Genomic DNA, 57,671 nt, shown 5'->3' on the forward strand with positions numbered 1-57,671 from the left:
GCGTGATCATCGAGACCGCACCGGTCAGTCGTGCCGCCGACGCGGTCGCCGTCGCGCCGTTGTCCGATGCCATCCTCGGCGTCGCCGATCTCGGCAGACTCACCGAACCGCGGCTGCGTACCGCCCTGACCGCGTTCGGCACGTCCGGGCCGACCGGCGTGGTCGGCTACCACGCGCCCGGATCGGCGGCGGACCGACTGGTGGGATGGTTGAGGGTATGAGCGACGACATTCTCCGGCGGCGCCGCTTGCTCGCCGCGACTTTGGGTGCGGCGGCGGTACTTCCGATCACCGCCGCCTGCACCACAGCCGAGCCGGACGACCCGCAGTTCCGGTCGCCGACCACCGATGCGCCCGCGGCACGTAACGTCCGGGACTTCGGAGCCGTCGGAGACGGTATCGCCGACGACACCAAGGCTTTGGCCGCAGCCGTGGCCAAGGACCCGGATGAGCCGCTGGTGCTCTACCTGCCCGCCGGGCACTACCGGGTCGAGTCGATGCCCGATCTGCCGGACTACGCCACGATTCTCGGTGACGGCGCCGACGTCACCACGATCGTCTACGCGGGCGAGGGCACTCTGGTGCGGCTGCGCAAGCGCAGCCGGGTCCGTTTCGCCAGGCTGGGCATCTACACGACAGGTCCCGGCTCGACGGCGGTCGACCTGTCGGAATGCTTTCGCTGCTCCTTCGACGCGGTGGTACTGCGCGGCAACCACCTCGCCGACAACCATCCCCGGTACCTGACCCAGCGCGGAGTCGTGTTGCGCGACAACACCGGCGGCACCGCCTTCATCAACTGCGACATCAACAACTTCGGGATCGGACTGACCACATCCTGTATCCAGAACTACGTCACCTCCTCGAAGTTCACCAGTAATCACACCGGCGTCCTCGGCACCGGCAACGACCACAACGCCGGGCTGGCGCTCACCAACGTCGAATTCGTCTCCGACCAGAACCCGCTCACCACCCACCGGCACCTGCGGGTCGACGGCGCCGCCAACGACTGGTGGCTGACCAACGTGTGGTTCGAAGGAGCCGACGTCGCCGTGTCGGTCGGCGAGAACGGGCGCGGCGGGCCCGCGCAGTTCGGCATGGTCAACGCGAAGGTCGCGGCCCGTTCGGTCGGGCTCGAACTGAACTACTGCCGACAGCCGTATCTGGCGAACGTGATCTTCGACGCGGAGTCGCAGCCGCCGGGCATCCCGGTGCGGGTGGATCCGGTCGGCTGTCCGGAAGGCACCGCGCTCGGATTGATCTCGGGGATCACCGACGACATTCCCGTCGAGACGTTTCCGGGCGGCTGGAACGTCATCGGCCGCAAGGGCATGCGCACTCCGCGGTTCACCGGCACCGTGGTATCCCAAGCGGGGCCGCACGGCGCGGACGTGTTCCAGGCACAGAGCAGCGACGGCGCCGTCCGCGCCGCGGTGACCGCCGATGGAACCTGGGTCTGCGAGCGCGCCGACAACGGTCCGGTGCTCAAGGCGCCCGACGGCGGCTACTGGCGGCTCACGGTCTCCGACGACGGAAAGCTCGGCACGGTCGCGCTCGGCAGGAAGCGTCCCGGCGGATGACCCGACGACAATACCGCCGTATCGAAGCGCAGCCGACCATCACCGGTCCCCTCGGAACGCCGGTGCGGTTGCGGCCGCCGCGCTTCGACGACTTCGCTGAGTGGCGGCGGATCCGGCTCCGTGATCGCGCGATCATGGAGCCCTACTGGGTCAGCTCGGATCAGGACTGGCCCGACCGCCACACCGCCCGCCACTGGGTGCGGGAATGCCTCGACAACTGGGCCGAGGCACGCGCCGTGCGGCGGGTGAGCATGGTCATCGAGGTGGCCGGCCGGTTCGCCGGACAGGTCGAACTTGCCTCGATCGACGCGGCGGCGGGCAGCGCCGAACTCGGCATCTGGATCAGCTCCGCGGTCGCGCGCGGCGGTATCGGCGCTCTCGCCCTGACCATGATGGCGGACTTCGGTTTCGACAGTCTCGGCCTCATGCGAATCACCGCACCGATCGCACCCGGCAACATCGCCGCGGCCAAGGCCGCAGCCACGGCGGGCCTGCGGTACGAAGCCCGGATGACCGCCTATTTCGATGCCGGTGGCGCACGCCGCGACCACGAGCTGTGGGCGGTGACCCGCCCCGATCGGCCCGACCGCGGGTTCACCGCCGTCTACCTGGCCCGGCAGCGCATCCACCCGACGACGACACAACTGCCTGCCGCCCCCGCTGTCCCGCACGGGCCGCCCCGCGTGAGCATCGCAGCCGCGCGTCTGCGGTACCAGCTTTCCCGATTGCGCCGGGTGTTCAGGTGGTTACGGGGCAGCGCCGCCGTCGCCCTATCCGACTCCGATGACCGCGCCGGGGTGCTGGTGCGGTCACGCCGTGTCTCCGACTTCCGGCAGCGCCGCGCGGCCCGTATCCGCAACCGGGCGACGCTGGCACGTGATCCGCACATGTCACCGGCCGCGTGGCTGCGCCGACATTCCCTGCGCTACTGGCTGGCCGAACTCGCCGAAGCCAGGGCAGGCCTGCGTTCCGGGCCAGGGCTGACGCTGGCGATCCTCGACGACGGCCGCTTCGTCGGCGAAGCCCGGCTGCACGGGCTGGACATGTTCGATCGCAACATCCGGCTCAGCGTCTGGACCGACGCGTCGGCTCGCCCGGAAACCCGCGCGAGCGTGCTCCGCCTGCTGGTGCGCCATGCGACCGAACGGCTGGAGATTCTCCGCGTCGCCATCGCGATCCCGGTATCCGACGTCGCCGCAGCGGCTGCGGTCGCCGCGGCCGGGTTCGCCGAGGAGGGGCGGATGCGCGGGCACCTCGATGTCTTCGGACCCCGCGGCGATCACGACCTCTGGGCGTACAGTCATCCGGCCCGCACGGCTGCCCCGGATGACGCGCCGGTGCGTGGGGAGCCGGTCCCGTGAGTTCGGCGACCGGGCGCGCCCCGGCGCAGGACCCCAACACCTCCGGCCGGTCCCGCGACCTCCTCGACGCCGGAGCGTATCCCCGTCCGACGCTTCACCGGCACCGGCCTGCTGTACGGCTTCCGCCGGTATCCTGCCCGCACCGCATACGGAGCACCAGATGACTCTGCACCCCGGCCTCCCACCGCACCACGGGTTCGCCCGCAGCAATGCGCTGCAGCGTCGGCTGCACGAGCTGGTGCCGGGCGGCGCGCACACCTACGCCCGCGGAGCCGATCAATACCCCGAGCAGATGGCGCCGATATTGGTGCGCGGCAACGGATGCCGAGTCTGGGATGCCGACGGCAACCAGTACGTCGAATACGGGATGGGACTGCGTTCGGTCACCCTCGGCCATGCCTTCGCACCGGTTCTCGACGCCGTGACGACCACGATCGCCGACGGAGTGAACTTCAGCAGGCCGACCGAGCTGGAGCTGCTCGCGGCCGAGGACTTCCTGGATCTGGTTCCTGGTGCGGACATGGTCAAGTTCGCCAAGAACGGCTCCGATGCCACGACCGCCGCCGTACGGCTGGCCAGGGCCGTGTCCGGTCGCCAGCGGATCGCCGTCTGCGAGCAGCCGTTCTTCTCGGTCGACGACTGGTTCATCGCTACGACACCGATGTCGGCGGGCATCCCCGCTCATGTCGGCGTCGAAACCGTCCGGTTTCCCTACAACGACGCCGACGCCCTCGCCGCGGTCCTGGCGGGCGACACCGTGGCCGCGGTCGTCATGGAGGCGGCCACCGCGACCGCGGAACCCGAGCCCGGCTATCTCCAAGCCGTGCGCGCCCTGTGCGACCGGCACGGCACCCTGCTGGTGTTCGACGAGATGATCACCGGATTTCGCTGGGCCGCAGGCGGCGCACAGTCCGTCTACGGCGTAACTCCCGACCTGTCCTGCTGGGGCAAGGCCATGGGTAACGGATTCCCCATATCGGCGCTCGCCGGACGGCGCGAGTACCTGGAGCGGGGCGGTCTGCGCACCGACGCCGACCGCGTGTTTCTGCTGTCCACCACGCACGGACCGGAAACCAGCGGGCTGGCGGCCTTCCGCGCGGTCGCCGCGGCCTACCGGACCGGCGACCCGATCGCCCGAATGGAAGCGGCCGGCGCCGCACTGGCGACCGGGTTCACCGCGCTGGCCACCGAACTCGGCATCGGCGACCACCTCCGGGTCCGCGGTCGCTCCTCCTGCCTGATCTTCGAAACCCTCGATTCCCACGGGAACCCGTGCCAGGCATTCCGCACATTGTTCCTGCAAGAACTGCTTCAACGCGGAGTGCTCGGGCAATCCTTCGTCACCTCGGCGGCACACGACCACGACGCGATCGCCGCCACCCTGTCGGCTTGCGCGGCCGCGGCCCAGGTGTACCGGACCGCCCTCGAACGCGGCACCGTCGATGGACTGCTGCGCGGACGATCGGTCGCTCCCGCGATTCGCCGCACCGCCGCGCCGCGGCAGATCGAAACGAGCACATCTCGATGACCACACCTCGCATCGCCATCGTCCACGAACGGTTCACCGAATTCGGCGGATCCGAAGCCGTCGTGGGCGAGTTCGCCCGCACCTGGCCCGGCGCGGACATCTACGCCCCGATCGTCACGCCGGACGGAATCCGTCCGCCCGTCCGGCATGTCCACGACACCTGGCTCTCCCGTGCCCACACAGCGACCCGCGGTCGGCACGCCCCTCTGCTGCCGTTCGTTCCCCGCTCCCTACGTCGTATGCCTTTGCGGGACTATGACGCCGTGGTCGTCAGCCACCACTCGTTCGCCACTCAGGCCGCATTGGCCACCGACGCGCCCGTGATCGCCTATGTGCACAGCCCCGCGCGATGGGCCTGGGATCGTGAGTTTCGCATCCGCGAAGCAGGCGGACGGGCCGGTCAGTTCGCCCTCGGCGCCCTGGGCGCACTGGCCCGCCGCACCGAACTACGAGCCGCGCCGCGCCTGACCCGGGTGATCGCCAACTCGACCGCCGTCGCCGACCGGATCCGCGACTGGTGGGGCCTGACCGCCACCGTGATCAATCCCCCCGTCGATGTCGACCGTTTCACCCCCGATCCCACACGTGCCCGGGAGGAATTCTTTCTCTGCGCCGGTCGCCTCGTTCCCTACAAACGCGCCGATCTCGCGATTCGAGCCGAGCAACTCGCCGGCGTACGGCTGGTCGTGCTGGGCGCCGGTCGCTTCCGGCCTCAGCTCGAAGCTCTCGCCGGACCCGAGACAACTTTTCTGGGCGCCACCTCTACCGACATCCTGCGGGACATGTACCAACGCTGCCGCGCCCTGCTCATGCCCGGCGTGGAAGACTTCGGCATCGTCCCGGTCGAAGCCATGGCCTGCGGTACTCCGGTGATCGCCATCGGCGCGGGCGGCGCGCTCGACACGGTACGACCGGGCACGACCGGCGAACACATCGCTCTGGGCGCCGATCCCGACGTCGTCACCCGCCTGGCCGCGGCGATGGCCGACTTCGACGCCGCCCGCTACGACCCGCGCATCGTCCGCGCCCACGCGGAAACGTTCGCACCAACCGCGTTTCGGGCACGGATGGCCGCGTGCGTCGCTCAGTAAGCGGCCGCCCAGCGAAGTGCCGAACGCTGTTTGCTCCGCGAGCGTGATCTGCCTGGCCGCATGGTCGAGCGCGTCTGCTCACTCGTCGAGCCGGTCGCAGCACCGGCTGCCGTGACGTATCACCGGTTCCCCGGGATGGGAACGGATGCGCAGGGTGGCAACGTGTTCCGGGCCGATGATGGTCGGTATGGGCGGCATCGTCGACTTCGTTCGGGCCAGGCGCATCAGTGTGCATCCAGCTGTAGAGCGTCGGTGACCCGTGCGGGTGCTGTTGACGGCGAGTGGGTCGCGCGGCGACAGCGAGCCGATGTTGGGGCTCGCGCTGTGGTTGCGGGAATTCGGGGCGCGGGTGCGGGTGTGCGCGCCACCGGATATCGCCCAGCGTTGCGCTGACTCGGGGGTGCCGATAGTGCCGCTGGGGCCGCTGAAGGCCGGTTCGCGGGCCGGGAGGCCGTCGCGGGCCGAGCTGTCGCGGTATGTGACGGACTGGCCCAGAATCCAATTCGACACGATCGCCACTGCGGCCGCAGGATGCGACGTCGTGGTCGCGGCCGGCGTGACACAGGTCGCGGCCCGGTCCGTCGCCGAGAAGCTCGGCATCCACTACCAGTATGTGAGCTACCAGCCGACCAGTCTGCCCTCGCCACATCACCCGCCGATGCCGCTGCCGGGCGATCGACCCGCACCGGAGGCGATCGACAACCGGTTGCTGTGGGAAATCGACACCCACGGTTGGAACGCGCAGTTCGGCCACGCGCTCGATACCGGCCGGGCGGCGCTCGGGCTAGGGCCGGTAACCGACGTACGCGACCACGTCATCACCGAGAGTCCGTGGCTGGCTGCGGACCCGGTGCTGGGTCCATGGCCCCAATCGCCGCGACTGAACGTGGTACAGACGGGTGCCTGGATCGTCCCCGACGAACGCGCCTTGCCCACCGACTTGTCGGCGTTCCTGGACGCGGGCACACCCCCGGTGTATGTCGGGTTCGGCAGTATGCCGATGCGCAGCGGAATCGCCCGTGCGGCAATCGAGGCGATCCGCGCCCACGACCGCCGAGTCCTCCTTTCCAGTGGCTGGGCCGAGCTGACCCTCATCGATGACCTGCCCGACTGCATGGCCATCGGCGAGGTCAACCATCAAGCGCTGTTCGGCCGGGTCGCCGCCGTCATCCACCACGGCGGTGCGGGCACGACGACCGCCGCCGCCCGGGCGGGCGTCCCGCAAGTGGTGGTACCCCAGATGATGGACCAGCCGTACTGGGCACGCCGGGTGGTCGACCTCGGCATCGGAGCGGCGTGTACGGAAGCCGACCCCAGCGCAGCGTCATTGTCTGCCGCTCTCGACATCGCATTGGCGTCTACCACCCGAGCGCGCGCGAACGAAGTGGGCGGGATGGTCCGTTCGGACGGAGCGGCGGTGGCTGCAAAACTGCTGATCGACGCGATCAGTTGAGAATCAACCCTCAGTCGGCGGCACCCCGCTGAGATCAGCCCAGGTACGGCTGTGTTCGACCCTCGAAGTGGTGTCGCAAACGGAGGCGGACGGGTACGAGGTAGCCCGGTGGCGACGGGTCGCTCGTCGCCGTACCGGGCTTCAGATCACGGCCGGTCGTACTCGCCGTTGAGCACGTGCGCGGTGAAGGTGTCCCATGCGCCGGGTGTAAACACCAGTGCCACTCCGGTCGGACTCTTGGAGTCCCGCACGCCGACTATGCCGCCTTCCAGGTGCGCGACCTCGACGCAGTCGTCCTTGCCGCCGCTGTGGCTGCTTTTGAACCAGCGAGCCCCGGGTAGGTCCATGCTCATGGCGCGTACTCCTTTGCCACCCGCCGTAGCAGGTGCTTGCTTTCGGTGCGATCCAACGCTACCCGCTGAATCTTCTGAAACGCGTTGCGATAACGGCGCACGCTGTCCGGCCTTTCGAGGTGAATACTGCCCGCGTAACTCTCGATATATACGACAGGGGGCTCGAGAGCTTTGCCTGCGCTGTCGGTGCCGAAATCGAGAATCGTGAACGGCCCAGCCGTCGTACCCACTGGGTAGCCTGCGGCGTCGGGCAGCACTCTCACCGACACGTTCGGCGGCAAATCGGCAAGATGGCGGCACAGTCTCGCCATTACCCGCGGTCCGTGGACCACTCGCCGAAGCACTCCTTCGTCGATCACGAGGTCGACCTCGAGGGGGGAGACTGTGCGCAGTATGAGGTTCTGGCGCTCGCGCCGTATGCGCAGTCGCCGCTCACGTTCTTCGGGCAAATCTTCTACGAAGTACACCCGATCCAAAGCCTCGGCATACTCGCGTGTCTGGAACAAGCCGGACACGATGTCCGGCCGATAGATGGTCACCGATTCGGCCGCAGACTCCAAGCCCAGATATACGCCGAAACTGGGCGCTACCTGGTCGGTGTACTCGTCCCACCAACTCTGCTCCATACGTTGAGCGGCGAGAGCTTTCAGCTCACTCGCGCGCTCGGGCTGCCGATAGAGCCGACACAAGCTGTCGATGTCGGAATCGGAGATCTTGTTCGCGTGGCCCGTCTCGAGCCGTTGCAAGGTCCCGGAGCCACGACCGATCGCCTTCGCGGCCATCAGGATCGACAGGCCGGATTCCAGGCGCATCGCACGTAAGACGCGGCCCAGCTGCCGATGCGGCACGCCCGGAGTTCGCCCTATGGATGGCGACGACACGGTGTTGCGCGGTGAATTCCCCCTGGTGAGCGGCTTGACCACTGCTGCGTTCCCCTTCTGGTAGATGGCAAGCACTGCATTCGTGGGTGGCCCCACCCCCGAGCTGTGGATGACGCTACTGTCGCGTCACGGGTGCCACCGAACAGCAAGTATGGGTGGTCACCTGGGAAAACGAAGCAGTTTTCGCGAATCGTTCATTGGATCACCCATGCATGGTGTGGGACTGCTGTGCTGCGCGTGTGCTCGCAGGGCTGGCCGCATTTCGCGGGTCGGTGGAACCGGGAGCTCGTCAACCGTCTTTCGATGTGCGAGAAGGGGGTACAGATGGAAACGCGTGGAGATACACCGTTGTCGCGATGCCTGTTCTATCGGCAGGAGTGCGGTCTGCCCGCCGTGGTCGACCCGCCGGAACTCGGGCGGATCGTGATGCGGGCCGGGTCGGTGTGGGCGATGACGATGCCCACTCGCCTGGGGCAGGCGGTGAAGGCGCACATGCACAACAGAAGCGTCCCGTTGGGACCGATTGTGGGACATCCGCGTTCGGGGCGCTGGACCTTCCTCATCCAGCCCGATCTGCCCGATGACGTGCGGTTGTTCGCCGAACTGTTCCGGCTGGACGTGTCGGTTGCGCGGACGGGAGCGATGATCGCGCTGCCTTCGCCAACCGCTGCGGTAGGCGCAATCAGGCACTGGACAGTGCCGCCGCGCAACGCATTCCGCCCCGCAGGCAGGTTCGTGGTCGAAGCCGTCCGGGCGTGGGCGGACCAGATGCCGCGTACTCAGCACAGGTCGGGGACAACTCATGTCGGATGACGAATTGCGCACGAGGCGGTTCCTCCGCGTCGATGATTTGCGGTTCCGGCGCGCGCATGACAACCCACACTGGCCGGTATCCAGTCCCGCGAATGCCAGAAAGGCGCTGGAACTGCACTACGAATGCGACTACTCATCGTGCGCGACGCTCGTCGCGGCGGTGATAGCCAGCCGCGAGGACTACCGATACTTCCGCCGCACCGAAACGAATGCCGCCGGAGTCGAGAGCGAGTGCGCGACGTCCACACCGGGATCAGGTGCGTGATGTGTGGCGATTCATCCATGAACCCATCGAACGACGTTCACGTGAGCGTATTCCTACACGGACTGCGAATGGATTTCGCCGCATGCGCCACGGCGGCGATGACCTTCGCGCGGGAATGGCGGCACACCCATTACCCCGACGCGGTGGAGATCCTCCCGGACGGCGCACACGGCTTGCCCCGCCTCCCTTGTGAACGCTTGTATTGCGATCGTTCGCGCCCGATCAACGGAAGCGGGTGAGTGCGCGGCACGGGGACGGGGCGGGCACCTCACCTCGGAGGAACGAGGTCGGCGGCACGCCCATCAGGCTGCGGAAATCGGCTGTCATGTGGGACTGGTCGTAGTAGCCGGCGCCTGCCGCGATGTCGGCCCACGGTGTGTCTTCGGCTCGGGACAAGACGCGCCGGACGCGGTCGATGCGGGCGAAGTGTTTCGGGGAGACGCCGATTCCGGTGGTGAACAGGTTGCGGAGCTGGCGTTCGCTGACGGAGAGGCGTGTGGCGAGTTCCGGGACGGGGAGCGGGTGGGCGGCGGCGATGGTGGCTACGGCGGTGGCGAGCAGTCGGCGGTGGGCGCGCTGGGCCGGATCGTCGGGGATGCGGCGCGGCAGTTCGTTCTCCAGGTACGGCACGACCTCGTCGTGCTCGAGTTCGATCAGCTCGGCGGCGAGGTGCGCGACTGGGCCGGGTAGGTCGTCCAGTCGCGCTACGCGATCGGTGAGGTCCGCCGCAGGGACTCCGAGCAGGGCGGGGACGGCGCCCGGCGCGAGTCGAAGGCGCACGCAACCTGCGGGTTTACTCGCGCGCGAGTAGCTGGCCTTCGTCTGCGGGCCGACGACGAGCGCGGCGCGGGTGGCACCGGCATCTCCGTGTTCGGCGCGCAGCACGATCGTGGTGGCCGTCTGCGGAATGTGCGCGAACGGCTCGGAGAGGTCGAGCACGGTGGGGATGCGGCCGAGTTCGACCAGCCACGGCCGCAGCGACTCCGGTGCGGGTTCGGACGTCTCGACCAGATCGGCGGTCACGACGCGCGGCAGGGTGATCACCGGATCCACTGTAGGCAGGCGCGGCCACGCCAGGTGTGCCGGAATTTCCTAGAGACCTGCGCGAACGCCCGGCACCGTGGTCCACATGATCGTGATCACGGGTGCGACCGGCACCATCGGCAGTGAAATCGTGCGGCAGTTGAGCGAGCGGGGGATATCGGTTCGCGCAGTCACCCGAAACCCGGACCGGGCGGAGGTGCCCGCAGGCGTCGAAGTGGTCCGCGGCGATTACACCGACCTCGCGTCAATGGCGAAGGCGATGGCCGGTGCGGAGGCCGCGTTCGTCGTCGGCGTGCTGGGCCCGGAATATGTGGAGGCCGACCGGGCACTCATCGCCACCGCGCGGGACGCGAAAGTTGCCAGGATCGTCAAACTTTCCGCCATCGGCACCGGCGATGCCGGACTCGGCCGGGTCGGAACCTGGCATTTGCCCGGTGAACAAGCCGCACGCGAGAGCGAAGTCGACTGGACTATTCTGCGCCCCAGCTCTTTTGCCTCCAACACCCTGAGCTGGGCCGCCGCGATTCATGCCGGGCAGCCGGTGCCGAATATGACCGGCTCCGCCGCACAGGGTGTGATCGATCCCCGCGACGTCGCCGGTGTCGCCGCCGAAGCGCTGGTCTCCGCCGAGCACGCGGGCCGGATCTACACCCTCACCGGGCCGGAATTGCTCACCACGCACGATTTGGCCGCCACTTTGGCTACCGTGACCGGCCGCACGGTGGAGGTTGCCGACATTCCGGAAAACGGAGCGCGGCAACACATGCTGGCCTCCGGAATGTCCGCTGAATTCGCGGACGGTGCGCTTGCGGGGCAAGCCTATGTGCGTGCGGGACATAACGCGATCGTCACCGACGACGTGCGGCGGATACTCGGACGGGCGCGAACTTTCGCCGAATGGGCTGCCGACAATGTGCGGGCATTCGATGCCGCGGTGCGCACGTCATAGGGTATATGTGATTGGCCTCACATCGAATTGCCGAACGCTGCCTGCTCGGCAAGGGTGACATGACTGGCCGCGTGGTCAGTGCGTTTACACGAAAAGGGGATTCGCATGCGTCGACGGGTCATGACGGTCTTGGTCGCGCTCGTAGCGGGAGGTTCGGCAGCTGCGTTCGGCGGGGCGAGTGCCTCGGCGGTCGCGGTGAATCCGTTCCCCGGTGGCACGGAGGTCTACTTCGACAACGGTGAATCCGCGGCGATCGCGAACCTGAACCTCGGACCGGTGCTGAGCCAGGTGGCCGTCGCATGGTCGCCCGGAGCGAAAGCGCTTCTCGGCGAGGGGATCACCGAGCACGCCCAATGGGCCGCCGAAACCCCGACCGGCGGGGTGTCGATCGAGGTCTACGGGGCATTCATCCAACCGTCGCTGGTCACGGTCACCACGCTGCGCGGCTGAGCTTTTTTCGTTTCGGAATTCGGTGTGCCAGAGGTATGCTCGCCCATGGCGTTATGCGCATGAGACCTCCTGGCGGATGCCCGGACGGGACGACACTACGTGTGCCGTCCCGTCCGGTGTTTCATCATCGTGCTCGGTTGCCCGCGGTTTCCGGGAACGCGTCCTGAGCGGCCATTTCCTGGGCGATCGCCGTCGCGAAGGCGTCCACGTCGGCCTCGGTGGTGTCGAACGAGCACATCCAACGGACCTCGCCGGTGCGCTCGTCCCAGGTGTGGAAGCGGAAGCGTTTCCGCAGCCGCTCGGTGACCTCCCGAGGCAGTATGGCGAAGACGGCGTTGGCCTGGACCGGCCGTACGATCTCGACACCCGGCACCCGGGCGACGGCCGTGGCCAGCCGGGCCGCCATCGCGTTGGCGTGCCGCGCGTTGCGTAGCCACAGGTCACCTTCCAGCAGCGCGACGAACTGCGCCGACACGTACCGCATCTTGGAGGCCAGCTGCAACGCGCCCTTGCGCAGGTACTGCACGCCGCGCACCGCGTCCGGGTCGAGCACCACGATCGCCTCACCGAGCATCAGGCCGTTCTTGGTGCCGCCGAACGACAGCACGTCCACCCCCGCGTCAGTGGTGAACGCGCGCGGCGGCAGGTCGAGCGCGGCGGCCGCGTTGGCCAGCCGGGCGCCGTCCACGTGCAGCAGCATGCCGCGCTCACGCGCCATCGCGCCGATCGCCGCGATCTCACCGGGCGTGTAGAGGGTGCCGAGTTCGGTGCTCTGGGTGATGGAGACCACCTTGGGCTGGGCGTGGTGCTGATCGCCGAAGCCCCATGCGTACCGGTCGAGCAACTCCGGCGTCAGCTTGCCGTCCGGAGTTGGCACCGGGATCACTTTCAGCCCGGCCACCTTCTCGGGTGCGCCGCACTCGTCCAGGTGGATGTGCGCGGACTCCGGGCAGATCACGGCGCTCCACCGGTCGCACATCGCCTGCAACCCGACCACATTCGCGCCGCTGCCGTTGAAGACCGGATAGACCTCGGCACGCTCGCCGAAATGCCCTTTGATCAGCTCGCGTAGCCGGGCGGTGTGGACGTCCTCGCCGTAGGCCGGCTGATGTCCCTCGTTGGCGGCGGCCAGCGCCGCCATGATCTCCGGGTGTACGGAGGCGTTGTTGTCGCTGGCGAATCCGCGTAGCGGCTCGCTCTCGGTAGCGTTGTCGCTCACCGGTCCTCCGGTTCCGTGCTATCGGGCTGTCGAGCGGAAGCCACGCAACCGCAGGCTGTTGCTGACCACGAAGACCGAGGAGAACGCCATCGCGGCGCCCGCGAGCATCGGGTTCAGCAATCCCGCCATGGCCAGCGGGATCGCGGCCACGTTGTAGGCGAAGGCCCAGAACAGGTTGCCTTTGATCGTGGTGAGGGTGCGGCGGGACAGGCGGATCGCGTCCGCCGCAGCCCGCAGGTCGCCGCGGACCAAGGTCAGATCGCCCGCCTCGATGGCCACGTCGGTGCCGGTGCCCATGGCCAGGCCCAGGTCGGCCTGGGCCAGTGCCGCGGCGTCGTTCACACCGTCGCCGACCATCGCGACCACTTTGCCCTCGGCCTGCAACCGTTTGACGGTGTCGACCTTGTCCTGCGGCAGCACCTCCGCGATCACCTCGTCGATGCCGACTTGCGCGGCGATCGCGTCGGCGGCGGCCCGGTTGTCGCCGGTCAGCATGATCGGGGTGAGCCCGAGGGCGCGCAGCTGGGAAATCGCCTCGGCCGAGGTGGGTTTCACCGCGTCGGCCACCACGAGCACGCCGCGCGCCTCGCCGTCCCAGCCGACCGCGACGGCGGTCTTTCCTTCGGCTTCGGCCGCGCGCATCGCCCGGGTCAGGTCGTCGTCGAGATGCTGTGACCAGTCGGCGAGCAGCCGCGCGCGGCCGACGACCACCGCGTGCCCGTCAATCGTGCCCTGCACGCCCAGGCCCTCGACGTTCGCGAAATCCTCGACCGGCTTCAGCTCACCCACCCGCTCGCGGGCGCCCTTGGCGATGGCCTGGGCGATCGGGTGCTCTGAGGAATCCTCCAGCGCCCCGGCCAGTTCCAGAATCCGTTCGACCTGCTCACCCTCGGCCGCGACGACATCGAGCAGCGTCATCTTGCCCGCGGTGACGGTGCCGGTCTTGTCCAGCACGATCGTGTCCACCCGCCGGGTCGACTCCAGCACCTCGGGACCCTTGATCAGGATGCCCAGCTGCGCGCCGCGTCCCGTGCCGACCATCAGCGCGGTCGGCGTGGCCAGTCCGAGCGCGCACGGGCAGGCGATGATCAGCACCGCAACCGCGGCGGTGAACGCCGCGGCCACCGAACCGCCGGTGCCGAGCCAGAATCCGAGCGTCGCGACCGACAGCGCGATGACGATCGGCACGAAGATCCCGGAGATCCGGTCGGCCAGCCGTTGCGCCTGCGCCTTGCCGGTCTGCGCGTCCTCGACGAGCTTCGCCATCTGCGCCAGCTGGGTGTCGGAACCGATCCTGGTGGCGCGCACCATGATCCGGCCACCCACGTTGACGGTCGCGCCGACTACGGCGTCGTCCGTGCCGACCTCCACCGGCACCGACTCGCCGGTGAGCATCGAGGCGTCGACGGCCGAGGAACCTTCCACCACGACGCCGTCGGTGGCGATCTTCTCGCCCGGCCGAACCACGAACCGGTCGCCGACCGTCAGCTGCTCCACCGGAATGCGCAGCTCGGTTCCGTTGCGCAGAACCGACACCTCCTTGGCCCCCAGCTCGAGCAGGGCACGCAGCGCCGCACCCGCCCGCCGTTTGGCGCGCGCCTCGAAGAAGCGTCCGGCCAGGATGAACGTGGTGACACCCGCCGCGGCCTCCAGGTAGATGCTGCCGGTGCCGTCCATCCGCGAGATGGTGAACTCGAACGGGTGCGTCATGCCCGGCCTGCCCGCGGTGCCCCAGAACAAGGCGTACAGCGACCAGCCCAGTGCGGCCAGCGTTCCCATCGAGATCAGGGTGTCCATGGTCGCGGCGCCGTGGCGCAGATTGGTCCACGCCGCGCGGTGGAACGGCAGCGCGCCCCACACCACGACCGGCGCGGCCAAGGTCAGTGACAGCCACTGCCAGTTGGTGAACTGCAAGGCCGGGATCATCGCCATGGCGATCACCGGCACCGACAGCGCCACCGAGATCAGCAGGCGGGTGCGCAGGCTCGCCGCGGGATCTTCCTCGGCGGCGATTTCTTGTGGCTTCGGGGGCGCGGGCAGGGCGGCGGTGTAGCCCGCTTGTTCGACGGTGGCGATCAGGTCGTCGGGCGAGACGTCACCGGTGACGTCCACCCGGGCCTTCTCGGTGGCGTAGTTCACGGTCGCGGTGACGCCGTCGAGCTTGTTGAGTTTCTTCTCGATCCGGGCGGCGCAGGACGCGCAGGTCATTCCACCGATCACGAGTTCGACCTGCCCGGCGGGCTGCGGTTGTGTCGCGGTGGTCATCGTGGGTGCTCCGTTCTGTGCGGCGGTCGGCGGGTCAGTGCACGTGGCCGTCCGGCGCCTGCTGCTGACCAGTGTGTTCGTTGTGGCTCGAGGCGTCTACGGCGGGGGTACCCGGCGCGACGGCCAAGGTGAATTCGGCGGTGCGGACCACGCCCTCGTGCTGGAAGTCGAGGAATAGGCGGTAGTCGCCCGCGCTCGGCGCCGTGACGGCGAAGGTTATGCCCGGTCCGGCCGCGGTCACGCCGTCGCCGGGGTGGCCTTCCGGATGGACGTGCAGATAGCCCAGGTCGGCGGCGCGCAGGGCCACCAGATGGCCGTAAGCGCCGAGGTAGGGCTGTAGGTCGGTCACCGGCTTGCCCGCGCGGCTCACCGACAGCGTCACCTTGGAAGCCCGCCCGGGAACTACGGTGCCGTCCAGCGTGACGGTGTAGTCGCCGACGTTGGTGGTGGAGGTCGCCGCGGGCAGCTGCTGTGGGTCGTAGACGCCCGCCACCAGCAGGTCCGCGCCGAGGGTCAGGTTCTCGCCGCCCTGCGGAGTGAAGTCGGCGAACACGCGATAGTCACCGGCGCGGCTGAGGTCGAGTGGGACGCTCCAGGTCCCGTCGGCGCCGAGCACCGGGTGGACGTGCTGGAAGGCGGCCATATCACGGCGCACGACGATCAGGTGCAGATCCTTCTCGTGGCTGCGCACGTAGCGGGTGACGGGCTTTCCGTCCCGGTCGAGGATGGTGAAGCGCAGCGGTACGTTCGCCGCGGCGGTGGCTCGGGTGGTGTCCAGCCGCAAGGTGTAGCCGCGGTCGGTCGCCATCATTCCTCCAGGTAGTGCGTGGTCCTCGCCTTGGGCGGTGCCGTGTGCGTTCGAGTCGTGGGCGGCGGGTTCGGTGGGCTCCGGCCCGATGGTCGCACCGGCCGCGAGGGCGATCCCGAAGACCGCGGCGAGGCCGAGGGCGAAACCGCCGAATTTGATGGTCGCGTTCATCGGAGTACTCCGTCCGTCAGCCTGCGACCGCGTAGCCGGCGCGAACCACCGCCGCGGCGAGTTCGGCGCGTTCGATCGGGGTCGCGCTATCGACGGTCACCAGTCCGTCGGCGAGGTCGACGGCCACCGACTCGACGCCGGAGATGCGGCCGATCTCGGTGCGGACCGATGCGGCGCAGCCGCCGCAGGTCATGCCGGTGACGGTCACGGTGGTGGTGCTCATGGTCGGTGTCCTCCTGCTGGTACGTCTGCTTCTTGTTTCTACCCTACCCCCCTAGGGTATCTAGATGTCAAGTCCGGAGCAGACGAAAGCCCGGCCAGCGACGAGTCGCGGACCGGGCTGTGTGGGTCGGGATCAGCGGTAGGTCACCAGCGCGACGGCGGGTGCCGAGACCACTTGCACATCGGCGGAGTCCGACACCTTGACGTGCAGGAATCCGCCCTCGATCGCGATGTGGACGTCATCGACGGTGCGTGCGGCCCGGCCCTCACGGTCCACCAGGGAGTAACCCTCGACCAGGACAACCTTGCTCGCGGGCCGCCATTTCGCTTCCATTGCCGTGCCTTTCGTCGGTGCCGTGGGCGGGAAGTCGAGTTCCGGCTCGGCGACATGGTTGAAGTAGTTGGACAAGACGTTCAGTGCCACATGGCCGACGACCTCGCTCAGTTCGGCGTCGCTGACGCCACGGGCGCGCGCCGAGGCGAGCGTGGCGTCGTCGAGCCGGCCGCGGGAGCGGAGCACGTCACGGGCGACGCGCAGGATCGCGTCGGCGTGCGGGTCGTCGGCGCGCGCCGCGCGGGTGTCGACGATCGCCTGCTCGGTGAAACCCATCCGGTCGGCGCGCATGGTGTGCGCGGCGGCGCAGTAGTCGCAGCCGTTCTCGCTGGCGACCAGCAGGGCGAGTTGCTCGCGCACCCGGGCGGAGAGCTTTCCCTTGGTCAGCGCGTCGCGCAGGTTCAGGTAGCCGCGCAGGGTGGCGGGGCTGTTCGCCATGGCGGCGTAGAGATTCGGGACCCGGCCCAACTGGCGCTGTACCTCGGCGAGCAGATCGGCCTGCTCGGCGTCGGCGGAGTCGGTGGACACAAGGGGCAGGCGGGACATCGAAGCCTCCAGCTCGTACAAGATGGTACCGATCGGTTCCGAATCAAGACGGTACCGATCGTTTCCGTATCGGTCAAGTCGGATGGTACTGATCAGTTCCGTTCTGCTACCGTGGGGTTATGCCAACCCAGGCCAAGCAACGTTTGCTCACCACGGCGGAAGAACTGTTCTATGCCGAAGGCATTCGTGCCGTAGGCATCGATCGCCTGCTCCAGGAGTCCGGCGTCGGCCGGGCTTCCTTCTATCGCCACTTCGCGAGCAAGGACGACTTGGTCGTCGCTGTGCTGGAGGACCGCGACCGCCGGTGGCTGGACTGGCTGCGCGAATCGGTCGAACAGACCGTCGACCCCGCCGCCCGCCCGCTCGCGGTCTTCGACGCTCTGGCCGAACGGTTCGCCCGCGACGACTTTCGCGGCTGCGCGTTCATCAACACCATGGTCGAGGTGGCCGATCGCGAGAGTGCTGCCCATCAGGTCGCCGATCGGCACAAGCGCCGCGTGATCGAATACCTGAACGAACTGCTCACCGAAGCGGGGCGACCCGACGCTGAGGTGCTGGCCGCCGAACTCGCGCTGCTGGTCGACGGAGCGATCGTCACCGCGGTCCGTGAGGGAACTCCGGAGGCGGCCCATCGTGCGCGCACGATCGCGGAGCGTTTGCTCGCGACGCGGTGAGAGTTGGCGTACTACCGCCGATTTGCATGCGGGGTCTACTCGCTCGCGGTGATCGGGCCCGTGGCGTTTACCCGCTTCTTGGCTACGGACCTGTTTGCTTCATGAACTCGTCGCGAGACGGTCGGCGTTGTGACGAAGCGCCACCCGGATCGCTGAGCGGCGCCCGGGGTAGTCATCGCGGACCCGTCGCTGTCGGCGTCGTGGCGACTGCGGCCGTTGGGGCGAGCTCACCGGCGTGCCACCCGCTGGAGTCGTCGCCGGACCGCCTTGGTCGCGCAGCGGTCCGAATGCCCGGTGCGGGTAGTGCGGTCGTGGGTATGCACGCCGGGTGCCGCCCCGGCTGACTTATCGCGGGGCGGCACCTGCTCGGATCAGGCGGAGTGCAGATTACGTGCCGTGGGTGAGGTCTCGGTCGTGGCCGGGTCGGGGTAGGTGCCGAAGAGGCGGTCGGCGGTGCCGGAACTGGTGACCGTGAACCAGTAGTGCTCGTTCTTGTAGTGGTGGTGGCGATGGTTGCGCCAAACCGCCCGGTAGAGCGAACCTTTCGGCTTGTAGTCGGTGTGGATCAGGTAGTGCGTCCACTCGTAGCCCAGGCCGAGCAGGGTGATGGTGATCAGAAAGGTCAGGCCGAGGCCCGAACGGGGGAAGGCGAAGGCCGCCAGCGCGATCAACACCACGACCAGCACCGCCAGCGTTTTCGTCGGGATGAAGATCAGCGGGATGTCGCGCGGATCCACGTGATGCTCGCGGTGCTTGCGGGCCAGTTCGCTGTCGAGTGCGATCGGGCCGAGCCGCCGTGGCCGCCAATGCAACACCGTGACGTGCACGATCCACTCGAACACCGGGAACACCGTCAGCATCACGGCGGGGACCAGCAGATCGGTGAGCTGCCAATCGCCGACGACGACGCGAGCGATCAGCGCGCCCACCAGCGTGGTCCCGATCATCCACGGCGAGGGGTGCCGGAGGAATTCTTCGAATGCCCGGCCGAGGGTGAGTCCGCGCCGCAGCGCCCGCTCATCCCTGCGTACCCGCGCCCGTGCGTCCGTGTCGATCGAAGCGTGTTCGGATGCTTTCGGTTTGGTCATGATCGTTCCTAGCTGTGCGTGACCGGCGGTCCGCCGAGGACCTCGATCAGGGCGGTGGTCGCCGGCTCGAGCAGCGCCCGAGCGGTGCCGACGGCCTTCTGCGGCCGGCCCGCGACGATGGCGGCGGCCAGTTCGCGGTATGCCTCGACGTTGCCCACCTCGGCGGACATGATCGGGGCCAGCGCCGCGAGCGCCGGTTCATATGCGGCGCGCAACATGTTGAACATCAGCCGGAACACGATCGAGTCGGCCGCGTCCACGACGTGATCCCAGAACTCCATCGCATGCCGTTGCTGTGCGATCGGATCCTGTTCGGCGGCAAGCGCTTCGAGGGAAGCCTCCAGCAGGGGACGAACCTCGCCCGCGCCGATCGCGCCGACCCGGCGAGCGGCCAGCTCCGCCACCTTCGGCCCGTTGTGCAAGCGGGCCTCCAGAATGCTGCGTGCGACCGCGGGGTCCAGTTCCCCGGCCTGCACCAGCAGCCTGGGCAGAACCTCGAGCCCCGCGCCGCGCCGATAGTCCAGCACGGTCGTCGCGTCTCCCTGGCGCACCGACACCAGCCCGGCCGCGGCCAGCCGCTGCAAGGCTTCCCGCACCGCGGGCCGGGACACCCCGAGCGCCTCCGCCAACTGTCGCTCACTGGGCAATGTCGCCCCGGGCGCCAGCTCACCGCTGAGCACATCCGCGGCGATCTGCTCGAACACGTCCGCCGACACCGACCGCTTGACAACAGGTTGCAACGCCATGCGTCTACTGTGCGCCTCGGTGGTCAGGAGGTCAAGTGGTCAGACCAATTCCGGTCTGGAGGAGCTGGCGTTGGCCGGTGGATGGGCGGTGCGCAACTGTCGGACCGCGGTCGGCGCGCCGTCTGATCCGTGGCCGCGTGACCATGACAGTGCGAAACCCCTGAAGCTCTTGTGAGCTCAGGGGTTTCGCATGTGGTGAGCGTGGTCGCGGGATGTCCGTTGTCACCGATGGGTCGGCGGGGCGGTGAGGGTGGGGCGGACCTTGGTGAGCATCAGGTCGAGGAACTGGTCGGGGTGGCGGAAGGAGGCGAAGTGGCTGGCGTCTTCGATCAGCGCGAAGTGCTTGACCGGCGCGGTGACATCGTCGAAGAACCGCTTGGCTGGTTCGGGCGGGGTGAGGGCGTCTTGGTCGCCCTGGAAGATGAACAGTGGGATATCGAATGCGGTGCCCTCGGTCCATTCGTCGATCGTCACGGCCTCGGGTGCAAATCGCTCGGAGAAGGTCATGCCTTTGAAGTAGGTGCGCAGTTCGCCGAGCGTGTGCAGCGGTGAGAACCACAGCGAGCGGATCACCACGGTCTTTATGGTGTCGTAGGTGAGCGGATCGGTGGTGACGACGAGCCTGTTGTACTCCGCCAACTGCTCGGCGGACCACGCTGACTTGTCGGCACCCATGTCGGTGACCGTGGCCAGCTGTTTACGTTTTCCGGCCTGCTGCAGCCGGCTCACCAATGCGTTGTATGCCGAATGGTTGTGCCCGCCGGCGTTGATGTTCTGGTCGGCGCCGACGTAACCGCTGTACAGCTGAGGGTGGTTGCGGGCCAGGCGCAGCCCGACAACGGTGCCGAAGGAGTTTGCGACCAGCAGGACCTTCTCGACGCCGAGCCGGGCCCGGACATGCTCGGTGACCTCGAGGGCGTCGCGGTACCACCGCTCCAGGCTCATCTCACCCTGTCCGTCCGGGGCGGTGCGGCCGAAAGTCTTGCCGGCGCCGCGCATATCCCACCGCACGATGGTGAAGTGTTTCTCCCAGCCGCGGGTGCGTGGGGCGAAGACGAGGTTGGAAGCGCCGGGGCCGCCGTGGACTTCGACGATAACCGGATTGCGCAGGTCGTCGCCGCGGATCGAGATCCACTGGTCGATACCGCCGATGCGGATGAAGCCGGACTCGTCGATGCCGTTCGTCGTGGTGATGCGCAGCCGCTTGGCGTTGGCCGCACGCCTGAGCTGCCGGTGGCCGAGCAGCCCGGCAACGGGCGCGGCAGCGGCAGCGACGATGGCGGCGAGGACGATGGTCGTAAGCATTGTTATCTCCCTAAACTGTTTATGCCGTCAGCAGCTGGGTTTAAGGTATATACAATTGGACGTGGGTGTCAACCCATCCGCCGGTAACCACCAGAAAGGACTGTCATGGCCAGGACAGACGCTGCCCGAGAAGGTAAGGAAAAGGCACGTGACCTGCGGGCGAGCGTGGCATTGCTGTGGGGGGAGCAGGAGCGGCGCACCCGTGGGCCCAAGCCCAAGCTCTCGCCCCGCGGCATCGCGGAGGTCGCGGTGGCACTCGCCGATGCCGAGGGCTTGGACGCCGTGTCGATGAATAAGGTCGCCGCCGAGTTCGGCGTCTCGGCGATGGCGCTCTACCGCTATGTGCCCGGTAAAACCGAACTCGTTGAGCTGATGGTCGAAGCTGTACTGACCGATTGTCCCGATCTGTCGGTCGCCGGCAGCGGATGGCGGCTCCGGCTCTCGCAGTGGGCCCGCCGGTCATCGGAGGTGTACCAGAACCATCCCTGGTTACTCGCCGCGACCGCGATGCGTCGTCAGCGCATGGGGCCGGCCCAACTCGCTTGGCTGGACGCCGCACTGGCGGTTCTGGAGCCGACCGGCCTGACCGCCGCCCAGCGGCATCAGGTCTTTCTCCTGATCGTCGCTCTGGTGCGCAACCACGCCCAGCAGATGGCCGACTTCGATGAGAGCCACGACGAGGAATGGAACCGCCTCACCGGCGAACTACTCGACCGCCACGCCGACCGTTTCCCCGCCCTGACCAAAGCCATCGCCGAGGGCGCGTTCGCGCCGGAGGCTGTTGCCGACCCGCTCGAATTCGGCCTCGAGCGCATACTCGACGGCGTCCAGATGCTCATCGACCACGGCGGGAAGTGACATCGCTCCTGCCGCCGCCCCGTCCGAGACAACGGTGTCGTGAATGGCCTCTCCGTCGGCGAGTCGGCCGATGTGGCGGTGTTCGAGTCCGACCCCGGTCTGTGCCGGGCCGAGATCCCTCAATTCGCAAGGTAGATCCGAACACTCCGGGCCGCAGGTCAGCCGCTGCGCAATCCGAAAAGTTCACGCGGAACGGACACTGATGGACGTCGATGCGCGCCTGGCGCATGGGCACTTTCGCGAGGTGGCGTGTGGTTTCACGGAGCGGACGGCCGCGCGCGAGTGCTCGGCGCTGCGGTGCTCTTGGCCGACGATTCAGGTGGGGTCGGAGCCCTGCACGGCGGAGAGCCAGATCGTGCAGGCGGCGGCAATGGTGGTGGCGGCCAGGAAGACCGAGAAGCCGCCACCGTCGAGGTAGACCCACAGGAGGGCGGCGATGGGGGCGGCGACGGTGGATTGGGAGTCGAGCAGGAGGCGGCGCCGCAGGCGGGTGGCCTTCGCGATGTGGGCGGGTGCGCCGGGGTCGGGGCGGCTGGGGTTATCGATGAGACGGCCGGGCGGTTCGACGTCGCGCATGCGGCCGGACGGGTAGAGGCGTCGTCCCGCGACGTGAATCGTGCGGTCGGTGAGTTCCCCTTCGGTTTCGGTGAGAGTGACCAGCGCGGGATAGAAGTACACCGGAACCCACCGCGGGCGACCTGTGCCGCCCACCTCCAACCACGACCGGCCGACCAAGCGATGCTGCTGACGGATGCGGGCAACCCGAACGGTCGGCGAGGTGGAGGGAGGACGGAATCGGAGTATGCCGAATGCGAGGGCGAGCCGATATCCGGTGTACCCGCAGACGCCGAGCGCGACGGCCGCGATCGCTGCCACCTGATCCAGAGTGCCGAACGGCGCCCAAGCGGCACAGACCGCGAGGGCGCCGATCGTCACGGTGATCGGATAGGCCAGCGGATGGCCCCGTCCGGAACTCACTTCAAGAAGCCGACTTTCGTGTAGTCGTAGGACGCCAGGCCGGGTGCGCCATAGTTGGCCAAGTCGGCGCGCACCGCGAGATTGCCCGCAGACTGCATCAGGGGCAGCGAGTGGCCTTCCTCGAATACCTTGCGGTCGACCTGGTTCGCCAGCTCCCTGGCCTTGTTCGGGTCGAGTTCGGACACCGTCTGCTCGATCAGCGCGTTCAGTTCCGGTGATCCGATGCGACCGTAGTTGCCCTGCAGATCGTTCGGGTTGTATCCGTAGATCTGGTTGATGCTGCCGAGCGGGAACGGGTCACCCACCCAGGTCCACTGGGCCACGTCGAAGTTGCCCGGCTGGATCACCTCGGTGAAAAAGCCCTTGCCCGGCTTGGTTTCGATGTTCAGCTTGACCCCGATCGACGCCAGGTTCTGCTGGATGATCTGCGCTATCTGCACCCAGGTGTCCTCCTGGTACATGACGTCGCGGATCTCGAGTTTGCGGCCGTCCTTTTCCCGGACATCGCCGTTGAGCTTCCAGCCCAGGTCGTCGAGTTCCTTCGCCGCGGCGGCGGGATCGAAGCCGAGGCTGTTGTCCTGGTAACCCGCCTGGCCCTGGATGTACACGTGGTTGTTCAGCGGCTTCGGGTGCTCCACCAGGCCGTTCTGGATGGCGGTGACGATGCCTTGCCGGTCGATGGCCTTCGAGATCGCGACGCGCAGTTTCGGATCCGCGAGGATGGAACCGGGGGCGCCGTTGAAGGTGAAGTGGTTCCAGCTGTTGCCCGGTGCGCGCCGGATGGCGATACCCGGCGTGTTTCGCGCCGTGCGCAGCTCGTCGCGGGTGCCGAGGCCCACCGCGTCGATCTCGTTGTTCTGCAACGCGGGCAGCTGCGCGGAAGAGTCGAGCACGCTGAAGGTGATCGTGTCGAGTTTGGGTGTGTCACCCCACCACTTGGGGTTGCGGCCGAGCACGATACGTCCCTGTGCCCTATCGGTGGACTGCACGAGGAACGGCCCCGCGGTCAGCGTGATGCCGTCGACCAAACCCTTGTTGAACGCCGCGGGAGTGGCCGTGACGGACTTCGGGAACAGGAATGTATTGCCCGCGAACTGCCCGCGCCATTCGGCGTAGTGCTGCTTGAACGTAATGATCGCCTGCCGGTCGTCGACGCCGCGCTCGACCTTCTCGACCCGGTCGAACCCACTGTTGTTGGCGATCAGGAACGACTTGTCGGCGCCGCTGAGCGCGTTCGCCTGGGACTGGATGTCCTCCCAGGTGATCGGAGTGCCGTCGGACCACACCGCCTTGGGATTGATCGTGTAGGTGACCTGCTGCGGATCGGTCTTGGTGAGCTGTACGTCGGTGAAGTAGTCGGTGTTGACCGAGAGCTCGCCCGCCGCGTTGGTGCGGAACGCGCGCGGAAGCATCGGCCGTTCGATGGCGCCGGTCTCGGCGTCGTTGCCATCGTTGGACAAGGCGTTCCAATTGGCGGGCAACGTCGAAATCGCCAGCCGGAGGTTGCCGCCTTCGCGCAGCTCGCTGACATCGTGCGGGTTGATGTCGTTGGTGGTGCCGAGTTCGGCAGCCGAGCCCGCGGGCGCGCCCTCGTCGTCCGAGCTACACCCGGAGGCCACCAACCCGATCGCGACGGCGGCTATCGCCAGTCGTGTCGTCAGTGAACGAATCCGCATGGTTCGCTCCTTCCCGCAGCGCTGCTGCGTGTCTACTTCAGGAAACCGATCTTGGTGTAGTCGTACGACGCAAGCCCGGGAGACCCGTAGTTGGCGATGTCGCCGCGGACGCCGAAATTACCCTCGGACTGGGTCAGCGGCAGGGAATGGCCCTCTTCGAAGACCGCGCGGTCGACCTGGTTGGCCAGCTCGACGGCCTTCGCCGGGTCCAGCTCGGAGAGGGCGCGATCGATCAAGGCGTTCAGTTCCGGAGATCCGATGCGACCGTAGTTGCCCTGCAGATCGTCGGGGTGAAAAGCGTAGATCTGCGGCATGCTGCTGAGCGGGAACGCGTCGCCGGAGAATACGAATTGCGCGGCATCGAAATCTCCGGGCTGGATGACCTCGGTGAAGTAGCCCGCGCCCGGCTTGGTATCGATCACCAACCCGACACCGACGGCGGCCAGGTTTTGTTGAATGATCTGGGCGATCTGTACCCACGTGGGGTCGTTGTACATGACGTCGCGGACGACCAACTTGCGCCCGTCCTTCTCCCGGACGTCACCGTTGAGTCTCCAGCCCAGGTCGTCGAGTTCCTTCGCCGCGGCCGCGGCGTCGTAGCCGAGGCTGTTGTCGCGGTAGCCCTCTTGTCCTTGCAGGAAGATGTGATTGTTCAACGGCTGAGGGTGCTCCACCAGACCGTTCTGGGTGGCGGTGGCGATGCCCTGGCGGTCGATGGCCTTCGAGATGGCCACGCGCAGTTTCGGATCGGCGAGGATAGAGCCGGGGGCACCGTTGAACGTGATGTGGCGCCAGCGATTACCCGGTGCCCGGCGCACAACCATACCCGAGGTGTTGCGGACGGTCTTGACGTCGTCGATAGTGCTCAGCCGCACCGCGTCGAGTTCGTTGTTCTGCAGTGCGCCGACCCACGCGGCTCGATCGAGCACGCTGTAGGTGATGGTGTCCAGCTTCGGCCGATCGCCCCACCATTTCGGGTTGCGTGCCAAGACGATGCGGCCCTGGCCGCGGTCGGTGGACTCGATTACGAATGGGCCTGCCGTCGGACCCATATGGTCGACCAGGCTGTGGTTGAACGCCTCCGGATCGGCGGTCACCGACTTGGGGAACAGCGCCATGTTCCCGGCGAACTGGCCACGCCATTCCGCGTAGTGCTGCTTGAACGTGACGACGGCTTGCCGGTCATCGACGCCGCGCTCTACCTTCTCGACTCGGTCGAACCCGCTGGTGATGGCGATCAGGAAGCGCTTGTCCGCGCCGCTGAGCGCGTTCGCCTGGGAACGAATGTCCTCCCAGGTGATCGGGACGCCGTCGGACCACACCGCCTTCGGGTTGATGGTGTAGGTGATCTGCTGTGGATCGGTGCCGGTGAGCTGGACGTCGGTGAAGTAGTCGGTGTCGACCGTGAGCCGGCCCGCGGCGTCGGTGGTGAACGCGCGCGGCATCAGCGGCCGCTCGATGTCCGCGATCTCGCCGTCGTTCCCGTCGTTGGACAGCGTGTTCCAGTTCGCTGGGAACGTTGTAGCGGCCAGCCGGAGATTTCCGCCTTCGCGCAGCTCGTCGGGGCTTTTCGGATTGATGTCGCTGGTCGTGCCGAGCTCGTCGGACAGGCCGGTCGCCGACTCGGCGCCGTCCGCGCTGCACCCGGCGACCACGAGTCCGAGCGCGACGACGGGAATCGCCCACCGCGCCGAGCGCGGGCGACCACAGCCCCGGATGGATCGGATCCGCATCGCGCCCTCCTACCTATCTGCTGACTGCCGGCACCGGCACCGCGTCGATCAGCGCCCGCGTGTACTCGTGTTGCGGGGCGGCGAAAATCTGCTCCGCCGGGCCGTACTCCACGATCTTCCCGCGATACATGACCGCGATGTCGTGGGCCAGGTTTCGCACCACGGACAGATCGTGTGAGACGAACAGATAGGAGAGGCCGCGCTCGGTCTGCAGGTCGCGTAGCAGGTTCAGCACGCCCGCCTGGATCGAGACATCCAGCGAGGAGACCGGTTCGTCCAGCACCAGCAGCTCCGGGTCCAGCGCGAGTGCGCGGGCGATGCTGATGCGCTGTTTCTGGCCGCCGGAGAAGTCGCCGGGGTAACGGTCGGCGTGTTCCGGGCGCAGACCCACCTTTTCGAGCAGTTCCGGTACCCGGCGGGCGATCTCGGCGCGCGGCCGCCCGTCGATGCGCAACGGCTCGGCGAGGGCGTCGAAGATCGGCAGGCGGGGGTCGAGGGAGGCGGTGGGGTCCTGGAAGACGATCTGCATCTTGCGGCGGATCTCCCGTTTGCGCGCCTTGCTCAGGGATCCGACGTCGCTGCCCATGATCTCGATGGCGCCCGATTGCGGCGGGACCAGATCGAGGATCTGGGTGAGCGTGGTCGATTTGCCGGAGCCGGACTCACCGACCAGCGCCAAGGTGCGCCCGCCGCGGACCTCGAAGCTGATGCCGTCGACCGCCCTGATCTCCCCCTTGCGGCGGCGCAGCACCACACCGGAGGTGATCGGGAAGACCTTCACCAGGTCCGAAACCCGCAAAACCACGTCCGACTCCACCTGCGCTTCGGCCTCCGGCTCGGCGATCTCGCGCCGATAGGCGTCGAACAGCTCGTCGGTGCCGACCTCGGCGGTGCGGATGCAGGCGGCGGTATGACCCGGTTCGACTGCCTCCAGCGGCGGTTCCGCCGCCCGGCATTCGCCGATCGACACCGGGCAGCGCGGTGCGAACGAGCAACCCGGCGGCAGCGCGTGCATGGCGGGCGGGGCGCCGACGATCGGGATCAGCGGTCGCCGCGGCGGACCGTCCATGCGCGGGATCGAGCCGAGCAGACCAACGGTGTACGGCATCCGCGGCGCGTTGAACAGGGCGCTCGCGGTGGCGGTTTCGACGATCTTCCCCGCGTACATGACGGCGACCCGATCGGCCAGGGTCGCGGCGATGCCCATGTCGTGGGTGATCATGATGACGCCCGCGCCGGTGATGTCGCGCGCTTTGCGCAGCAGATTGAGGATCTGCTTCTGCACCGTCACGTCCAGCGCGGTGGTCGGCTCGTCGCAGATGATCAGCGCCGGGTCGTTCGCGATCGCCATCGCGATGACGACGCGCTGGCGCTGGCCACCGGAGAACTCGTGCGGAAACGCCTTGGCCCGCACTTCCGGGTCCGGGATACCGACCAGGTCGAGCAGCTCCACCGCGCGCTTCGCGGCATCGCCTCTGCTCGCCTTGCCGTGCGCCAGCAGGGCTTCGGCGATCTGATCGCCCACCCGGTAGACCGGCGTGAGCGCCGAGAGCGGGTCCTGGAACACCATGCTGATGGAACTGCCGCGCAGCTTGGACAGTTCGCGATCGCCCAGCCCGAGCAATTCGCGTCCGCGGAACCGGATGGAACCGGTGATCCGCGCCTGCTCCGGCAGCAACCCCATCACCGCCAGCGAGGACACCGACTTGCCCGAACCGGATTCACCGACGATGGCGAGCACCTCGCCGTCGGAGACCGTGTAGTCGACGCCGCGCACCGCGTCGATGCGGCCCTCCTCGCTGGGGAAGGACACCCGCAGATCGGTGATCTCCAGCAGTGGCGCGGTGGAGGTCGTCGTCGTCATGCCTTCGCCTTCTTCTTCGACCGAGCCCGCTTCGCGCCGGGATCGAACGCGTCGCGCAGTCCGTCACCGACGAGGTTGGCGCACAGCACGGTGATGATCAGCAGACCACCTGCGAACAGGAACAGCCAGGGATAAGTCAACGCTGATTTGGTCCCCGCGGCGATCAGCGAGCCGAGCGACACGTCCGGCGGCTGCACGCCGAAACCGAGGAAGCTCAGGCCCGTTTCGGCCATGATCGCCGAGCCGACGGTGAGGGTGGTGTCGATGATCAGGATCGAGGCGATGTTCGGAATGACGTGGCTGAGGATCACCGTGCGGGTGGGCGCGCCCATGTACCGCGCGGCCCGGACGAATTCGCGATCACGCAGGCTCAGCGTCAGGCCGCGCACGATCCGCGCCGAGATCATCCAGCCGAAGCAGGACAGCAGAAGGATCAGCAGCAGGATGGAACCGCTGCCCTTGGTGCGCGGCGCGAACAGCGCGATGATGATGAAGCTCGGGACCACCAGCAGCAGGTCGACCAGCCACATGATCGCCCGGTCGGTCCAGCCGCCGAGCAGTCCGGCCAGTGAACCGGCGGTGGCGGCGATCGTGGTGGACAACAGCGCCACGCACAGGCCGATGACCAGGGATTTCTGTAATCCGCGCAGGGTCTGCGCGAGGACGTCCTGACCGATCTGGGTGGTGCCGAACGGATGTTCCGGGCTCGGCGGTTTGAGCAGGGCGGTGTAGTCCAGCTGCTGGTAGTCGTAGGGCAGGAAGGGCGGCAGCGCGAAACTGACGACGAACAGCGTGATGAGGACGATGCCGCCCGCGACGGCGGGTTTGTTGCGCAGGAAGCGCCGCAGGACCAGCTTGCGCCGCCCGGTCGCGGCGACCTCGGGCGCGCCTTGGACGATGATCTCGGCTTCGGTCATCCCACACGCACCCTTGGATCGAGAATCGCGTACACGATGTCGGACAGCAGACCCGACACCAGCACGACCAGGCCGGCGAACGCGGTGACCGTCACCACGACGTACAGATCCTGGGCGTTGATCGAGTCGACCAGCCACTCGCCGACGCCGTGCCAGCCGAAGATCTTCTCGGTGAACGTCGCGCCGGTGATCAGGGCGCCGAGACTGTAGGCGAACAGCGTGGCCATCGGGATCAGCGCCGTGCGCAGGCCGTGCTTGTACAGCGCCTTGCTGCGGGTGAGCCCCTTGGCGCGGGCGGTGCGGATGAAATCGCTCTGCAGCACGTCGAGCATCGCGTTGCGCTGGTAGCGGCTGTAGCCCGCCATCGCACCGAGGGCCAGCGCGGTGGTGGGCAGGATCAGGTGCTGGATGCGGTCGAGCAGTTGCGGCCCGAATCCTTCGATCTTGTTCGCCGACGTCTCGCCGGTGTAGAGGAAGATCTGCGATCCGGTGAGCGAGTTTACTTCCAGCGCACCGTATTTCAGCAGCGTCGCGAGCAGGAACACCGGCGTGCTCAAGATCAGTAGCGACACCACCGTTGTGAAGTAGTCGCTGAACTTGTACTGCCGGATCGCCCCCGCCGCGCCGATCAGCACGCCGAGCACCGTGCCGACCAGGGAGCCGACGATCAGCAGCCGCAGACTCACCGCGACCCTTCGCGGCAGCTCCTCGCTGACCGGCTGACCGGCCAGCGTCGTGCCGAAGTCACCGTGCGGAATGCCCTTCAGCCAGGTTATGTAGCGCTCCGGGATCGGGTCGTTGAGGTGCAGCTCCTCGGCCTTGGCGTCGATCACTGCCTGTGGCGGGCGCGGATTGCGTTGTTCGAGACTGTCCAGCGGCCGGAACGTCAGGGACGCCAAACTGAACGTCAGGAACGAAGCCAGCAGCAACAGCACGACATAGTTGAGCGCGCGTCGTAGCAGGAAGCCGGTCATCAGTCCTCTGGTCTTTCGGCTGGACGGGCCAGCGTCGGTATTAGCCCCCGATCATAAGGACGTGGTTCGCGGCGCGCGTGCCACACGACATCCGGGCATGTCCGGGGCACAGCCGAGCACGGTGGCCGGGCGCGAGCCGGAGGTTGTCCGGCAGGATGGAATGGGTGACGCCCCTGCACCTCCCCAAACCGAAGATGGTCGCCACCGATGTGGACGGCACGCTCATCGATCACGACGAGCGGGTGACCGCGCGGACGAAGGCGGCGGTGGGCGCCCTGATCGCCGACGGTGTGCCGTTCGTGCTGGCCACGGGCCGTCCGCCGCGCTGGATCGACCCAGTGGTGCAGGGGCTCGGGTACGCGCCGCTGTGCGTGTGCGGCAACGGCGCGGTGATCTACGACAGCGCGGCCGACCGGGTGCTGGTCAGCATGACGTTGGACGTGCCGACGCTCGCCTGGCTCGCCGATGTCGCCGAACGTGCCTTGCCGGGCTGCGGCCTCGCGGCCGAACGCGTCGGCGAGAGCGCGCACGACGCGGTGACGCCCCAGTTCGTCAGCTCGCCCCAGTACGAGCACGCCTGGCTCAATCCCGACGACACCTCGGTCGCCAGGGAGGAGGTCATCGACGCGCCCGCCATCAAGATGCTGATCCGGCTGCCGGGTGCGCGCAGTTCGGACATGCGCACGGTGCTCGCGCCGCTGATCGGCGAACGCGCCGACATCACCTACTCGACCGAGCACGGGCTCATCGAACTGTCCGCGCCCGGCATCACCAAGGCCGCGGGGCTGGCGGTGGTCGCCCAGCGGCTCGGCGTGGACGAATCGACCATCGTCGCGTTCGGCGACATGCCCAACGATGTCCCCATGCTGACCATGGCCGGCCATGGTGTCGCGATGCGCAACGCCCACCCCGAAGCCCTCGCCGCGGCCGACGAGATCGCCGAATCGAACACCGACGACGGAGTCGCGCGCGTCCTCGAGCGCTGGTGGGTGTGAGCTGTGTTTGTTTTTCCAGCGCCTGCGGCGCTGGGTGTTCGCGGCCCCTTATGGCTTGCGTCCGAGCGACCGCCGCTTGCTCCTTCGTCGCCTACGCGGCGGCCGCTCGGACGCGAGCCGGGCCGCGAACGGCGGATGCTCGGTCTCGCTTCGCTCGGAAGACGTGGTTGAGGTTGGCTGGGCGCGCTGGTCTCCGACCTGGGGAAACAGTGCGCGCGGGTTCGGGTCCGAGGGGGCCGACGGGGTGTTCGGGGCAATCTGGTGGTCGATTGGTTTGCCGGGTCGAGTGACCGCGGCTTGCCGGTATGTCCGACTCACATGGCCATGGGTATGTGCCTGAACCACTCGGAGCACGCGCGGGGCGCGAGCTCCGAGAGGGGCAACTTGTCGGGGATCAATCCTCGGTGGTGGCGTCAGCCCTCAGGTGATGGCGGTGGAGCGGGGAACGCGGCTTCGGCTGGGGCCGGGCCGTGTGGCGGGTGTACGGCGGGGTGCTGTGGGGGTAGCTGTGGCGGACTGATCTATGCCGGTGCGCCTGCCGGGGCCTGGGCGAGTGGGGTTCGTGCCGCGGGCGCCGGGCCGATCGACGGTGTGGGTGTAGCCGCGGCGGGGGTGCCGTTCGGGATCGGTGCGCTACCAGGAGCTGTGACGGCCGGAGCTCCGTTGGCCGGTGTGGGTGTAGCTGTGGCGGGGGTGCCGTTCGGGATCGGTGCGCTACCAGGAGCCGTGGTGGCCGGTGCGGCCGGAGCCGGGGGATGGTGCGGGAGCGGGGCGCTCACCTGCGCCGCGACCGGGTTCCGGCTTACTTCCTCCTGGTAGGTGTCGTTGTAGGTCTTCCATATCGTCGTGACGATGCCGGTGAGCTGGTTGAGGATCAGCGAGCCGTGCTCGAAGTCGGCGCGCAGGCCGTCGGAGACCGGGTGGGCGTTGCGCAGGGGGAGTCCGAGCGCGCCCGTGTCGGCGCCGAGTTGCAGGAAGCGGTCCAGGATGGTGCCGAGCACCTCGACGACCTGCCCGTCCGCGGCGGTGTAGACGTAGCCGTTGGCGAACTTCGCGTACTGCATGCCCTGCGCGGCGGGCAGCACGTCCGACCGCGCGGCGCCGAGCGGGCCGTTAGGTCCACCGGACTGCGACCAGTGCCTGGCGATGATGTTGTCCTGCACCATGTTCAGCAGCTTGGTGGTCAGCGCGGCGAGGCCCGCCACGTCGGATTCGCCGGGCGGGGCAACCTGGCTGTCGTGCGTGGCGGGGGCGCCCGGCGCGCCGGCGGCGATGTCGCGGATCCGGTCCATCAGCGCGTACGCGGCGTCGCCGGGGCAGGTGGTGTTGCCGACGTCGCGATGTGCGAAGACGACCGGCAATCGCACCGCCTCACCCTCGGCGTACGAGGTGAAGGAGGTGCCCTCGGAGTACATCGTGGTGGAGCCTTTGGGATCGAGTCCGGCGACCTTGGTGCGCCAGCCGACGAAAGCGCCGATCGCCTGGATCGCCTCCTGTGTCGGTTGCTCGGACTCGTAGTTGCCCATCAGCGCGACGCCCGAGGTGTTCTCGTTGAACCCGCCCGCGTGCGCGCCCTGCACCGGGCGGTCGAGGCCGCCGAAGCGTCCCTCGAAGACCTGCCCGTACTTGTCGACGAGCGCGTTGTAGCCGATGTCGCACCAGCCCAACGTCTTCGCGTGATAGGTGTAGATCGCGCGGACGATGCCGGCCGACTCGGACTTGCTGTAGTCGTTGCGGCCCGCGGTGTGGTGCACCGTGACGCCGCCGAGGTGGTCGTCGTAGGTCGGCTGGTCGCAGCGGATGGATTCGTCGGCGCCCCACTGGGCGCGGGTGATCACGCTCGGTCCGCCGCCGGGCAGCGCGGCGGCGACGCTGTGCAGGTCGCCGTCGGCGGTGGCCCGACCGGGATCGATCAGCACGGCGGTCAGGTCCGCGGACTGCTGGGCCGGGTCGTCGGAACGCGCGGCGGGGTGCGGAGCCGGGTCGCCCGGTCGCGACTGGTCGTCCGCGATGGGTCCGGGCTGCGCCACCGGCTGGATCGTCGAAGCTGCTTGCTTACGGGTGACCAGGACCTGCACGGCGTTCGTGTTGCCGACGTAGATCGGCTCCGTGCCGTCGGTCGGGCCGGGACCGGAGTGATCGGTGCGGTAGGTGTCCACCGCCTCGGTGTCGTACCAGGGCCCCCAGGTGCCGTCGGGCTGGCGGGCACGGATCGTGGCCTTGGTGTCCGCCAGTCGGCGCGCGGTGAGTGCGACCATGCTGAACGGGGTGTCGCTGGAGAGTTCCTTCACCTGCGCCCCCACCTGGCTCATCAGTTCGGGGGTCACCGCACCGGGAGACAACGCGGGGGTTTCGGGAGTGGTGCCGGGCTGGAGCCGGGCGGGATCGGCGATGAAGCGCACACTGCTCGTTGACGCCCCGGAAATCGGCTGACCAGGGGAATTCGCGCTTTCGGACGTTTGACTCGGAGTGAATTCCGAACCGGAGGTTTGGACGGAATTCGAGCTGGGTAGTCGCATTCCTTCCGGTGGCTGCGCGCCCGGTGGCAGCGGCCCGTCCGGAATCGGAATGCCCGCGGCGCTCGGCAGCATGCGCAGGTCGGAAAGATGCAGATCAGGCAGGCTCACTCCGGTGAGTTCGCGCAGCGGCAACACGATATCGGGCGCGCGCGTGAGTGCGACCTCGGCGAGTCCGGCCGCGACGGCGGTCGGCTCGCTGTTGGTGGCGGTGCGGTAGTCGTTCGAATCGCTGAGCATGAGCGTGCCGAGCGGGGCAGCTACCGCGAGGGTGGTGACAACCGGTAGCACGTAGGAGCGTTTCGGTTTGCGGTACCGCACGAGCGTCTCCAATCAGGTCGTACCAGTGATCATGTGTGATTAAGGGTCACTTCCTGATGTATCAATGGTCACAATAGCCACATTTGTCACATGGCTAAACCTCTGGTTGAGGATTATGTGATTGCCTTAATGTAGCTCGATGATTGCTAGCGCGTCTGGAAAACGTGCGGAAAAGGTGGGGATCTACCGGATCTGTTAACCGTGGGAGTGAGCGGATGCATCGTAATACGCGTATGCGGAGATCAGAAAAATGCAGGTAAAGGCGATATCGACGAGCCGGGATCTGGCCAGGCGGCCGCATCGGCGCGTGATCGGCCTCCTGGTGCGCGCTTCCCTGTTGCTCATCGGATCCGGAGTGATCGCTGGAGCCCTCGCCGCGCTTCCGGCCCGGCCGGCCGACGCGCCGTATCGCCCGCTGGCCGGACCCGGGCACGGCCGCGGCTTGAGCCAGGTCGGCGCGTTCGAAAGCGCCCGATCGGGGTGGGCGGCCGATCGCATCCTCGCGCACTACTATCCCGGCGCGACGCTCGGCGCCGTCGCGTCTACCCCGGTCCGGGTCCGCCTCACGGCACAGGACGGCTCCTCGCTCGACGCCTTCGCCGCCACCGGCCTGCGAGTGGCGGGCCGAGAGTTGCCGCCAGGCCAGGCCGCGCACCTCACGCCGCTGCCCGATGGCGGCGCGAATGTGGTGGTGACGGTCGGCTGCGACGGTGAGGTGCTGTGGCAGGCGCCGACCGACGACCCCTGGATTCATCCCATCGACGCACGCCCGAATCGCCCTGTAGCGGAACATCTCACGGTGTGCGGTGGTCCGTCGTACCGCGGCGCCCTCGGCGTCGCCCTCGAGGATGGCGCGGCCCGCACCATCAACCAGGTGGATGTCGAGGACTATCTACTCGGCGTGGTCCCGGCCGAGGTGCCACCCAACTGGGCGGACAAGGGAGCCTCCGAGGCGTTGCGCGCCCAGGCGATCGCGGCCCGCTCGTATGCCCTTGCCGAGCAGCGTTATCCGTACGCGCAGACGTGCGACACGACGGACTGCCAGGAGTATCCCGGTACCGCGCGGGAGGACCCGCGGACGGCGGCCGCCGTCGCGGCTACGGCGGGCGCGGTACTGGTGCGCGAAGGCCGGATCCTGCGGACGGAGTACTCCGCCGCACCGGGCGGTGGGGAACCGGCGGATATCGACACCATGGACGTCGGGCCTGCGCCCGGGGAGCTGCTCACCACCGCTCCGGCCGGCGATCCACGGACGCAGGCGGCGGTCACCGAGTCGGCGGCGGAGGTCACCGAGTCGGCGATCGATGCCGAGTACCGCCGCATCGGCGGCGCGAACAGTTCCCTCGGTGCGCCGGTCGGACCGCAGATGATCCTGCCGCAGCGTGCGGGGATCTACCGGATGTACACCAACGGCATGATCATCGTGACGCCCACGCTTGGCGCGCAGGTGGTGGACTATTCGCGCATGTTGCAGGTGGTGCCGGAAGTCGCTGGGGCGCAGCAGGTCCCGCCCAGCGCGCCTGGTGCCGCGCTTCGGCCCGAAGCGGGCGGTATGGCTCGGCCCGGCGCCGTCACGCCTGACGGTGGGGCACCAGCCATCGGTTCTCCGCCATCGGCCGGTGTGATGCCCCTCGGTCCGCCTGCGGAGACCGTGGGCATGCCTCCGGTCACTGGATCTCGGCCCGCTTGACCGCTGGCCTCTGCCGCGCCCTCTCGATGACGGGGTGCCGGTCCGGGCGTCGTCGTGGTGTCCGGGCGGCTGCTACTCCGGCGGCGTATCGCCGAGCGACTCGGCCAGTGTGCGCAGAAATCCGGCCAGTTGCTCGCGGGAGGCGGCGTCGAGCGCCGCCAGCAGCCGCTGTTCGTTCGCCATGTGCTTGGGCAGCAGGTCGTCGATGAGGGTGCGGCCCTGCTCGGTGAGGTGGATCCGGACGGCCCTGCGATCCTCCGCGCACGGTTTGCGCACGACCAGTCCTTTGGTCTCCAGTCGGTCGATCCGGTTGGTGATGGCGCCGGAGGTCACCATGGCGACTTGGAGCAACGCGCCCGCGGTGAGTCCGTCTTCGGCGCCGGAGCGGCGCAGCGTCGCCAGCACGTCGAATTCCCAGAACTCCATGCCGAACTCGCCGAAGAACCGCTTCAGGTCCTGGTCGACCAGTCGCGCCAAGCGTTGGATCCGGCCCACCACGTGCATCGGCGAGACGTCGACGTCCGGGCGCTCGCGCTGCCACTGACGCCCGAACAGGTCCACCGCGTCGGACATGAGTCTCCTCCCTAAAGGAATAATCTCAACGTTCATCTACTTGACGCTGAGGCAACTCGACGGGTAAGTATTTCAACGTTGAGATTATCAATGAGGAGTCAAGTATGACGACACGCACCGCGGGGCCCGCCGAGGCCTCGGTCGCGGCCACCCTGGCGCTCACCTCGCTCACCCCGATCGTCTGGGGTTCCACCTACGCCGTCACCACCGAGTTCCTGCCGCCGGACCGCCCGCTGTTCACCGCGCTCATGCGCGCCCTACCCGCGGGACTCGCGCTGCTCGCGATCACGCGAGTTCTCCCCCGCGGCCGGTGGATCGGCCGGGTGGCGGTGCTCGGCGCGCTCAATATCGGTGCGTTCTTCCCGCTGCTGTTCCTGGCCGCCTACCGGCTGCCAGGGGGCGTCGCGGGCGTGCTCGGCGCGGTCGCACCGGTGTTCGCGCTCGCCTTCGCGACCGTGGCTCTGAGCGAGAATCCCGGTGCGCGCAAGTTGTTCGCAGGGGTGGTCGGCGTCTTCGGCGTGGCGCTCGTCGTGCTGCGGGCCGACGCGCAACTCGACGTCGTCGGGGTGGTCGCGGGGTTGGCGGGCGCGGCGTCGATGGCGATGGGCACCGTCCTGACCAAGAAGTGGGGTCGACCGGACGGCGTCGGCCCGCTGACGCTCACCGGCTGGCAGCTGACCGCCGGTGGTCTCTTCATCGCTCCGCTCGCGCTGCTGGTGGAAGGCGCCCCGCCCGCACTGGACGCGGAAGCGGTCGGCGGCTATCTGTACCTCGGCGTGATCGGGACCGCGGTGGCGTACTGGCTCTGGTTCCGCGGCATAGCGCGAGTGCCCGCCACCTCGGTGGCCTTCCTCGGATTGCTCAGCCCGGTGTCGGCCGCGGTGATCGGATGGGTCGTGCTCGGGCAAGCGCTCACCACGCTCCAGATGGCCGGCATGGCGATCGCGCTGGGCAGCACACTGCTCGGCCAAGCGGTCGGCGCGCCGAAGGAACCGGTTCAGCCCGTGCCCGTTCCGGCTGGCGACTCCAGCGTTGCGCTGGGCACCGAAACCTCGCCGGAGAAGGTCTTGACTTTGACGTAACGTCAACTTGCAAGCTGGTTGCACCGACGAGAGCACGAGGGAAGACGGGTCGTGGGCGGCAAGGAGTGGTCCATCCAGGATCTGGCGAAGGCGGCTGGTACCACCAGTCGCACGCTGCGCCATTACGGGCAGTTGGGGCTGTTGCCGCCCAGCCGGATCGGAGCCAACGGCTACCGGTACTACGACCAGCACTCCCTCGTGCGGTTGCAACGCATCCTGCTGCTGCGTGAACTCGGCCTCGGCCTTCCGGTCATCGCCGAAGTCCTTGCCGGAGAGCAGGAAACCGCCGCCGCGTTGCGTACGCACCTGGAACTGCTCCGGCAGGAACAGGATCGGATCCGGCGGCAGATCGAGTCGGTGCGAACCACGCTGCACAAGACGGAAAGAGGTGAACAACTCGTGGCAGCAGAAGTTTTCGACGGCTTCGACCACACGAAGTACAAGGACGAGGTGATCGAACGCTGGGGCAAGGACGCCTACGAGAGCGGTGACCGCTGGTGGCGCTCGATGTCCGACGCGGACAAGAAGAACTTCCAGCAAACCCATCTCGACATCGCCGCCGACTACGGCCGAGCGCACGCCGACGGACTCGCGCCCGACGCCGACGAGGTGCAGGCCATCGTCCAGCGCCACTACGAGTGGATCGGCATCGGCTGGCAGGGCCGTCCGGTGGTGCGGGAGGCGTTCGTCAACCTCGGCGAGATGTACGTCGCCGACCCGCGTTTCGCGGCGAACTACGACGTGCACGGCGCGGGCACCGCCGAGTTCGTGCGCGACGCGATGAAGGTCTACGCCGAGCAGCGGCTGTAGAGCGCAACTCTCCGGCGGCCGGTACGCATGTGCGCGTACCGGCCGCCGGATCAACTTTCGTCGTCGCGGCCGAGCGCGTGCATCAATTGGTGCTCCGTGATCGGAGGCACCGGAAGCGGGTGGGCGGCCTCCGCGCGCAGGCCGTCGAGTATCAGACCGAGGTGGCGCCGCCAGGCTTCGGGGGCGATGTGACTGGTCGCCTCGACGATTCTGGTGTGTGACCAGGTGATGAACGCGATGTCCTCGAGTACCCAGTCGGCGCGCAGCGCGCCGGCTTCCTGCGCGCGGGTGATGATCCGGCGCATCAGGCCGTGGCCGTATTCCTGGGCCTGCGCGATGGCAGGACTGGGCGCGGCCCGCACGGCGAGTTCGCTGAGCAGCCGGTCGGCGGCCTGTAAAGCGCACACCTGCTCCACCAGGTAGACGAACGACTCCCACGGGTCATCGATGGCGAGCGCGTTCTCGGCGATACGGCTGCCCGCTTCGATCCGGTCCTCGACCGCGGCCGCGATGAGGTCGTCGCGGGTCGGGAAGCGGTTGTAGAGCGTGCCGATGGCCACCCCGGCGCGGGCGGCGATCTCTTTCAGCGGCGCGTCGAGACCGCGTTCCTCGAAGACGGCGCGGGCGGCGGCCACGAGCGCGTCCCGATTGCGCTGGGCATCGCTGCGTAACGGCTTGTCCACGGGCCGATCCTACAAATCGGGCAACACGCATATGTTGAGCATTGGTTCAACTTAATGCTACCGTCGACCGCGTAACTTGAACCATGTCTCAACTTAATCAGGAGCGGCAATGTCCAAGACCATCGCGATCTTCGGGTACGGACCCGGCCTCGGCGTCGGCACAGGACGCCGATTCGGGCGCGAAGGCTTCCGGGTGGCCGTCATCGGCCGGGATCCCGAAAAGGCGCGGCGGCACGCGGAGGAGTTGACGGCCGAAGGCATCGAGGCCGCGGCCTTTCCCGCGGATGTCACGGTCGGCGCGCAGGTCACGGGGGTGATCGAGAAGATCGAGGCGACGTTCGGGCCGATCGACGCGGCCATGCACGGCGCGGCGGGCAACATGAGCGATCGCATCCATGACACCCTGTCGGTGGACATCCCGTCCCTCGATGCGCCCATCGCGCTGAAGCTGCACTCGCCGATCCTGGTGACGCGCGCGCTCGCGCCGAAGATGGTGGAGCGAGGCGAAGGCGCGCTGCTGTTCTCCTCGGGTTCGTCCGAGCACTACGTGGCGCCCTATCTGGCCAACTTCGGCATCGCGCTGGCCGCGCAGCGCGGTTACCTGCGCCAGCTCGAGGTGGAACTGCGAGGTACCGGCGTCTACGTCGGCTTGCTCAACATCGGCGTGCTGATCGACGGCAGCAAAGCCGCGCAGATCATCGATGAGAATCCGGAAGTGATCCCGGCGGGCCTGGAGATCGTCCGTATGAGCGGCGACGAGCTCGGCGATCACTATTGGCGGCTGTACACCGAGCGGGACAAGGTGGAGCTCGACGTAGGTTTCCCGGTCTGAGACCCGTCCCGAGAAGATCACTCGAGCGCGCACCGGCTCCGGCGGCCGGGAGCACCCGGAGCCGTGCGCGCGCATTGGGCCGCGGCAGTAAACAACCGGTCAGTTGCCGAAGAAGTCCATTTGGGCAAACATCCGGCGAAATACTGAGGTCAGGGAGGTGAAACCGGGTGCGGTGAGTGGTGTCGCTCAGCGCAGTTCCGACTCCACCCGGACGCGGCGGGGACTTCCGATACTCTGGGCTCCCGTGACCGTCGCATCGTCCCCGGGTACCTCCGTCCATTCCGCCTCACAGTTCGATCTGATCGTCGTCGGCTCCGGATTCTTCGGGCTGACCGTTGCCGAACGCGCCGCCTCCGTGCTGGGTAAACGGGTTCTGGTGATCGAACGGCGCCACCACATCGGTGGCAACGCCTACTCCGAGCCGGATCCGGAAACCGGGATCGAGATCCACAAGTACGGCGCGCACCTGTTCCACACGTCGAACAAGCGGGTGTGGGACTACGTCACCCAGTTCACCGAGTTCACCGGCTACCAGCACCGCGTCTTCGCGATGCACAAGGGACAGGCCTACCAGTTCCCGATGGGCCTCGGCCTGGTCTCCCAGTTCTTCGGCCGCTACTTCTCGCCGGAAGAGGCGCGCGCGCTGATCGCGGAGCAGGCCTCGGAGATCGAGACCAAGGACGCGCAGAACCTCGAGGAGAAGGCCATCTCGCTGATCGGCCGCCCGCTCTACGAGGCGTTCGTCCGCGACTACACCGCCAAACAGTGGCAGACCGACCCGAAGGAACTGCCCGCGGGCAACATCACCCGCCTCCCGGTCCGCTACACCTTCGACAACCGCTACTTCAACGACACCTACGAGGGCCTGCCCCGCGAGGGCTACACGAAGTGGCTGGAGAACATGGCCGCCTCCGACCTGATCGAGGTGCGCCTGAACACCGACTGGTTCGAAGTGCGCGAGCAGTTGCGCGCCGAAAGCCCGGACGCGCCGGTCGTCTACACCGGCCCGCTGGACCGCTACTTCGACTACAGCGAAGGCGAGCTGGGCTGGCGCACCATCGATTTCGAGACCGAGGTGCTGCCGCTCGGCGACTTCCAGGGCACCTCGGTGATGAACTACAACGACGCGGACGTTCCCTACACCCGCATCATCGAGCCGCGCCACTTCCACCCCGAGCGCGAGTACCCCACCGACAAGACGGTGATCATGCGGGAGTACTCCCGGTTCGCGCAGACCGGCGACGAGCCGTACTACCCGATCAACACACCGGAGGACCGGGCGAAACTGCTGGCCTACCGGGAGCTGGCCAAGCAGGAGACCGCCACGGCGAAGGTCGTCTTCGGCGGCCGTCTCGGCACCTACCAGTACCTGGACATGCACATGGCGATCGGCAGCGCGCTGAGCACGTTCGACAACGTGCTGCACCCGCATCTGGCGGATGGTGCGCCGCTCGTGGACCAGGAGGCTTAGGAGCGGAATGACCTCCCAATCCATTTTGGAAGACATGACCACCGAGACCCGCGCCAAGTCGCTGTTGCAGCGCATCATCCTGCCGCGGCCGGGCGAGCCGCTGGACGTGCGCACGCTCTACGTCGAGGAGTCGCAGACCAACGCCAGGCGCGCGCACGCGACCACCCGCACGTCGCTGTCGATCGGCGCGGAGTCCGAGGTCTCCTTCTGCACGTACTTCAACGCCCTGCCCGCGAGCTACTGGCGGCGCTGGAGCATCCTGTCTTCGGTGGTGCTGCGGCTGGAACTGGCCGGTCACGGCCGGGTGGACGTGTACCGATCCAAGGCCGACGGCTCGCGAATCCACGTGCAGGGCAAGGAATTCGCGGTCGCGACCGGCGCCGACTCGGTGGTCGTCGAATTCGAGACCGACCTGGGCCCGTTCGAGGACGGCGGCTGGATCTGGTTCGACATCACCACCGACACGGCGGTCACGCTGCTGTCGGGCGGCTGGTACGCGCCGATCGAGGCGCCCGGAGAGGGCAGCATCGCGGTCGGCATGCCCACCTTCAACCGGCCCACCGACGCGGTGAAGACGCTCGCCGCACTCGGCTCCGACCCGCTGGTGCTGGAGAAGATCGCGGCCGTCATCATCCCGGACCAGGGCACGAAGAAGGTCGTCGACGAGCCCGGCTTCACGGAATCGGCGGCCGCGCTCGGGGATCGCCTTTCCATCCACGACCAGCCCAACCTCGGCGGGTCCGGCGGCTACAGCCGGGTCATGTACGAGGCACTGAAGACCACCGACGCCGAGTACATCGTCTACATGGACGACGACATCGAGATCGAGCCGGATTCCATCCTGCGCGCGCTGGCCTTCGCCCGCTTCGCGAAGTCGCCGGTCCTGGTCGGCGGTCAGATGCTCAACCTGCAGGAGCGCTCGCACCTGCACGTCATGGGCGAAGTGGTCGATCGCGGCATCTTCATGTGGACCGCGGCGCCGAACGTCGAGTACGACCACGATTTCTCGAAGTACCCGCTCAAGGACCGGGACAACTCGAAGCTGTTGCACCGGCGCATCGACGTCGACTTCAACGGTTGGTGGACCTGTGTCATCCCGCGGCGCGTCGCCGAGGAGCTCGGCCAGCCGCTTCCGCTGTTCCTGAAGTGGGACGACGCGGAGTACGGCTTGCGCGCTCGCGCGGCCGGGTACCCGACCGTCACGCTGCCCGGCGCGGCGGTGTGGCACATGGCCTGGAGCGACAAGGACGACGCCATCGACTGGCAGGCGTACTTCCACTTGCGCAATCGCCTGGTCGTCGCCTCGCTGCACCTGCCGGGCAACGGGCGCGGCATGGTCGTCAACACGATCAAGGCGACGCTGAAGCATTTGCTGTGCCTGGAGTACTCGACGGTCGCGATCCAGAACCTCGCCATCCGCGATTTCCTCGCAGGCCCGGAACGGCTGTTCCAGCTACTGCCCAGCGCTCTGGGGGCGGTGCACGAGCTGCGCAAGCAGTATCCGGACGCGGTGATCCTGCCCTCGTCCACCGAACTGCCGCTGGCCAGCCACATCGGCGTCGGAGCGGTCGGTGAGCCGGCCAATCCGATCGCCAAGGTGGCGCGGCTGGCCAAGGGCGTGGTGCACAACTTCCGCTCCGCGCGCACCGAACACCACGAGACCCCGCAGCTGAACGTGCCGACGCTGGACGCGCGCTGGTTCCTGCTCTCGCAGGTCGACGGCGTCACCGTCACCACGGCCGACGGCCGCGGCGTCGTCTACCGCAAGCGCGACCCCCGCCAGGCGCTCGGCCTGTTCAAGGAGGCCATGCGTCTGCGCAAGGAGCTGGCCGCCCGTTTCCCGGAGATGCAGCAGCGCTACCGCGCCGCCCACCCGCAGCTGACCAGCACCGCGGCGTGGGAGAAGGTCTTCGGCATCGACACGAAGGATGAGCAGCAGTGAGTCTCGGAGCGAGCGCCGCCGACGACGCGGCGGTGCAGTCGCCGCTGCACAGCGCCAACGGTCACGGTGGCCCGGTGTCCGCGCACCCCGCGCCTGCCGGGCAGGCGCCGCCGGAGGTCGCGATCATCAACGCGGTGCAGGCCACCCTCGGTAGCAAGCCCGCCGTGGTGTCCGCCGCGCGTGGCCTGTCGCACTTCGGCGAGCACGCGCTCGGCTGGGTCGGCATCGCCGCCGCAGGCTGGCTGGTGGACAAGCCGCGGCGCAGACAGTGGGCCGGGGTCGCGGTCGGCGCGGTCGGCGCGCACGCGGCCTCGATCGTCATCAAGCGCGTCGTTCGCCGTCCGCGCCCGAACGATCCGTCGGTGCAGGTCAACGTGGGGACGCCGAGCAAACTCAGTTTCCCGTCCTCGCACGCGACCTCGACGACGGCAGCGGCCGTGTTGCTCGGCAGATTGACCGGGCTACCCTTGCCTGCGGTGCTCGTCCCCCCGATGCTGCTTTCGCGGGTGGTCCTCGGGGTGCACTACCCCACCGACGTGCTCGCCGGTTCCGCGCTCGGCGCCGCGTCCGCCGCCGCCCTGCTCGCCGCCGAAAAGAGACTCGACAATGACCGCACAAGAAAGAGCCTTCGTTGACATGAGTGAAGAGCCGACCGGCGCCGACCTGGCCGAGGCGGTAGTCAAGGGCCCGCCCAAGACGCTGGCCGGCGGTCTGTTCAAGGCAGTCCGTCCGCGGCAGTGGGTCAAGAACGTATTGGTGCTCGCCGCTCCGCTGGCCGCGGGCACGGCGACCAACGTGGACGTGCTCGCGCACGTCGGCATCGCCTTCGTTGTGTTCTGCATGGCGGCATCGGGCATCTACCTGGTGAACGACGCGCTCGACGTGGAGGCCGACCGGGCGCATCCGACCAAGCGGTTCCGGCCGATCGCCGCGGGCGTCGTCCCGGTGAACCTGGCCTATCTGCTGTCGGCATTGCTGCTGGCCGGGTCGATCGCGGGCTCGTTCCTCGCCTCGTGGCATCTCGCCGTGGTGATGACGGTCTACATCGGCATCCAGCTGGCCTACTGCTTCGGACTCAAGCATCAAGCCGTGCTGGACATCTGCATCGTGTCCTCCGGCTTCCTGCTGCGCGCGGTCGCCGGTGGCGCGGCGGCCGACATCGAGCTGTCGCAGTGGTTCCTGTTGATCATGGCCTTCGGATCGCTGTTCATGGCGGCGGGCAAGCGCTACGCGGAGCTGCAGATCGCGCTGGGCACCGGCGCCAAGATCCGCAAGTCGCTGGAGTACTACACGCCCACCTACCTGCGCTTCATCTGGACGCTGGCCGCGACGGCGGTGGTGGTTTTCTACGGGCTGTGGGCGTTCCAGCAGGACGGCATCAAGGACACGAACTGGTTCGCGATCTCGATGGTCCCGTTTACCATCGCAATCCTGCGTTACGCGGTCGACGTCGATGGGGGCGAGGCCGGGGAGCCGGAAGAGATCGCGCTGGGGGACCGCGTCCTGCAGTTCCTCGCAATCGCCTGGATCGGAGCGGTAGGTGTCGCTGTCTATCTCACCTGACGAGATGCTGGTGGCGGAGCGAACGGAATACGCGGCGGAGCGGTCGGCCGATGAGCCGTCCGGCTCCGCGTCGCGGTTCGCGCGTCTGTCCAAAGCCACGTTCGTCGGTGGGATCACGCTCACCGTTGTTCTTTTCGCGGTCGGGGGCTGGCAGCGGCGGTGGATCGCCGACGACGGTCTCATCGTGTTGCGCACGGTGCGCAACCTGCTGGCGGGCAACGGCCCCGTCTTCAACGAGGGCGAGCGCGTCGAAACCAACACCAGCACCGCGTGGACCTACCTGGTCTGGTTCTTCAGCTGGCTGACCCAGGCGCGGCTCGAGTACGTGGTGCTCGGCGTCGCGCTCACCGTCTCGCTGGCCGCGGTCGTGTTCGCCATGCTCGGCTCGGCGCGCTTGTGGGGCGGGACCCGCACCGGGCTGTTGCTGCCCGCGGGCGTGCTGGTCTACATCGCGCTGCCCCCGGCCCGCGACTACGCCACCTCGGGTCTGGAAAGCGGCTTGGTGATCTGCTGGATCGGCCTGCTGTGGTGGCAGCTGATGCGCTGGAGCCAGGCCAAGTCGGTGCGCCTGCCCGGCCTGCTCGGACTGGTCTTCCTCGCCGGGCTGGCCCCCCTGATCCGTCCCGAGATGACCTTGGTCGGCGCGCTCGCGCTGCTGATGATCTTCTGCGCGCCCATGCCCGAGAGCAGGCTGCGGCCGATCGTGCTGCGCGCGGTGATCGTCGCGGTGGCCGGACTGGTGCCGCTGGGCTACCAGATCTGGCGGATGGGCTACTACGGCCTGCCCTACCCGAACACCGCCGTCGCGAAGGACGCGGGCGGCGCCAAGTGGGGGCAGGGCTTCACCTACCTGTGGGACCTCGTCGGCCCGTACTTCCTGTGGGCGCCGCTGCTGGTATTGCTGATCGCCGGTGTGCTCGCCGCTCGCACGGGTGCGACTCGGAACGCGCGTGCCGAAAACGAAGACGCGCGTGGCTGGTCGATCGGCCGGATCCGGGGGTGGTTGCGCTCGCCGGGCGCTGTGGTCGCTTTGGTTCTGGCCAGCGGGTTCCTCCTGACCGTCTACGCGCTTCGGGTCGGCGGCGACTTCATGCACGGCCGAATGCTGCTGCCCCAGCTGTTCCTGTTCCTGCTCCCGGTCGCGGTCATTCCGATCCGGGCGCCGCAGGGCGGTGTGCGCGCGGCCACCGCCGCCGACTGGTCCTACGCGGCGCTGGCGGTGGCATTCGTCGGCGTCGCGGGGTGGGCGCTGTTCGCGGCGAACACCACCGCGATCAAGACCGGCACCAAGATCACTTCGACCGGCATCGTCGACGAGCGCGTCTACTACGTGCTCAACACCGGGCACGACCACCCGATCCTGGCCGAGGACTACTTGGACTACCCGCGCATCCGCGCGATGGTCAACGACATCACCGGCACTCCGGACGGCGGTCTGCTGCTCAACTCGCCGTCGTTCATGTTCTGGTACATCGCTCCGCCGCCCCAGCCGATTCCGGACGGCGGCGCCGGGCACACGGTCTACTTCCTGAATCTCGGCATGACCAGCATGAACGTTCCGCTGGACGTGCCCGTGATCGATCCGATGGGTCTGGCCTACCCACTGGCCGCGCACACCGACCGGCTCACCGACGGCCGGATCGGCCACGACAAGAGCCTGTACCCGGACTGGGTCGTCGTCGACACCGGCATGGTGGACAAGAAACCGTGGATGCCCTGGTACCTGGACGAGAAGTGGGTCGCTCAGGCGCGCACCGCGATGTCCTGCCCGGACACCCAGGCGTTGTTGATCTCCTACCGCGATCCGCTCACCTTCGAGCGTTTCCGGCACAACCTGCGCAACGCGTTGCGGTTCGCGAAGTACCGCATCGATCGCGTCCCGAAGTACGAGATCCAGCGGTGCGGACTGGTCGATCCTTTCCCGCAACCGGTCGCGCAGCGCTGATCCCGTGAATCACATTGGGCCCATCGGGCACGATGGGCCCAATGGCCCCATTATGCGAGGTAGATAAAGTGGCGTACGCCGCTTTATCTCTTTTTGGTAACGCCACCGTGTCGATACCGATATACGCTACGACCGTATGCCCGGCCTGGCGTCCACCGGTCGTGGGCATCGACGGGTTACCGTGTGGACGGCTTGCCGCTGTCGCTGTGCAAACGAAAGGTTGAAACTGATGCGAGGCGTGATCGGGCGTCGTCTTAATTCTCGAAGAGCGGGTTCCTGGCTCAAGCGGTCCATGCTGGTTTCGCTGGCAGTTCTGCTACCGCTCGGGGTGTCGGTGGCAGGCCCTGCCGCCCCGGCGTCCGCCGCGTTCAATCCGGACGGCATGGATTTCTGGGTCGACTCCGAAATGGGGCCGATCAAGTCGCGCATCTTCCGCGCCGCCGATGGCAACACCGGCCGCGTGGTGTACGCGCTGGACGGCATGCGGGCGCGCAATGACCTCAGTGGCTGGGAGATCGATACCGAGGTCGCGCGCGAGCTGACCAAGTGGAACATCAACGTGGTCATGCCGGTCGGCGGCCAGTCCAGCTTCTATGCCGACTGGAACGGCCCGAGCGACTTCTTCGGCCTCGGCAGCGCGGGCTCGTCCTCCACCGGTTCGGCGAACTCCGGCTCCGGCCTGCTGACCGGTTCCGCTGGCGGACCGGGCAAGACCAGCACTTACAAGTGGGAAACCTTCCTCACCAACAACCTTCGCTGGGCGCTGCGCGACCGCCTCGGGTTCAACCCGAACGGCAACGGCATCTTCGGTCTCTCCATGGGCGGCAGCGCCGCCCTCACTCTGGCGGCCTACCACCCCGACCAGTTCCGTTACGCCGGTTCGTACTCCGGGTACCTGAACATCTCCGCGCCGGGTATGCGTGAGGCGCTGCGCGTGGCGATGCTGGACGCGGGCGGCTACAACATCGACGCGATGGCGCCGCCGTGGGGCCCGCAGTGGCTGCGGATGGACCCGTTCGTGTTCGCGCCGCGACTGAAGGCGAACAACACTCGCCTGTGGGTCTCCGCCGGTAGCGGTCTGCCCAGCGGGGCGGACGGCATCAGCTTCAACACGCTCAACGCGATGGGTCTGGAAACGCTGGCCTTGGCCAACACGCGCGCCTTCCAGGTCCGCATGCTCACCCTGGGCGCGAACAATGTCACCTACGACTTCCCGGCCGTGGGTGTGCACAACTGGAACTACTGGGCCGATGAGGTCTATCGGATGATCCCGGATCTGTCCGCGAACATCGGGTAGTAGCCCGGTCATAGCGAGGAAAGGCCGTTTCGCGCCATCGGCGCGGAGCGGCCTTTCGGCGTTTACCCGGTCGTCCGCGGGTACTTCGGCAACGAATACGAAGAGAAAACGGCTTCGGTAGTTGTGGTCTGGATCACCATCCAGCAACATGAAGGCATTCGTTTCCAATTGATACCCGAACAGCATGCACCAAGGTCGATTCGTCCGGTTTCTTGGTGGGCGTCTCGTCCTGGTGCCCGACGAGGGGCCGGTTGGGATTGCTAATAGTTTGCCAGACCGGGCCGCCTGAGGGAAAGGTCGATGTGATGCGTAGTGCGCGCGGGAAGCGCTGGCCCCAGAGGCCCCGAGTAGCCGGTTCGTGGTTGCGGCGGTCCGCCCTCGGCATCGCCGCGGCGATGCTGCTGCCGCTCGGGGCGACCGTCGCGGGCGTGGGCGCCACGGCGTCGGCGGCGTTCGACCCCGCGGCCTTCGATTTCTGGGTCGATTCCGGCATGGGTCCGATCAAGACCCGGATCCTGCGTGCCGCCGACGGCAACACCAATCGCGTCGCCTATGTGCTGGACGGCATGCGGGCGCCGGAGACGCTGAACGGCTGGGAGATCGAGACCAATATCCCGCAAGTCCTGGCGAGCCAGAACATCAACGTGGTCATGCCGGTCGGTGGCATGTCGAGCTTCTATGCCGACTGGATCGCGCCCAGCGAGTTCTTCGGCGTCCCGGCGGGCGCGGGCTCCAGCACCGGTTCCGGCGGGCTGGACGGGTTCGCGGGCGGGCCCGGCAAGAGCTACCGGTATCAGTGGGAGACCTTCCTGACCAACAATCTGCGCTGGGCGCTGCGCGATCGGCTGGGGTTCAACCCCAACCGCAACGGCGCCTTCGGCTTGTCGATGGGCGGCAGCGCGGCGCTCACCCTGGCGGCCTACCACCCGGATCAGTTCAGCTTCGCGGGGTCGTTCTCCGGCTATTTGAACAACTCGGCGCCGGGTATGCGGGAGGCGATCCGCGCCGCCATGCTGGACGCGGGCGGCTACAACGTCGACGCGATGGCGCCGCCGTGGAGCCCGCAGTGGCTGCGGATGGACCCCTTCGTGTTCGCGCCCAACCTGATCCGCAACGGCACCCGCCTGTGGATCGCCGCGGCCAGCGGACTGCCCTCGGCCGGCGACCCGCCGAGCTTCGGCACCCTCAACGGCATGGGGCTGGAGAGCCTGGCGCTGGCGAACACTCGCGCGTTCCAGGTCCGGATGGCGACCTTGGGTGGCGGCAACGCCGTCTACTCCTTCCCGCCGTTCGGTATTCACGCCTGGAACAACTGGGCTGACGAGGCCATGCGAATGATCCCGGATATGTCGGCGAACATCGGCTGAATCTTTTGGCGGCGCCTGCGGCGCCGCGTGTTCGCGGCCCCCTATGGCTCGCGTCAGAGCGGACGAGACTCGCGCCTGCGGCGCATGCGCTTCGTCCACTCTGACGCGAGCCGGGCCGCGAACGGCGCTCGTAAGACTCGCACCCGAGTGGGTTCAGTGTGTGGGGAACTTGCGCTTTCTGGTGTGCGGCGGGATTGGCGGGGGCATTTGTTTGCGGTTTGTGCAGTTGTCTTCCTGGCTGTAGGGGCTGCGTAGTGGTCGTTTTGAACCAGGGAGGCGCGTTCTCGGGGGAGCCAGCTTAGGGGGAGTGGGGTAGGTAGTAGGGGGTCTGTGGGGGCGGTGCGGGGAAGTCCGGGGGCATTCCACCTCATGTTTGCTACATGATCGCTGTTGAGTGGTTATCGCTGCTTGGTGCTGTTTGCCCGAAGTCGCCTCTGTGGCTATCACGGCAGATCTCGGTTCCGATCACGGTTCGGTCACTGGTTTCGGTGGACTCCGCCTCGTCCGCTCGGAGGCGCCGAAGGCCTGCGGGGAGGCCGCTGGGGGTGTCGGGATTGCGAAGATCTCGGGTCGGTGACAGTTCCCGCCAGGAGCGCGAATATCTTGCGTTCCAACACGACATCACCGCGAGAACGCGATAAGGTCACCGCACCATTACCTTGCGTGAACGGATGGATTTCGGCCAGTGGAAAGACCCGGATCTTGCTAAAGCGGGGGGCGTCGAATATCGTCCAGCGAGCGCAAGTGTGACCAGATCGTTGTAGCGCCGTCATGGGGATCGGATTGTCGGGACCATGTCCGTGACGCGCGTCTCGTTGGCAACACGGGTGCCGCTTCGCCCCTCGGGCGGCGAGTGGCACCACAACAGCAGAAAGAGAGCAGGATTCATGCGTTTCGGCAGGGCGGCCGCGCCGAAGAGAACACAGTCGGGACGGCGAGGCGCGGCTCGCGGTTGGCGTAATCGAATTCTGGCTGTCGGTGCCGCCGCGCTGGCGCTACCGATCGCCGCAGGCCTGGCAACCCCGACTCTCGCCGCAGCGGCGCCGTCGGTGCACACGCCGGTGTTGCGGGCGCCCGCGGGCGGCTTCGAGGACCTGATGGTCCCGTCCAGCATGGGCCCGATCAAGGTGCAGGTGCAGTGGGCCGCACGCGGCGGCAACGCGGCGCTGTACCTGCTCGACGGTCTGCGCGCCCGCGACGACCGCAACGCCTGGTCGTTCGAGACCAACGCGCTGCAGCAGTTCGGCAACGACAACATCACCCTGGTGATGCCGGTCGGCGGCCAGTCCAGCTTCTACACCGACTGGTACGCGCCGTCGAACCTGAACGGCCAGAAGACCACGTACAAGTGGGAGACCTTCCTCACCAAGGAACTGCCCGCCTTCCTGGAGGGCTACGGCGTCTCGCGCACCAACAACGCGGTCGTCGGCCTGTCCATGGGCGGTAGCGCGGCGCTGGCGCTGGCGGCCTACCACCGCGACCAGTTCAAGTTCGCCGCCTCCTACTCGGGCTACCTGAACATCTCCGCGCCGGGTATGCGTGAGGCGATCCGCGTCGCGATGCTGGACGCGGGCCGCTTCAACGTCGACTCGATGGCCGCGCCGTGGAGCCCGCAGTGGCTGCGGATGGACCCGTTCGTCTTCGCGCCGCAGCTGCGCGGCCTGCCGATGTACATCTCGGCCGCCAGCGGCCTGCCGGGCCAGTTCGACCAGCCGAACTCGGCGGTCGGCGTGTTCAACACCGGCAACGGGATGGCGCTGGAAGCCCTCTCGCTGGTGAACACCCGCGCGTTCCAGGCTCGCCTGAACTCGCTGGGCATCCCCGCCCGGTACGACTTCCCGGCCGCGGGCACCCACTCCTGGAAGTACTGGGAGGGGCAGCTGTTCGCCTCGCGCAACATGATCCTGGACGCCACCGGCGCCTGGTGATCTGATCCGCCTCGTCGCATTCAGGCCGCACCGATTCGGTGCGGCCTGAATTGCGTTCGGGGGCAGCCATGATCGCGTGACAGCGAACATTGTTTGCTGGACAGCGCGTGTCTCCCGTAAACGTCGCTATAACGGGAGTACAAAGCTTTTGTGGCAGGGATTACGCGCGGTAGCTGTGACATACGCGGGCGTCTCGTCGCGCGTTCGGCACGCGAGCGGCTCATGCTGCTCGCCGCCACGATGGTGATCCCGCTAGCCGCGAGCGTGTCCGTCGAGGCTCCCGCCGTCGCGGAGCCAACGGCGGCCGTGGCCGCGCCCGCGCTGGAGAAGGTCCAGTGGCTCAGCGACCGTCGCGTCGCGCTGTGGGTGACCTCGCCGTCCATGGGAGTGCCGATCCAGGTCCAGTTGCTGCTGGCCAGAGACTGGAACGCCCACCCGGAGGCCAGATTCCCCGTCCTGTTCCTGCTCGACGGTCTGCGCGCGACCGACGACGAGAGCGGCTGGACGAAGGAGGCGGGGGCGGTCGATTTCTTCGCCGACAAGAACGTCACCGTGGTGCTGCCGGTGGGTGGGCAGGCCAGCTTCTACGCCGACTGGCTCCAGCCGGACAACGGCCGTACCTACAAGTGGGAGACTTTTCTCACCAAGGAGCTTCCGCCGCTGCTGGAGAGTCATTGGCGTGCGACACCCGTGCGGGGTGTGGAAGGCCTCTCGATGGGTGGCACGGCCGCGATGTTCCTCGCCGCCCGCAATCCGGGCTTCGTACGGCACGCCGCGTCGTATTCGGGCTTCCTGACCACGACGACGCTGGGCATGCCGCAGGCCATCGAGTTCGCCATGCGGGATGCGGGCGGCTTCGACTCCGCCGCCATGTGGGGTAGGCAGACGGACCCGGAGTGGGAGGCGCACGACCCGTACGTGCTGGCCGACAAGCTGCGAGGAGTCAGTCTCTACGTCTCCAGCGGCAGCGGCGCGATCGGTCCCTACGACCACGCCCTCGGCATTCCCGGGGTGAGCACCAACATCGCGGGCATGGGATTGGAGATCCTCTCCCGGCTCACTTCGCAGAACTTCGTGACCAAGCTGTCCAAGCTGGCCATTCCCGCGCAGGTGAACTATCGCCCGTCCGGCACCCATTCCTGGCCGTACTGGGACTTCGAGATGCGTCAGTCCTGGACCCAGGCCGCGTCCGCGCTCGGCGTCGATCAGGGCAAGCCCGCCTGTCAGCCGGGCGGCGCGATCGGCCCGGTAGCAGCCGCGGCGGGCTGGCTCGGTGACTGCCTCACCGGGGAGTACGCCGTGGCAGGAGGCACCGCGCAGGACTTCAAGGGCGGCCGGGTGTTCTTCGCGCCGGACAGCGGCGCTTACCCGGTCGGCGGCGTATTCGGGCCCGGTTACCAGGCGGCCGGAGGACCTACCGGACCGCTCGGGCTGCCGACGGGCGAGGAACGCGCACTGGAAGACGGCCGCGGCCGGTTCCAGGCATTCCAGCACGGCGCGCTGTACTGGACGCCGCAGACCGGAGCTCAAATGGTGCGTGGCGCAATTTACGACGAGTGGGGCAAGCAGGGGTTCGAACGCGGTCCCGCCGGTTACCCGACAGCGCCGGAGGCCAAGACACCGAGTCGCGACGGCGCCGTGCAAGCCTTCGAGAACGGTCCGTTCTACTACAGCCAGGCCACCGGCGTGCACCGCGTCCAAGGCCTGATCCTCGGCAAGTACGCCCAGCTGGGCTTCGAGAACAGTCCGCTCGGCTTCCCGGTCGCCGAAGAGCAGACGGTGAAGGACGCGGGCCGCTTCAGCCGATTCGAAGGCGGGACCATCTACTGGAGCCCGGTGTCCGGCGCTTGGGCGGTCCGCAACGGCCCGATACTGGATGCTTGGCGCGACGCCGGCTACGAGAACGGCAAACTCGGCTTCCCCACCGGCGACGAGTTCCCCATCTCCGACGGCGTGCAGCAGAACTTCCAGGGAGGTTTCATCACGCTGCGCGACGGCAAACCGGAACTGCACGCGCTTTGAGTGCGACCGGTGCACGGCAGCCCGCGCGCTCTCACCCGACCTGCCCGACCCGCGCCACGTGTTAGCGGATGCGCCTGCGGTCAGGTCGTGCGCGGCTTCCGGAACATGTATACGAGCACGTCGGCGCAGCTCCCGGTTTCGAGCGAAGCGAGACCGAGCATGCGCCGTTCGCGGCCCGGCTCGCGTCCGAGTGGCCGCCGCGTCCGCGACGAAGTCGCCAGCGGCGGTCGCTCGGACGCGAGCCATAAAGGGGCCGCGAACACGCAGCGCCGCAGGCGCTGCAAATCGGACCCAGCTAGCCTGGTGGGCGACCCGACCCCGCTCAGTGACAGATCGAGGACAAGAATTCATGCATCGGACCCGTGGAAAGGTATTCGGCGTGGTTGTGGCGATTGCCGCAACCGGCCTGCTCGCCGCGTGCGGCGACAATGATTCGACCGCGACGAGCACGCCATCGCCTACCCGCACCACGACGGCAGCGGCGGCGACCACGTCGCCGGTCGCTTCGACACCCGCCGAAACCGGCCGGCCCGCTCCCGCGCCGGAGCAGCCCACCACGACGGTGGCGCCCGAGCGTCCGCAGCCGGTGCCGACCGAAGCCGTCCCGCCCGCGGACACCTCGAAGCTCACCGACAAGGACAAGAAGTTCCTGGACGAGCTGGCCAAGCAGGGTGTCACCCCGTCGAGCCCGGACATCGCGCTGAGCATCGGCGCGTACGTCTGCCAGGGCACCGCCGCGGGCGCGTCCGATCAGGATCTGATGACCTTCGTCAACGCCATGGCAGGTTCGGATCCGTCCTTCGACCCGGCGAAGATGCCGGTGGAGAAGGCCGGGCAGATCTACATCTCCACCGCTCGCGCCACGTACTGCCAGTGAGTTCGCGCGTCCGTTCGACATCCCGCCGGTCCAAGCCGGCGGGATGCCTGCTCGTGATCGGCGGCATCCTGCTGATCATCCTGGTGGTCCTGCTGCTGTGGTACCTGCTCGCAGGGCGTTTGCGCCCGCCCGGCCCCGGGCCGAAACCGCCGGAACGCCCGACCTCGCAGCCCGCGAGCTGTCCGGATGTGCAGATGATCTCGGTGCCCGGCACGTGGGAGTCGAACAGCGCCGACGATCCGCACAATCCGACCGCCAACCCGGTGTCGCTGATGCTCAACGTCTCCGGCCCGATCACCCAGCGGTTCCCGAGCGAGCGGGTGGACGTGTACACCGTTCCGTACGTCGCGCAGTTCTCCAATCCGATCGCGATCCCGCCGGACGGCCAGCAGTCGTACAACAACAGCCGATCCGAGGGCACCCAGCGGATGGTCGACGCCATGGCCGCGCGGCACCAGGAGTGCCCGCTGACCACCTACGTGCTCGCGGGGTTCTCCCAGGGCGCGGTGATCGCGGGTGACGTCGCCGCGCAGATCGGTGGGGGCGCGGGCCCGGTGCCCGCCGATCTGGTGCTGGGCGTGACGTTGATCGCCGACGGACGCCGTACCGGCGACAACGGCCCGGGCCAGGCGATCCAGATCGGCACCCCGCCGCCGGGTGTGGGTGCCGAAGTCGCGCTGAAGGGGTTGAACGTGCCAGGCATCACGATGACCGGTCCGCGTCAAGGGGGCTTCGGCACGCTGGCCGAGCGCACCTACACCATGTGCGCGCCCGGCGATCTGATCTGCGACGCACCCCGGGAGGCGCTGAGTCCGTGGAACATCCTGGGCAGCGTGAACACGCTGGTCCGGGCCGCGGGAAACCCGGTGCACACCCTCTACAACAGTTTCGTCGTCGACGGCGACGGCAACACCGCGACGCAGTGGACGGCGAACTGGGCGGCCGGACTCATCGAGACAGCGCCGCATCCGGCTCATTCGTGAAAATTCACAGCCCGTGAGATACCCCGCACCCGATTGGCGTGACAAGCGCAACTCGAGTTGGGTAGCACGCTGTAAAGTGCGCTGGTGATCGCGACGCCGGGCACCACCCCAGCGCGGACCCGGAGCGGGCGTCGCGCCCGTATTTTCCTTACAGCCAGGAGCATGAGTTCATGACAGAAGCCGCCGCACCGGCCACCACGGCGAGCCGTGACGCGGATGCTGCGTTGTCCGCGCTGGGCACTCCGTTGCGCCCGTTCCGCTTCGCGGCGGCCGGGGAAGGAAACAAGCAGGAGGGCGGCGCGCGGAAGTTCGTGCAGACCGCTCAGCAGGCCGAGGAGTACGGCTTCGACACCTTCGTGGTGCCCGACCACCTCGGTGAGCAGATCGGGCCGATCGCCGCGCTCGGCGCGCTGACCCAGGCCACCGAGAAGATCCGGCTCGGCACGTCGGTGCTGGCGAACGGTTTCCGCCACCCCGTCGTGCTGGCCAAGGATCTGGCGACCATCGACGTGCTGTCCAAGGGCAGGCTCGAGGTCGGCGTCGGCGCGGGCTGGATCAAGGAGGAGTTCGAGAACGCGGGCATCCCGTACGAGTCGCCCGGTGTCCGGCTGGAGAAGCTGGACGAGTCGTTGACCATTCTCGACGTGCTGCTGCGCGGCCAGGAGTGCACCTTCGAGGGCAAGCACTACCAGGTCCGCGGCGTCAAGGGGACCCCACGCCCGCGGCAGGGCCCACGCCCCCCGATCTGCACCGGTGGCGGCGGTCCGAAGATGCTGCGGCTGGCCGCCAAGCACGCCGACATCGTCTCCGTCGTTCCCGTGACCACCAAGAACGGCAAGGGCCTGCTCTCCGGTATCACCATCGAGAAGGCCGTGGAAAAGGTGAATCTGATCAAGGAGGCCGCCGGTGACCGGTTCGCCGACATCGAGCTGAACTGGGCCATCACCGCCATCGTGATCACCGACGATCGCGAGAAGACCGCGGAGATGGCGCTGTCGGCGTTGGACCGGGGACTGCACCCGAACCTGGAGGTCGATGTGCAGCTGTCCGTCGAGGACATCCTGAACTCGCCCTACGTGGCGATCGGGACATTCGAGGAGATCGCCGAGCAGATCCGCCGTGTGCGGCAGCTCACCTCGATGTCCTATGTCGGTGTATTCCCCACCCAGATGGACGCGTTCGCCCCCGTTATTCCCCTGCTGCGGGACGAGTGAGCCGGTCTTCTCTGTAACATGACTCTGGTTTGAGTACATCTAGCCGATAAGCGGTCACCGCGCAGACCGCACAAAATCTGCAGGCTGGCTCTGCACTTGGAGCACCCGCGGGCGAAAGCGAGTCGGGGCCTCACAGGTAAAAGCGGCGATCTCGCCGTCTTGCTGCGTGTGCCTCGGAGGAGAAGAAGGAATGGAAGAGACTTTCGACGACTACCTGGACGAAACCGGGAACATCCGCATTCCCGAGGATCACACCCTGGTTGATCACGTCGAGAAGCACACCCGGAACGACGCGAACACCCTGGCGTATCGCTACATCGACTACTCGCGCGAGCGCGACGGTGAGGCGCAGGAGTTGACGTGGCGTGAGTTCGGTATTCGGCTGCGCGCGGTGGCCGCTCGACTGCAGCAGGTGACCAACCCGGGTGACCGGGTCGCGATCCTCGCGCCGCAGGGCTTGGATTACGTGATCTCCTTCTTCGCCGCGATCTACGCGGGCACCATCTCGGTCCCGCTGTTCGACCCGGACGAGCCGGGCCACACCGATCGCCTGCACGCGGTGCTCGGCGACTGTGAGCCCTCGGCCATCCTGACCGCGAGCTCCTCCGCGGCCGGGGTCCGGCAGTTCTTCCGCTCGCTGCCCGCCGCCCAGCGCCCGCGCATCATCGCGGTGGACGCGATTCCCGACAGCGTCGGCGAGAGCTGGGTGCGCCCGGACATCGCGATCGACGACATCGCCTACCTGCAGTACACCTCGGGGTCCACCCGGGTGCCCGCGGGTGTGGAGATCACGCACCGCGCGGTGGGCACCAACCTGCTGCAGATGGTCGACGCGATCAACCTGGACTGGAACTCACGCGGCGTCACCTGGCTGCCGCTGTTCCACGACATGGGCCTGCTGACGGTGATCCTGCCCGCGGTGGGCGGCAAGTACATCACCATCATGTCGCCGAGCGCGTTCGTGCGCCGTCCCTACCGGTGGATCAAGGAGCTGGCCGCGGTTTCCGACGGCGCCGGAACCTTCGCCGCCGCACCGAACTTCGCGTTCGAGCACGCCGCGGCGCGCGGTCTGCCGAAGAACGGCGAGTCGCTGGATCTGTCGAACGTCATCGGCCTGATCAACGGCAGTGAGCCGGTGACCACCTCGTCGATGAAGAAGTTCAACGAGGCGTTCGCCCCCTACGGGCTGCCCAAGACCGCCATCAAGCCCTGCTACGGCATGGCCGAGGCCACGCTGTTCGTCTCCGCCACCAAGGCCGAGGACGAGGCCAAGGTCACCTACGTCGACCGCAGGGAACTCAACGCGGGCCGCATGGTGAAGGTCGACCCCGGTCACGAGAACGCGATCGCGCAGGTGTCCTGCGGCTACATCGCGCTCTCGCAGTGGGCGACGATCATCGATCCGGAGTCGGTGGAGT

The 57,671-nt window shown here is 67.8% G+C and carries 49 protein-coding genes (2 of these 49 cut by a window edge); 29 read left to right on the plus strand and 20 right to left on the minus strand.

From position 1 onward, the window contains the following. The 6 genes from ACIA5H_RS19455 to ACIA5H_RS19480 all read left to right on the plus strand — a co-directional run. A protein-coding gene (locus tag ACIA5H_RS19455; protein WP_379249814.1) for a Wzz/FepE/Etk N-terminal domain-containing protein crosses the window boundary here: on the plus strand, nt 1-221 show its 3' portion. 1,045 nt of this gene lie to the left of the window's left edge; only the last 221 of its 1,266 coding nucleotides appear in the window; its start codon lies beyond the left edge, outside the window; its stop codon occupies nt 219-221. Continuing rightward, nucleotides 218-1,576, plus strand: a complete 1,359-nt coding sequence (locus ACIA5H_RS19460; protein ID WP_397076978.1) for a glycosyl hydrolase family 28-related protein — start codon at nt 218-220, stop codon at nt 1,574-1,576. Before ACIA5H_RS19455 ends, ACIA5H_RS19460 begins: the two co-directional genes overlap by 4 nt. Then, the gene (locus tag ACIA5H_RS19465; RefSeq protein WP_397076979.1) at nt 1,573-2,937 is read left to right on the plus strand and encodes a GNAT family N-acetyltransferase; all 1,365 of its coding nucleotides are present in this window, start codon (nt 1,573-1,575) and stop codon (nt 2,935-2,937) included. Before ACIA5H_RS19460 ends, ACIA5H_RS19465 begins: the two co-directional genes overlap by 4 nt. A 160-nt stretch (nt 2,938-3,097) precedes the next feature. Then, nucleotides 3,098-4,465: a glutamate-1-semialdehyde 2,1-aminomutase gene (locus ACIA5H_RS19470; RefSeq protein ID WP_397076980.1), complete on the plus strand. Its 1,368-nt coding sequence runs from the start codon at nt 3,098-3,100 to the stop codon at nt 4,463-4,465. Then, a complete protein-coding gene (locus tag ACIA5H_RS19475; protein WP_397076981.1) occupies nt 4,462-5,556 on the plus strand; it encodes a glycosyltransferase in 1,095 nt (364 codons plus the stop codon). Before ACIA5H_RS19470 ends, ACIA5H_RS19475 begins: the two co-directional genes overlap by 4 nt. A 259-nt stretch (nt 5,557-5,815) precedes the next feature. Next, complete coding sequence (locus ACIA5H_RS19480) at nt 5,816-7,009, plus strand: glycosyltransferase (protein ID WP_397076982.1); 1,194 nt, start codon at nt 5,816-5,818, stop codon at nt 7,007-7,009. A 146-nt stretch (nt 7,010-7,155) separates the two neighbouring features. Here ACIA5H_RS19480 and ACIA5H_RS19485 read toward each other — a convergent pair whose 3' ends face one another. Then, entirely contained in the window at nt 7,156-7,362 is a 207-nt protein-coding gene (locus ACIA5H_RS19485) for a DUF397 domain-containing protein (protein ID WP_397076983.1), read from the minus strand. Next, entirely contained in the window at nt 7,359-8,285 is a 927-nt protein-coding gene (locus ACIA5H_RS19490) for a helix-turn-helix domain-containing protein (protein WP_397076984.1), read from the minus strand. Before ACIA5H_RS19490 ends, ACIA5H_RS19485 begins: the two co-directional genes overlap by 4 nt. 282 nt (nt 8,286-8,567) lie before the next feature. On the opposite strand from ACIA5H_RS19490, the gene ACIA5H_RS19495 reads away from it, so the two are divergent. Beyond that, nucleotides 8,568-9,056, plus strand: a complete 489-nt coding sequence (locus ACIA5H_RS19495) for a DNA-directed RNA polymerase subunit beta (RefSeq protein ID WP_397076985.1) — start codon at nt 8,568-8,570, stop codon at nt 9,054-9,056. Between the two features lie 487 nt (nt 9,057-9,543). On the opposite strand, the gene ACIA5H_RS19500 is transcribed toward ACIA5H_RS19495, so the two are convergent. Then, nucleotides 9,544-10,365 (minus strand): helix-turn-helix domain-containing protein, encoded by an 822-nt coding sequence (locus tag ACIA5H_RS19500; RefSeq protein ID WP_397076986.1) that lies wholly within the window; start codon nt 10,363-10,365, stop codon nt 9,544-9,546. 85 nt (nt 10,366-10,450) lie between these two features. On the opposite strand from ACIA5H_RS19500, the gene ACIA5H_RS19505 reads away from it, so the two are divergent. Continuing rightward, nucleotides 10,451-11,314: an SDR family NAD(P)-dependent oxidoreductase gene (locus ACIA5H_RS19505; protein ID WP_397076987.1), complete on the plus strand. Its 864-nt coding sequence runs from the start codon at nt 10,451-10,453 to the stop codon at nt 11,312-11,314. Nucleotides 11,315-11,419: 105 nt separating this feature from the next. Continuing rightward, the gene (locus ACIA5H_RS19510) at nt 11,420-11,764 is read left to right on the plus strand and encodes a hypothetical protein (protein ID WP_355073219.1); all 345 of its coding nucleotides are present in this window, start codon (nt 11,420-11,422) and stop codon (nt 11,762-11,764) included. A gap of 124 nt (nt 11,765-11,888) precedes the next feature. Here the strand turns inward: ACIA5H_RS19510 and ACIA5H_RS19515 are convergent, their stop codons facing one another. The 5 genes from ACIA5H_RS19515 to ACIA5H_RS19535 all read right to left on the minus strand — a co-directional run bounded on the left by ACIA5H_RS19515 (nt 11,889) and on the right by ACIA5H_RS19535 (nt 17,329). Continuing rightward, nucleotides 11,889-12,983, minus strand: a complete 1,095-nt coding sequence (locus ACIA5H_RS19515) for a threonine aldolase family protein (RefSeq protein WP_397076988.1) — start codon at nt 12,981-12,983, stop codon at nt 11,889-11,891. An 18-nt stretch (nt 12,984-13,001) separates the two neighbouring features. After that, nucleotides 13,002-15,248: a heavy metal translocating P-type ATPase gene (locus tag ACIA5H_RS19520; RefSeq protein WP_397076989.1), complete on the minus strand. Its 2,247-nt coding sequence runs from the start codon at nt 15,246-15,248 to the stop codon at nt 13,002-13,004. Between the two features lie 34 nt (nt 15,249-15,282). Next, nucleotides 15,283-16,227, minus strand: a complete 945-nt coding sequence (locus ACIA5H_RS19525; protein WP_356963322.1) for a hypothetical protein — start codon at nt 16,225-16,227, stop codon at nt 15,283-15,285. A 16-nt stretch (nt 16,228-16,243) separates the two neighbouring features. Next, complete coding sequence (locus tag ACIA5H_RS19530; RefSeq protein WP_356963323.1) at nt 16,244-16,450, minus strand: heavy metal-associated domain-containing protein; 207 nt, start codon at nt 16,448-16,450, stop codon at nt 16,244-16,246. Between the two features lie 132 nt (nt 16,451-16,582). Continuing rightward, a complete protein-coding gene (locus ACIA5H_RS19535) occupies nt 16,583-17,329 on the minus strand; it encodes a carboxymuconolactone decarboxylase family protein (protein WP_397076990.1) in 747 nt (248 codons plus the stop codon). A gap of 119 nt (nt 17,330-17,448) precedes the next feature. On the opposite strand from ACIA5H_RS19535, the gene ACIA5H_RS19540 reads away from it, so the two are divergent. Further along, nucleotides 17,449-18,003: a TetR/AcrR family transcriptional regulator gene (locus tag ACIA5H_RS19540; protein WP_397076991.1), complete on the plus strand. Its 555-nt coding sequence runs from the start codon at nt 17,449-17,451 to the stop codon at nt 18,001-18,003. 371 nt (nt 18,004-18,374) lie between these two features. Here ACIA5H_RS19540 and ACIA5H_RS19545 read toward each other — a convergent pair whose 3' ends face one another. From ACIA5H_RS19545 to ACIA5H_RS19555, 3 genes are all read right to left on the minus strand, one after another. Beyond that, nucleotides 18,375-19,091: a sterol desaturase family protein gene (locus tag ACIA5H_RS19545; RefSeq protein ID WP_397076992.1), complete on the minus strand. Its 717-nt coding sequence runs from the start codon at nt 19,089-19,091 to the stop codon at nt 18,375-18,377. Nucleotides 19,092-19,099: 8 nt separating this feature from the next. Beyond that, nucleotides 19,100-19,837: a FadR/GntR family transcriptional regulator gene (locus ACIA5H_RS19550; RefSeq protein ID WP_379249846.1), complete on the minus strand. Its 738-nt coding sequence runs from the start codon at nt 19,835-19,837 to the stop codon at nt 19,100-19,102. Between the two features lie 222 nt (nt 19,838-20,059). After that, nucleotides 20,060-21,142 carry an alpha/beta fold hydrolase gene (locus ACIA5H_RS19555; RefSeq protein WP_397076993.1) on the minus strand — a complete coding sequence of 361 codons (1,083 nt, stop codon included), beginning with the start codon at nt 21,140-21,142 and terminating at the stop codon, nt 20,060-20,062. 105 nt (nt 21,143-21,247) lie between these two features. Between ACIA5H_RS19555 and ACIA5H_RS19560 the strand changes: the two genes are divergently transcribed. Continuing rightward, nucleotides 21,248-22,000, plus strand: coding sequence for a TetR/AcrR family transcriptional regulator (locus ACIA5H_RS19560; protein ID WP_397076994.1), 753 nt, complete (start codon nt 21,248-21,250; stop codon nt 21,998-22,000). Between the two features lie 315 nt (nt 22,001-22,315). Here ACIA5H_RS19560 and ACIA5H_RS19565 read toward each other — a convergent pair whose 3' ends face one another. Genes ACIA5H_RS19565 through ACIA5H_RS19590 form a run of 6 tightly spaced genes read right to left on the minus strand, consistent with a single transcriptional unit; the run spans nt 22,316 to nt 30,142 of the window. After that, nucleotides 22,316-22,978 (minus strand): hypothetical protein, encoded by a 663-nt coding sequence (locus ACIA5H_RS19565; protein WP_397076995.1) that lies wholly within the window; start codon nt 22,976-22,978, stop codon nt 22,316-22,318. Beyond that, a complete protein-coding gene (locus tag ACIA5H_RS19570; RefSeq protein ID WP_397076996.1) occupies nt 22,975-24,654 on the minus strand; it encodes an ABC transporter family substrate-binding protein in 1,680 nt (559 codons plus the stop codon). The genes ACIA5H_RS19565 and ACIA5H_RS19570 overlap by 4 nt, the downstream gene beginning before the upstream one ends. Nucleotides 24,655-24,686: 32 nt before the next feature. After that, nucleotides 24,687-26,387, minus strand: coding sequence for an ABC transporter family substrate-binding protein (locus ACIA5H_RS19575; protein ID WP_397076997.1), 1,701 nt, complete (start codon nt 26,385-26,387; stop codon nt 24,687-24,689). 13 nt (nt 26,388-26,400) lie between these two features. Further along, nucleotides 26,401-28,251: an ABC transporter ATP-binding protein gene (locus tag ACIA5H_RS19580; RefSeq protein ID WP_397076998.1), complete on the minus strand. Its 1,851-nt coding sequence runs from the start codon at nt 28,249-28,251 to the stop codon at nt 26,401-26,403. Further along, nucleotides 28,248-29,168 carry an ABC transporter permease gene (locus ACIA5H_RS19585; RefSeq protein ID WP_355073166.1) on the minus strand — a complete coding sequence of 307 codons (921 nt, stop codon included), beginning with the start codon at nt 29,166-29,168 and terminating at the stop codon, nt 28,248-28,250. The genes ACIA5H_RS19580 and ACIA5H_RS19585 overlap by 4 nt, the downstream gene beginning before the upstream one ends. Further along, entirely contained in the window at nt 29,165-30,142 is a 978-nt protein-coding gene (locus tag ACIA5H_RS19590) for an ABC transporter permease (RefSeq protein ID WP_355073164.1), read from the minus strand. Before ACIA5H_RS19590 ends, ACIA5H_RS19585 begins: the two co-directional genes overlap by 4 nt. A 155-nt stretch (nt 30,143-30,297) precedes the next feature. Here ACIA5H_RS19590 and ACIA5H_RS19595 point away from each other — a divergent pair, with 155 nt between their 5' ends. Further along, complete coding sequence (locus ACIA5H_RS19595; protein WP_355073162.1) at nt 30,298-31,137, plus strand: HAD family hydrolase; 840 nt, start codon at nt 30,298-30,300, stop codon at nt 31,135-31,137. Nucleotides 31,138-31,658: 521 nt separating this feature from the next. On the opposite strand, the gene ACIA5H_RS19600 is transcribed toward ACIA5H_RS19595, so the two are convergent. Next, complete coding sequence (locus tag ACIA5H_RS19600; RefSeq protein WP_397077026.1) at nt 31,659-33,893, minus strand: N-acetylmuramoyl-L-alanine amidase; 2,235 nt, start codon at nt 33,891-33,893, stop codon at nt 31,659-31,661. Between the two features lie 388 nt (nt 33,894-34,281). On the opposite strand from ACIA5H_RS19600, the gene ACIA5H_RS19605 reads away from it, so the two are divergent. Further along, a complete protein-coding gene (locus ACIA5H_RS19605) occupies nt 34,282-35,664 on the plus strand; it encodes a SpoIID/LytB domain-containing protein (protein WP_397076999.1) in 1,383 nt (460 codons plus the stop codon). 72 nt (nt 35,665-35,736) lie between these two features. Here the strand turns inward: ACIA5H_RS19605 and ACIA5H_RS19610 are convergent, their stop codons facing one another. Next, entirely contained in the window at nt 35,737-36,237 is a 501-nt protein-coding gene (locus ACIA5H_RS19610) for a MarR family transcriptional regulator (protein ID WP_364432878.1), read from the minus strand. A 104-nt stretch (nt 36,238-36,341) separates the two neighbouring features. Here ACIA5H_RS19610 and ACIA5H_RS19615 point away from each other — a divergent pair, with 104 nt between their 5' ends. Then, nucleotides 36,342-37,319: an EamA family transporter gene (locus ACIA5H_RS19615; RefSeq protein ID WP_397077000.1), complete on the plus strand. Its 978-nt coding sequence runs from the start codon at nt 36,342-36,344 to the stop codon at nt 37,317-37,319. A gap of 51 nt (nt 37,320-37,370) precedes the next feature. Then, a complete protein-coding gene (locus ACIA5H_RS19620) occupies nt 37,371-38,129 on the plus strand; it encodes a MerR family transcriptional regulator (protein ID WP_356963337.1) in 759 nt (252 codons plus the stop codon). Between the two features lie 50 nt (nt 38,130-38,179). On the opposite strand, the gene ACIA5H_RS19625 is transcribed toward ACIA5H_RS19620, so the two are convergent. Beyond that, the gene (locus tag ACIA5H_RS19625; RefSeq protein WP_397077001.1) at nt 38,180-38,812 is read right to left on the minus strand and encodes a TetR/AcrR family transcriptional regulator; all 633 of its coding nucleotides are present in this window, start codon (nt 38,810-38,812) and stop codon (nt 38,180-38,182) included. Between the two features lie 109 nt (nt 38,813-38,921). On the opposite strand from ACIA5H_RS19625, the gene ACIA5H_RS19630 reads away from it, so the two are divergent. The 14 genes from ACIA5H_RS19630 to fadD32 form a co-directional block, all read left to right on the plus strand. Further along, nucleotides 38,922-39,644: an SDR family NAD(P)-dependent oxidoreductase gene (locus tag ACIA5H_RS19630; protein WP_397077002.1), complete on the plus strand. Its 723-nt coding sequence runs from the start codon at nt 38,922-38,924 to the stop codon at nt 39,642-39,644. Between the two features lie 244 nt (nt 39,645-39,888). Further along, entirely contained in the window at nt 39,889-41,115 is a 1,227-nt protein-coding gene (gene glf / locus ACIA5H_RS19635) for a UDP-galactopyranose mutase (protein WP_356963340.1), read from the plus strand. A gap of 7 nt (nt 41,116-41,122) precedes the next feature. Further along, nucleotides 41,123-43,057 (plus strand): glycosyltransferase, encoded by a 1,935-nt coding sequence (locus ACIA5H_RS19640; protein WP_356963503.1) that lies wholly within the window; start codon nt 41,123-41,125, stop codon nt 43,055-43,057. Nucleotides 43,058-43,131: 74 nt separating this feature from the next. After that, nucleotides 43,132-43,692 (plus strand): phosphatase PAP2 family protein, encoded by a 561-nt coding sequence (locus ACIA5H_RS19645; RefSeq protein WP_355073744.1) that lies wholly within the window; start codon nt 43,132-43,134, stop codon nt 43,690-43,692. Between the two features lies 1 nt (nt 43,693). Further along, complete coding sequence (locus ACIA5H_RS19650) at nt 43,694-44,620, plus strand: decaprenyl-phosphate phosphoribosyltransferase (RefSeq protein ID WP_355073143.1); 927 nt, start codon at nt 43,694-43,696, stop codon at nt 44,618-44,620. Between the two features lie 4 nt (nt 44,621-44,624). Continuing rightward, entirely contained in the window at nt 44,625-46,565 is a 1,941-nt protein-coding gene (zomB, locus tag ACIA5H_RS19655; protein WP_397077027.1) for a flagellar motor control protein ZomB, read from the plus strand. Nucleotides 46,566-46,794: 229 nt separating this feature from the next. Further along, nucleotides 46,795-47,862: an alpha/beta hydrolase family protein gene (locus ACIA5H_RS19660; RefSeq protein ID WP_355073141.1), complete on the plus strand. Its 1,068-nt coding sequence runs from the start codon at nt 46,795-46,797 to the stop codon at nt 47,860-47,862. 305 nt (nt 47,863-48,167) lie between these two features. Further along, nucleotides 48,168-49,229, plus strand: coding sequence for an alpha/beta hydrolase family protein (locus ACIA5H_RS19665; protein ID WP_364432894.1), 1,062 nt, complete (start codon nt 48,168-48,170; stop codon nt 49,227-49,229). An 887-nt stretch (nt 49,230-50,116) separates the two neighbouring features. Then, the gene (locus tag ACIA5H_RS19670; RefSeq protein WP_355073137.1) at nt 50,117-51,157 is read left to right on the plus strand and encodes an alpha/beta hydrolase family protein; all 1,041 of its coding nucleotides are present in this window, start codon (nt 50,117-50,119) and stop codon (nt 51,155-51,157) included. 222 nt (nt 51,158-51,379) lie between these two features. Then, nucleotides 51,380-53,179, plus strand: coding sequence for an alpha/beta hydrolase-fold protein (locus ACIA5H_RS19675; RefSeq protein WP_397077028.1), 1,800 nt, complete (start codon nt 51,380-51,382; stop codon nt 53,177-53,179). A 379-nt stretch (nt 53,180-53,558) separates the two neighbouring features. Then, nucleotides 53,559-54,056: a DUF732 domain-containing protein gene (locus tag ACIA5H_RS19680; protein ID WP_379249873.1), complete on the plus strand. Its 498-nt coding sequence runs from the start codon at nt 53,559-53,561 to the stop codon at nt 54,054-54,056. Continuing rightward, nucleotides 54,047-55,039, plus strand: coding sequence for a cutinase family protein (locus ACIA5H_RS19685; RefSeq protein WP_397077029.1), 993 nt, complete (start codon nt 54,047-54,049; stop codon nt 55,037-55,039). Before ACIA5H_RS19680 ends, ACIA5H_RS19685 begins: the two co-directional genes overlap by 10 nt. A 170-nt stretch (nt 55,040-55,209) precedes the next feature. Next, the gene (locus ACIA5H_RS19690) at nt 55,210-56,253 is read left to right on the plus strand and encodes an LLM class F420-dependent oxidoreductase (protein WP_356963344.1); all 1,044 of its coding nucleotides are present in this window, start codon (nt 55,210-55,212) and stop codon (nt 56,251-56,253) included. Between the two features lie 190 nt (nt 56,254-56,443). Further along, nucleotides 56,444-57,671, plus strand: partial view of a long-chain-fatty-acid--AMP ligase FadD32 gene (fadD32, locus tag ACIA5H_RS19695; RefSeq protein WP_355073128.1) — the 5' portion only. It continues 686 nt past the right edge of the window; only the first 1,228 of its 1,914 coding nucleotides appear in the window; it begins with the start codon at nt 56,444-56,446; its stop codon lies beyond the right edge, outside the window.

It is taken from the genome of Nocardia sp. NPDC051900 (genome assembly GCF_044452545.1).
GTDB lineage: Bacteria > Actinomycetota > Actinomycetes > Mycobacteriales > Mycobacteriaceae > Nocardia > Nocardia sichangensis.

Coding starts and splice junctions, on each gene's coding strand:
- ACIA5H_RS19460 (WP_397076978.1), top strand. CDS start 218: ATGAGCGACGACATTCTCCGGCGGCGCCGCTTGCTCGCCGCGACTTTG.
- ACIA5H_RS19465 (WP_397076979.1), top strand. CDS start 1,573: ATGACCCGACGACAATACCGCCGTATCGAAGCGCAGCCGACCATCACC.
- ACIA5H_RS19470 (WP_397076980.1), top strand. CDS start 3,098: ATGACTCTGCACCCCGGCCTCCCACCGCACCACGGGTTCGCCCGCAGC.
- ACIA5H_RS19475 (WP_397076981.1), top strand. CDS start 4,462: ATGACCACACCTCGCATCGCCATCGTCCACGAACGGTTCACCGAATTC.
- ACIA5H_RS19485 (WP_397076983.1), bottom strand. CDS start 7,362: ATGAGCATGGACCTACCCGGGGCTCGCTGGTTCAAAAGCAGCCACAGC.
- ACIA5H_RS19495 (WP_397076985.1), top strand. CDS start 8,568: ATGGAAACGCGTGGAGATACACCGTTGTCGCGATGCCTGTTCTATCGG.
- ACIA5H_RS19505 (WP_397076987.1), top strand. CDS start 10,451: ATGATCGTGATCACGGGTGCGACCGGCACCATCGGCAGTGAAATCGTG.
- ACIA5H_RS19510 (WP_355073219.1), top strand. CDS start 11,420: ATGCGTCGACGGGTCATGACGGTCTTGGTCGCGCTCGTAGCGGGAGGT.
- ACIA5H_RS19520 (WP_397076989.1), bottom strand. CDS start 15,248: ATGACCACCGCGACACAACCGCAGCCCGCCGGGCAGGTCGAACTCGTG.
- ACIA5H_RS19525 (WP_356963322.1), bottom strand. CDS start 16,227: ATGAACGCGACCATCAAATTCGGCGGTTTCGCCCTCGGCCTCGCCGCG.
- ACIA5H_RS19530 (WP_356963323.1), bottom strand. CDS start 16,450: ATGAGCACCACCACCGTGACCGTCACCGGCATGACCTGCGGCGGCTGC.
- ACIA5H_RS19535 (WP_397076990.1), bottom strand. CDS start 17,329: ATGTCCCGCCTGCCCCTTGTGTCCACCGACTCCGCCGACGCCGAGCAG.
- ACIA5H_RS19540 (WP_397076991.1), top strand. CDS start 17,449: ATGCCAACCCAGGCCAAGCAACGTTTGCTCACCACGGCGGAAGAACTG.
- ACIA5H_RS19545 (WP_397076992.1), bottom strand. CDS start 19,091: ATGACCAAACCGAAAGCATCCGAACACGCTTCGATCGACACGGACGCA.
- ACIA5H_RS19550 (WP_379249846.1), bottom strand. CDS start 19,837: ATGGCGTTGCAACCTGTTGTCAAGCGGTCGGTGTCGGCGGACGTGTTC.
- ACIA5H_RS19555 (WP_397076993.1), bottom strand. CDS start 21,142: ATGCTTACGACCATCGTCCTCGCCGCCATCGTCGCTGCCGCTGCCGCG.
- ACIA5H_RS19560 (WP_397076994.1), top strand. CDS start 21,248: ATGGCCAGGACAGACGCTGCCCGAGAAGGTAAGGAAAAGGCACGTGAC.
- ACIA5H_RS19570 (WP_397076996.1), bottom strand. CDS start 24,654: ATGCGGATTCGTTCACTGACGACACGACTGGCGATAGCCGCCGTCGCG.
- ACIA5H_RS19575 (WP_397076997.1), bottom strand. CDS start 26,387: ATGCGGATCCGATCCATCCGGGGCTGTGGTCGCCCGCGCTCGGCGCGG.
- ACIA5H_RS19580 (WP_397076998.1), bottom strand. CDS start 28,251: ATGACGACGACGACCTCCACCGCGCCACTGCTGGAGATCACCGATCTG.
- ACIA5H_RS19585 (WP_355073166.1), bottom strand. CDS start 29,168: ATGACCGAAGCCGAGATCATCGTCCAAGGCGCGCCCGAGGTCGCCGCG.
- ACIA5H_RS19590 (WP_355073164.1), bottom strand. CDS start 30,142: ATGACCGGCTTCCTGCTACGACGCGCGCTCAACTATGTCGTGCTGTTG.
- ACIA5H_RS19595 (WP_355073162.1), top strand. CDS start 30,298: ATGGAATGGGTGACGCCCCTGCACCTCCCCAAACCGAAGATGGTCGCC.
- ACIA5H_RS19600 (WP_397077026.1), bottom strand. CDS start 33,893: ATGCTCAGCGATTCGAACGACTACCGCACCGCCACCAACAGCGAGCCG.
- ACIA5H_RS19610 (WP_364432878.1), bottom strand. CDS start 36,237: ATGTCCGACGCGGTGGACCTGTTCGGGCGTCAGTGGCAGCGCGAGCGC.
- ACIA5H_RS19615 (WP_397077000.1), top strand. CDS start 36,342: ATGACGACACGCACCGCGGGGCCCGCCGAGGCCTCGGTCGCGGCCACC.
- ACIA5H_RS19630 (WP_397077002.1), top strand. CDS start 38,922: ATGTCCAAGACCATCGCGATCTTCGGGTACGGACCCGGCCTCGGCGTC.
- ACIA5H_RS19640 (WP_356963503.1), top strand. CDS start 41,123: ATGACCTCCCAATCCATTTTGGAAGACATGACCACCGAGACCCGCGCC.
- ACIA5H_RS19650 (WP_355073143.1), top strand. CDS start 43,694: ATGAGTGAAGAGCCGACCGGCGCCGACCTGGCCGAGGCGGTAGTCAAG.
- zomB (WP_397077027.1), top strand. CDS start 44,625: ATGCTGGTGGCGGAGCGAACGGAATACGCGGCGGAGCGGTCGGCCGAT.
- ACIA5H_RS19660 (WP_355073141.1), top strand. CDS start 46,795: ATGCGAGGCGTGATCGGGCGTCGTCTTAATTCTCGAAGAGCGGGTTCC.
- ACIA5H_RS19665 (WP_364432894.1), top strand. CDS start 48,168: ATGCGTAGTGCGCGCGGGAAGCGCTGGCCCCAGAGGCCCCGAGTAGCC.
- ACIA5H_RS19670 (WP_355073137.1), top strand. CDS start 50,117: ATGCGTTTCGGCAGGGCGGCCGCGCCGAAGAGAACACAGTCGGGACGG.
- ACIA5H_RS19675 (WP_397077028.1), top strand. CDS start 51,380: ATGCTGCTCGCCGCCACGATGGTGATCCCGCTAGCCGCGAGCGTGTCC.
- ACIA5H_RS19690 (WP_356963344.1), top strand. CDS start 55,210: ATGACAGAAGCCGCCGCACCGGCCACCACGGCGAGCCGTGACGCGGAT.